This window comes from Allorhizobium ampelinum S4, from assembly GCF_000016285.1.
GTDB lineage: Bacteria > Pseudomonadota > Alphaproteobacteria > Rhizobiales > Rhizobiaceae > Allorhizobium > Allorhizobium ampelinum.
Map to the genome: position 1 here is coordinate 179,423 of NC_011989.1, position 56,240 is coordinate 235,662.

Below are 56,240 nucleotides of genomic sequence, written 5' to 3' on the forward strand. Positions count from 1 at the left end.
AAGAAGCCGGTCTCGATCTGGTCGAAATTTCGCCGAATGCTGAACCGCCCGTTTGCAAGATCCTGGACCTTGGCAAGCTGAAATACGCCAACCAGAAGAAGGCGGCAGAAGCGCGCAAGAAACAGAAAATCGTTGAAGTCAAAGAAATCAAGATGCGCCCGAACATCGACACCCATGACTATGAGGTGAAGATGAAGTCGATGTCGCGGTTCTTTGAAGACGGCGATAAGGTCAAGGTCACCCTGAAGTTCCGTGGCCGCGAAATGGCCCACCAGGAACTGGGCATGAAATTGCTCATGCAGGTGAAGGAAGACACAGTCGAAGTTGCCAAGGTTGAAGCTGAACCCAAGCTCGAAGGTCGTCAGATGATGATGGTGCTGGCCCCTAAATAAGCCAGCGGCGTGTCAGTCGGACCCGCGAGCATCTGCCAGTTTAAAGCGACATGCGTTTTATCGAGCGCAGGTCGCTTTTTTACGTAAAGTATCTTGTCGCCTTCGAAGGCGTAAACCTGACAAAATCCTGACAAGGCCGTCAGCGCGGTGTCAGTGGTCTTTTGGCATTGTCATTTTCAGCAGACGGGATTTACCCCACGTCCCCACAACGTTCCCGGTCTGTTATGTCATCCTATGCCCCTGGGTGACGATCAGGCTCTTAGCCTATTGGAAACTCCGCCGTCTCTAAATGGAACGGCGGAGTTCCTTATTCGGGAGTGTGCAGATTTATGCACTTTTGTGGTCTATCCAAATAAATCATGTCATTTATATTTACGATCAAGGCCCATTGAGAAGTAAAATATAATTTCAGTTGAAATTTTTTGAATTTTGCATCAGAAAAGTTTTGAAAATTCAAAAAATACTGGTGATACATTTGTTTCATTTGTTATTTAACTTTACAGCTATTGGCGGTCTCTATATTCAAATAGCCCTATACGAATCAACCTGAGAATGCCGTCGGATCGCCTTGCGCATCACACGTCGCGTTGACTGGATAATTTATCTGAGGTCCAATGGGATTTTATGACTGAATACAGGCAGTCGAGCGCCGATTAAAGTTTGTCAGCCAGTGTCGCCCTCTGCCTATACCGGAATGGACATGAGAAGCAGCTCAACGGAAGATGGAAAAAAGGAGGTCGCCAGAGCAATCCGGCACCAACTTTTGTGTCTGAGATGGTTTGCGAAAGGCGGGCAAGACGGTTGCCGCGTCTACGGTCGGTGTGTGGCGGCAATCCTGTTTCTTGTATCCCTGTTCTTTACCAGTCTCGTCATGGCCTCTGACAATCGCAGTGGGCCTCCAAGCGGAGGGCCTCCAGGCGGTGGCCCTCCAGGTGGCCCTCCTGGTGGATGGCGAGGCGGCGATCCGCCGAGTGGTGGCCCTCCTAGTTTTTCAGGCTCTCTTGGACCTTTTGGCAGCAGGCCCGGCGGGGGAGGTCCAGGTGGAACTCCGAACGGCTCGTTTACAGATGACGATCCGAGCGTTGTTCGGCCACAGGTGCTGGACGGCGTCAAAAGTGGCCGCTATCGTTCGTTACGAGAGGTGCTTGGCAATCTCAAACTGCCTGAAGGTTCGCGGTTGATCGACGTGGATTTACGCTATCTCTCCAACGGTGATTTTTACTTGCTGACCATAAAGGACATGTCCGGGCGGTTTCGCACCTTGAAAGTGGATGCGCGGACCGGGAAACTGGCACGATAAATCTGACAGCGACTGCCTACACTGTATCGTGCCGAAAAGTGGAAACCGGTTTTTGGACAAGACTATACAAACAAAATCCTATAGCGCCATGCACGATATAATCTTGCGCGGATTGTAACTTCTTTCACGGCGGTCTTTTGGAGAGCATTGAATCTTGCGTATTTTACTGGCTGAAGACGATGCCAATATCGGGCGCCATGTGGCGGAGACGCTGAGAGGCGAGGGCTACGAGGTGACCTTGGTCAACAAGGGGCCGGATGTCTGGGAGGCTGGAGAGGATACCGGCCTCGGCGCCATCATTCTCGACCTCGGTCTGCCCGGGCTGGATGGGCTTTCGATTTTAAGGCGATGGCGCAAGGATAGGATCCAGACACCCGTTCTGGTTCTGACGGCGCGAGGGTCCTGGATGGAAAGGGTCGATGGTTTCGATGCCGGGGCGGATGACTATCTTCCGAAACCGTTCCGCACAGAGGAGTTGTTGGCCCGGCTTCGCGCATTGTTGCGGCGCGCTGGAAAAACCAGCCATACCCTGTTTTCAGCCGGGCGTTTTCAGGTGGATGAGGCCGGTCGGACCGTCACCTTCAATGGTGCCCTGTTGGAGGTCAGCCCGCTGGAGTTTCGATTGATCCAGATTCTCGTCCAAAACAAGGGCCGGGTGTTTTCAGCGTATGAGATCGCCACCCAGATCCAGGGCCGCGATGACGATGCTTCGAAAAATGCAGTCGAAGCCATGGTGGCGCGGATCCGCAAGAAAACGGATGCCAGTGCTATCGAAACACGGCGCGGCTTTGGTTACGTCGTGCCAGACGAAAATTCATGCTGAGATCACTGCGCTTCAGGCTCGCGATCGGCTCCTTCCTGGCAATCGGGCTGGCGCTGATGGTCCTTTGGTTCTCGGTCGGTTACTTGTTCATCAACTATGTAGGTCAGCAATTCAAAACCGAGATGAATGTCACTATCAATATCATTGCCTCCCGCCTCAAGGTGGAAAATGGCAAGATTGATATCGTCTCGCCACCCGCAGATCCGCGCTTTTCCACGGTCAGCGGCGGACGTTACTGGCAAGTATGGACGCCTGATGGCCGCAGCCTGCGGTCGCGGTCGCTCTGGGATGTGGAACTGCCCCGAACTGGGTTGCATCAGGAAGGTCCATTCGATTTCAGTCGCGCGCAGGGACCCGATGGTGAGGATATTTTGCTGCTCCGCAGCGAAATCAAAATCTCGGATGAAGGCATAGACTATCCGGTTATCATCTATGCCGGATTTCCTTTGGCCAACCTGATGGAGCCGCTCGATCAGCATCGGGAGCGCTCGCGTTCCGTCATGCTGATCACTGCCCTGGTTTTGCTGGGTGCGGCGCTGCTCCAGGCCCGGGTGGTATTGCAGCCACTGACACGTGTGCGAAACCAGGTGTCGATGGTCCGGGCCGGTCAGTTGCGGGTGATGGATGACGGCGTGCCGCTTGAAGTGATGCCGCTTGTCGAGGAGATCAATCTCTTGCTCACCGAACGGCAATACACGATCGAGAAGGCGCGTAGCAGGGCCAGCGACCTGGCGCATGGATTGAAAACACCGCTGACGGTGTTGGCGCAAATGGTGCAGCATCTGCCTTCCGCCGAGCGAGAAGCGGCTTTCGAGCAAATCAACCTGGTGCGCCAGCGAGCCGACCGGCAATTGCAGGCCGCCCGCCTTGGTGTCGAGCAGATGCAGGTGACCGACATGGAGAGCCTGATAGGCAAACTGGTCAAGGTTCTTGACCCGATTGCCCGGGCGCGAGAGCTTGCCTGGGATGTCGAGGTGGAGCAAGGCTTGGCGATTGAGGCCGACGCTGCCGATCTTGCCGAAGCGATCGGCAATATTCTCGACAATGCAACGAAATGGGCCTCCTCGGTCATTCACGTCCGCGCGTTTGGGGATCGGGACATGGCGATGATCGTCATTGGTGATGATGGGCCGGGTGTGCGCCCGCAAGATCGGCAGCAGGTGCTGCGCCGGGGCGAATTTCTGGACGCAGACCAAGGCGGCTCCGGTCTGGGGCTCGCGATCTGCGCTGATATTATGACCGCTTACGGCGGCAATCTCAGCCTGGATCAAGCCGATATTGGCGGCTTGCTTGTCACGCTGCAATTTCCCCGCCACGGTGGCCGTCAGATTCCAGCTCACCCGATCTAACGGTGGGACACTTGGCCTGGATAATTGGCTTATGCCGTCGATTTTCTGGTGTCGGCAGGCCGCAGAAGCGATTTTTGCCTCGCACACTTGAATCCCGTTGCACTTTACCGGGCCTGCGGTTATAAGCGCCCGTCCGAACGGTCCGGCAGGGCATGCCGTGGCCGTTCTTTATGCTTGAAAACAGGCCTCGTCTGCCTGTTTCGATACAAGAACAATGGAGTAGCAAAATGCCCAAGATGAAGACGAAGTCCTCCGCCAAGAAGCGGTTCAAGATCACTGCCTCCGGCAAGGTCCTGGCTGCTGCCGCTGGCAAGCGTCACGGCATGATCAAGCGGTCCAATAAGTTCATCCGCAATGCACGCGGAACGATGGTACTTGCCGAAGCAGACGGCAAGAAAGTCATCAAGAACTACCTGCCTAACGGTCTCTGAGACCCTTTCGCTTTTTGGATCATTTAAGGAGATCATGACATGTCACGCGTAAAACGCGGCGTTGCCGCTCATGCCAAGCACAAAAAGGTTCTGAAGGCCGCCAAGGGCTTTTACGGCCGCCGCAAGAACACCATCCGCGCTGCAAAGGCTGCGGTGGATCGTTCCAAGCAGTTCGCCTACCGCGACCGCAAGGTCAACAAGCGCAACTTCCGCGCTCTGTGGATTCAGCGTATCAACGCAGCTGTGCGCGAATCCGGCCTGACCTATGGCCGCTTCATCGATGGCCTCAACAAGGCTGGCATTGAAGTTGACCGTAAGGTTCTGTCCGACATGGCCATCCATGAGCCGGCAGCTTTCGGCGCGCTGGTTGAAGCCTCCAAGAAGGCTCTGTCCTACCTCAAGGACACTGGCACCAAGAACGAGTTTGAGACCGCGGTTAAGTAACCAGCGCGTCCCAAACTGAAATTTGGTTATTGGGAAACCCGCGCTGGGCAAACTGGCGCGGGTTTTTTCATGGTTTAACGCATTTCCGGACGCAAAACCTCTATACACTTTTGCTGGAAATGCTCTGGTGCTGGCGGCCGAACATAGGCAGGAAAGACGACAATGTCCGATCTCGAGAGTTTGAAAACATCCCTTTTAGCCGATATCGCCGCTGCCAGCGACGAGGTGGGTATTGAAGCTGTGCGTCTTGCCGCCATGGGCAAGAAAGGCTCGGTTTCCGAGCTTTTGAAAACGCTGGGCTCCATGACGCCGGAAGAGCGCCAGACCCGTGGCGCCGCCATCAACGCGCTGAAGAATGAGATCACCGAACAGCTGACCGCCAAGAAGACCGAGCTGAAGGATGCCGCCATCAATGCGCGCCTGAAAGCCGAAACGCTGGATGTGTCGCTGCCCGTGCGCTCTTCGCCTGCCGAGCGTGGCCGTATTCATCCGATCAGTCAGATTGTCGATGAAATCACCGCCATCTTCGCCGACATGGGCTTTTCCATTGCCGAAGGCCCGGATATCGAGACCGACTATTACAATTTCACGGCGCTGAACTTCCCTGAAGGGCATCCGGCCCGCGAAATGCATGACACGTTCTTCCTGCAACCCGACGCCAATGGCGAGCGCAAAGTGCTGCGCACCCATACATCGCCGGTGCAGGTGCGCACCATGGAAGCGCAAAAGCCGCCGATCCGCATCGTCATCCCGGGCAAGACCTACCGGCAGGATTCCGACGCCACCCATTCGCCCATGTTCCATCAGGTCGAAGGTCTGGTGATCGACAAGACCGCCAATGTTGGCCATCTGCGCTGGATTCTGGAAGAATTCTGCAAGACCTTCTTTGAAGTCGATAGCGTCACCATGCGCTTTCGCCCATCCTTCTTCCCGTTCACGGAACCATCGTTCGAAGTGGATATCCAGTGCGACCGCTCCAGCGGCCCGATCGTCAAATTCGGCGAAGGCAAGGACTGGATGGAAATCCTCGGCTGCGGCATGGTCCACCCCAACGTGCTGCGCGCAGGCGGCCTCGACCCCGATGAATACCAGGGCTTTGCCTGGGGCATGGGCCTCGACCGCATCGCCATGCTAAAATACGGCATGCCGGACCTGCGCGACTTCTTCAATGCCGACGTCCGCTGGATGAGCCACTACGGTTTTCGTCCATTGGACGTGCCGACATTGTTTGGTGGCTTGAGCGTTTGATGGAGCAAGCCGTCCTCACCGCATCGCTAACGTTAACAAGTGCTGTGATTGGCGGGGCTGTTGTCGCTTGGCTTACACATTTATTGTCTTCCAGAAGAGAGAAGTACAATAAAAGACGTGAGCTGATCGTGAAGTACCTGCTTGAAACGTATGATGCTATTGCTACACCGTCCTTTGTGAGTCCGCAGGACGAAATGCAGGCGATTGAGCGTGCTGTTGATAGAGTTCAGGTTTTCGGTGATCCAGAGCTTTTAAGATTAACGAAGAAATACAGTGATGATCTTAAGGTAGATGGAAGTTCAAATACTACTGAATTGATGAAGTACGTGAGATCTCAAATTCGGCGTGAGCTAGGGCTAACGCCAACTTCTGAAGATTTTACGATCTTGAGATTCCACGAGTTGAGAGAAAAGCAATGAAATTCACACTCTCCTGGTTGAAAGACCATCTGGACACCGATGCCACGCTGGATCAGGTCTGCGAGCGCCTTACCGCCATTGGCCTTGAAGTTGAGGATGTTGATGACAAGGCGGCCTATAAGCCGTTTGTGATTGCCAAGATCCTCGCTGCGGAAAAGCATCCATCTGCCGATCGTCTGAAAGTTCTCTCGGTTGATGCTGGTGATGGCAAGCCCGTGCAAGTGGTCTGCGGCGCGCCGAATGCGCGGGCGGGCTTGATTGGCGCGTTTGGCCGTCCGGGCATGTATGTGCCGGGGCTGGATGTGACGCTGGCGGTTGGCAATATTCGCGGCGTGGAAAGCCACGGCATGATGTGTTCTGAAAAAGAACTCAACATGTCTGACAATCACGATGGCATTATCGATCTGCCTGAAGATGCGCCTGTCGGTACCTCTTTCGCCGCCTATGCAGGCATTGATGATCCGATGATCGAGATCAATCTGACGCCAAACCGGCCCGATTGCACCAGCATTTTCGGCATTGCCCGTGATTTGGCCGCCTCTGGCCTTGGCACGTTGAAGCAGCCAAAAGCTCCAAGCTTTGCGGTGGAAGGTGAGACCTCGGTTGAGGTCAAGCTGGAGCTGGATGATGCCAAGCTGTGCCCCGGCTTTGCCTATCGCCTCGTGCACGGCGTTAAAAATGGCCCAAGCCCGGTCTGGATGCAAAAGCGGCTGATTGCCATTGGCCTTCGCCCGATCTCGGCGCTGGTGGATGTGACCAATTACATGACCTTTGATCAAGGTCGGCCCATGCATGTGTTTGATGCCGATAAGGTCAAGGGTGTGCTGACCGTGCGCCGTGCCAAGGATGGCGAGGAAATTCTGGCCCTCGACACCCGCACCTATAAGCTGACACCCAACACCGTGGTGATTGCCGATGACAATGGCTTAGAATCCATTGGCGGCATCATGGGCGGCGAGCATTCCGGCTGCGATGAAAACACCAGTAATGTGTTGATTGAATCGGCCCTGTGGGACCCAATCAACATTGCCAAATCGGGCCGCTCGCTGGGCATCATCACCGATGCCCGCTATCGGTTTGAGCGCGGTGTTGACCCAGAATATATGGTGCCCGGCCTTGAGCGCACCACGGAACTGGTGCTGGAAATGTGCGGCGGAAAGGCTGCAAGCGCCAAGGTGGTTGGCTATCAGGGCCACACCAAGAAAGTGGTTGATTTCCCATTTTCCGAAGTCAAGCGCCTCACTGGCCTCAATGTTTCCACCGACGAATCCCGCACCATCCTCACCGGTCTTGGCTTTGAAGTGTCGGGCGAGGGCGAAACCGTCAAGGTGGCTGTGCCATCATGGCGGCCAGATGTGGACGGCAAGGCCGATCTGGTAGAAGAGGTCATGCGTATGCATGGCGTGGATAAGATTACGCCAGAGCCTCTACCATCGATGGGCGCGGTCAACACCAAAATCCTCACCACCTTGCAGATCCGCACCCGCACAGCTAAGCGGGCGCTGGCCAGCCGTGGCATGATGGAAGCCGTGACGTGGTCGTTCATCTCGGCAGAACAGGCCGCTTTGTTTGGTGGCGGCAAGCCGGAGCTGAAACTGGTCAACCCGATTGCTGCTGACATGTCGGACATGCGCCCATCGCTGCTGCCGGGTCTGCTCACCGCTGCCCAGCGCAATGCCGACCGTGGCTTTGGCGATGTGGCGATTTTCGAAGTCTCCGGCACTTATGAAGGCGATACGCCCGAAGGCCAGCGTCGCGTGGCTGGCGGCGTGCGTCGTGGCACGGCATCGCTCTCAGGTGCTGGTCGTATGTGGTCCAACGCCACCAAGGGCGGCGGCAAGCCAGTGGATGTCTATGACGCCAAGGCCGATGCGCTGGCCGTGCTGGAAGCCTGCGGCCTGCCCATGGGCAATGTGCAGATCGAGCAGGGTGGCCCGGAATGGTACCATCCGGGCCGCTCCGGCACCATCAAGATGGGTCCAAAGGTCGTGCTCGGCTACTTTGGCGAGTTCCACCCCAAGACGCTGGCCGCATTGGATGTTTCCGGTACGCTCTGCGGCTTTGAGATCTATCTCGATGCCATGCAGGAGCCGAAGAAGAAGGCCACCCGCACCAAGCCTGCGCTGGATCTCTCGCCCTTGCAGATGGTGAAGCGCGATTTCGCCTTTGTGGTTGAGCGCTCCGTGGAAGCGGGCGCGATCATCAAGGCTGCCACCAGCGCCGACCGCAAGCTGATCACGGGCGTCAACGTGTTTGACGTGTTTGAAGGGGCAAGCGTTGGCGAAGGCAAGAAATCGGTGGCCATTGAAGTGCTGATCCAACCATCGGACAAGACCCTGACCGATGAGGATTTTGACGCGCTGACCAAGAAGATCGTCGGCAATGTGGAGAAGACCACAGGCGGTGCGCTACGCGCCTGACATCCATCGTCAGGATCAGGTGGCGGGAACTTTGTCCCGCTGTTTTTATCGTGATTGTAAAAACCCCTCGAATATTTCGAGGGGTTTTGCGTTTCTCAGGTTTTCAACACAGTTAGACGCTTAATACCAAGTCTCGAAGATGCTCACGCATCCTCGACTTGAAAAATTGAAAATATCTCAAATGCGCCAGAGGCTTGAGATATTTTCAAATGGAATACGAAGTGTCATTTTCAATGAACCTTCGTATAAATCATCGGAATGGTGAGCGGCAGACCCGCATGCGGCCATCCCCGGCAATATAGCGGTTGGTTTGTGGATCATAGGACCGATAACGGTCCATGCACCAGCGGACATGGCGGTTCGATACCCGCGGCGGTGGCGCTGGACGGTAGTAACCCGGTGGTGGAGGTGCTGGGCGATAGTAGCCGGGTGGCGGCGGCGGTGGGACTGGCCGGTAATAGCCTGGCGGCGGCGGTGGCGGCCTGCCGTAATCGGGCCGGTCATAACAACCATAGACGTCGCAGACATAGCGGATATCGATCACTCGGGATGGGTTGCCGCTGAGCGGGTCCACGGCAAACGGCATGGTCGCCGAGGCGACAGCGGGCAGGCTGCCGACAAGGACGAACGCAACCCCAGCCAAGGCATTGCGGAACAATGGCATTCTACGCCTCCTCACACTAAAACCGGACATGCCGAATTACATAAATCTCGTCGCCCAAGCTTCAAGGCCCAAGCTTCAAGGGTGGGGACAGTTTCAAGGCGAGGCAATTTTTCTGGCGACATGATTCCATCTGTCTTGCGCTTGCATCTATCAAAAACTCAGGCTTTCGAGCGAGATCGCCTTGTATATTAGATGAATCATTTATTGGCGCCAGTTTTTTCTGGGTCGCGGATTGTCCCTATTAAAACCTCTAGATTCAGACGCTTGGGCGAATGTTGAATGATGCTGCAAAATGAACGGGATAGAGGCAATCAGAAAAAAATCGGTCCTGACATGAAAACTTCAAAAACCGTGTTGACAGGCGCGGGCTGGCCTACTAAATCCCTCCTCGTCGCCCAGATGGCGGAATTGGTAGACGCGCCAGCTTCAGGTGCTGGTACTCGAAAGGGTGTGGAGGTTCGAGTCCTCTTCTGGGCACCAATTCCCAAGCCAAATCTTTGATTTGGTTTATGAATACAAAAAAGCCCGGTTCGCCGGGCTTTTTTGTTTTTAAGCGTCTTTTCGGTGTTTGAGTGCTTATTCTCCGACATCTCTCGGATTGATTCCCGGCAGCCATGCGCCGGTACGTGGCGGTTCGCTGCCCGTATAGGTAATTCCCTCATCCGTGGTGCAGCGATAGACGGTTCGCGGCATGCCGGAGCCGAGAAAATGAAAATCGCGGGTGCCGCGCCCTTGCATCAGCACGGTCTCGGTTTGGCAGCGATAACTTGGCTGGAGGTTCTGCCGGTCGATTTCGGCCTGCGTCTTCACGCCGGGCAGGTCCTTGTAACCTTTCAACGGCTGCGACCAGTTATCCAGGGCGGGCTTCTTGTTCTGGTCTGCCATAACCGGCCCCGTCATGGTCAAGCCTGCTGCCACCAGCGCTGCCGTCCATCTTGCTGCTCGGTTCTGCATGTCGATCTCCATTTGCTGACACCGTGCCGAAGGACCGGATATCGAGTCCCCTTTTTAAGCTTGTCGGTTCAGGAAAATCGGTGAGCGGTGTCCCTGACAAACAATCGATGGCCCGTTGCGCGCCTGCCCCAAACTGGGCCTGTCATCTCTGATATAGGAAGGCCGCCGCGAGGGCAAAAGGGCATAAGGCAGGCCTTGCCGATCACGGTTTCGCCAGCGGGTATCGGATTGTGATATCCATCAAACGCTTCGCTATACCAAAATATCTAAAGCATGTCGCGTTTCATTGCCCTCAATGAAACGATAACGTACATGCGACAAAATAAGAGCTAAAGCGTGTCGCAGTGAATCCTATTCACTGCGACACGCTTTAGAACCGGTCCGAGACGCGAATACCGGCTGGACCAAGAATAACGGCGACCAGCACCGGCAGGAAAAACAGGATCATCGGCACGGTCAGCTTTGGGGGCAGGGCGGCGGCTTTCTTTTCGGCGGCATTCATCCGCTCGTCGCGGCCCTCCTGCGCCAGAACGCGCAAGGCCTGGCCGATCGGTGTTCCGTAGCGTTCCGCCTGGATCAAAGCCTGGCAGACAGACTTGACGATTTCCAGCTGGGTCCGGTTTCCAAGGTTTTCATAGGCCGTGCGGCGGTCCTGGAGGAAAGACAGTTCCGCTGTGGTCAGCACCATTTCCTCGGCCAGTGCCGGAGATTGAGACGCCATTTCATCGGCGACGCGCCGCATCGCCGCTTCCATCGACATGCCGGATTCGACGCAGATCAACATCAGGTCCAGTGCATCCGGCCAGGCCCGACGGATCGAATGCTGCCGTTTGGTAATGCGGTTGGAAATATAGATATTGGGCAGATAAAAGCCGACATAACCCGCCACGACCGCCGCCAGGAAACGCACGGCAAACGGCCTGGACTGCATGTTGTGCAAGGCGAAGATCCAGGTGGTTGCCAGGGCCAGAAACAGGAAGGGCAGCAGGAAACGGGCCGTCAGAAACATGTTCAGGGCATTTTGGGAGCGCAAACCAGCGGTTTTCAGCCGGTCCATGGTCTTGTCGTCCACCAGCGCCTTGCGCAGGTTGAAACGCTCGACGATCTTGCGCGCCGAACTGTTATCGGTATTGCGCAGGCTGCCGCGCCCGCCCTCGCTGTTCATCCTGGCCCGCTCGCGGGCGCGGATCAGCTCGCGCTCGGAGGATACGGCCTTCATCCGCTTGTTGAGGTCGCTCCGCTCCAGCAGCGGTGAAATCAGGGTGTAAAGGGTGGCAAAAACCGCAATGGCCACCAATACGGCGATCAGCAGGGTCGGGTTGGTCAGTGTGGCGGCAAGATCGGCAGACATTGGCACGTCCTCAAATGTCAAAATTGATCATGTTACGCATGACGAAAATGCCGATAGACATCCAGAACGCCGAGAACCCCAGAATCATATGGCCGCGCGGGTCGGTAAACAGCACCATGATATAGGCTGGAGAGGAAATGTAGACGAGAAAGGCGACGATGAAGGGTAACGCGCCGATGATGACCGCTGATGCCTTGGCCTCCATCGACAAGGCGCTGACCTTGGCCTTCATCTTGCGCCGCTCACGCAGCACTTTCGATAGGTTGGATAGGGCTTCGGAGAGATTGCCGCCCGCCTGGGACTGAATGGCGATGACGATGGCAAAGAAGCTGACCTCCTGCAAAGGCATGGAGTTGAACATACGCCCGCAGGCTTCCGGCACCGTTATGCCCAGTTGTTGCGCATCGACCACGCGGCGAAACTCGGTCTTGACCGGCTCCTGCGCATCGACGGCAATCATCCTCAAGGCATCATTGAGCGGCAGGCCGGATTTGATCGACCGCACCATCACGTCCAGCGCATTGGGAAATTCGGTCAGGAATTTTTCCTGACGCCGGCGGATCAGGAAACTGACGATCCAGCGCGGCAGGCCGGCACCAGCCGTGAAGGCGATACCCAAGGACACAAACAGAGACATGCCGAGGACAAAGCACAGGCAGAAAAACACCAGACCAAGGGTGGTGCTGGCAATGCTGAACTGGATGAGGCTGACATCAAGGCCGGTCTGGCCGAGCCGCTGTTTCAGCGACTGGCTGGAGATTTTCTTGTTTTTCTCATTCTGCTTGCGCTCAATTTCCTTCAGCGTGTCCTGCACGGACTTGCGTCGCTTGGAAAGCTCCTGAACCCGGTCGCGCGCCACCTGTTTCTTGGCGGTATCGGCTTCCGCATTTTTCACCCGGGCGAGGCGTGTGGCGGTTTTCTTGTCGGCCTGCACCCGTGAAAACAACAGGACATAGGCCAGCGATCCCGCCGCGAGGGCTGCAAGAAGCACGATGGCGAGCACATTGATGGTCATGGCTTATACTACACCGGTTTTCTGTTCCATGGCGTCGAGCGCCGCCGCCAGGCGCCGTTCCTCGTTGTAATAGCGGGCGCGTTCCCAGAAATGCGGCTTGCCGATGCCGGTGGAGATATGACGACCGATGATCTTGCCGGTCAGGTCCTCGCCATCCATTTCGAAGCGCATCAGGTCCTGGGTGATGATCACATCGCCTTCCATCCCCACGACTTCGGTAATGTGGGTGATGCGGCGTGTGCCGTCGCGCAGGCGAGCTGCCTGTATAATAATGTCGATCGAGCCCGAAATAATCTCGCGGACAGTCTTTGCCGGAAGCGAATAGCCGCCCATGGCAATCATCGATTCCATGCGGCTCAGGCATTCGCGCGGCGTATTGGCGTGGATGGTGCCCATCGAGCCGTCATGGCCGGTATTCATCGCCTGCAACAGGTCGAAGACTTCCGATCCGCGCACTTCGCCGACGATGATCCGTTCCGGGCGCATACGCAGGCAGTTCTTGACAAGATCACGCATGGTGATTTCGCCTTCGCCCTCGATATTCGGCGGGCGGGTTTCAAGACGCACGACATGCGGCTGCTGCAATTGCAATTCTGCCGTATCTTCGCAGGTAATCACCCGTTCGTCGGCGTCGATATAGCGTGTCAGACAATTGAGCAGGGTGGTTTTGCCTGAGCCAGTGCCGCCGGAAATCACCACATTACAGCGCACTCGCCCGATGATTTGCAGGACTTGCGCGCCTTCCGGCGTAATGGCGCCAAACTTGACCAATTGGTCGAGATTGAGCTTGTCCTTCTTGAATTTACGGATCGTCAGCGCCGGACCATCGATGGACAGCGGCGGAGCGATCACATTGACGCGCGATCCGTCCGGCAGGCGGGCGTCGCAGATCGGGCTGCTCTCATCGACGCGGCGGCCAACCTGGCTGACGATGCGCTGGCATATTGAGAGAAGCTGGGAATTGTCGCGAAACCGGATTTCGGATTCGATGGTTTTGCCGCCGACTTCGATAAAGGTCTGGCCGGCACCGTTGACCATGATGTCGGAAATATCGTCGCGGGCCAGCAAGGGTTCCAAGGGGCCGTAGCCCAGCACGTCATTGCAGATGTCGTCGAGCAGTTCTTCCTGCTCGGAAATCGACATGGCGAAATTCTTGATGGAAATGATATCGTTGACGATATCGCGGATTTCCTCGCGCGCGCTTTCCGCGTCCAGCTTGGCAAGCTGCGACAGGTCGATCGTGTCGATCAGCGCCGAAAAAACCTGGCTCTTGGTATCGTAATAATCCTCGGTCCGGTTCTGGCGACGACGCTGAGCCGGATCGGCGGGAGCGGCTGGCCTGGGTGGCTCGGCGCGGCCCGGTTCGATCCGTCCGGATGAAGAAACGGACGCCGGCATGCCGGGCGATGACAGTGCCGAGACCGGCACCGCTGTGCCGGAACCGGACTTTACAGACCCTTCATTTCCACGTTTACCGAACATTGTGTCGATCCAGTCGGGCGCCTATGCAAAGACGCCCTCGGTTGCATGTTTACTTGCGCGCCAACATGGCGAATATCGTGCTGAGACCCGCTTTTTTCGGCTTCTTGATACTGACCCGTCCGGTGATGAGATGGGCGAGCTGCGAGAACGTCTCCGCCGTCGGACTTTTCGCATCGATCTCGGCGATCATCCGGCCGGAATTGGCGGCATTGCCAAACAGCTGAATATCGAAAGGAATGATCGCGGCTGGCTGCATGTCCAGCGGTTCGAAGAAATCGCTGGGCGAAATTTCCGGCCGTTTCGGCATGCCAGCCTGATTGAGGATCAGATGCGGTGCCTTGTCGTTTGGTCGCAACCGCTTCAGCGCATCGAGCAGGTTCTTGACGTTGCGCAAATTGGCAAGATCCGGCACGCAGGTCAGGACGATCTCGTCCACTTCCGACAGCAGCGCCAGCGTCCATTCGTTCCAGCTATGCGGCAGGTCCAGCACCGCAACCGGGGCGCTGCGTTGCAGGGTTTCCAACAGCGGCAGGAAGGCGCCGCGCTCAAAATCATAGGCACGGTCCAGCAGGGATGGGGCGGCCAGCAGGGACAGGTTCTGTGAACAGGAGGTCAGCAGGCGATCAAGAAACACTTCGTCCAGGCGCTCTGGAGCAAAGACCGCTTCGGCTACGCCCTGGGCCGGGTCCTGGTCGAAATCGATATTGGCCGTGCCATAGGGAAGGTCCAGATCGGCCAGGATGGTTTCGGAGGAAAACAGCGAGGCGATCATGAAGGCCGCATTATGGGCGATGGTGGAGGAACCGACGCCGCCTTTTGCGCCTATGAAGGCGATACTGCGCCCAAGTGGCTCGGCATCGGGGTCGATGAAGATCGATGACAAGGCCCCGATGACGTCGGCCATGCTGACCGGCGCAACGATATAATCGGAGACGCCATTGCGCATCAATTCGCGGTAAAGAGCGATGTCGTTATAGCGTCCGACGACGATGACCCGGGTCGAGGGATCGCAGACATCGGCCAGCGGCGCCAGCTCGGAGAGAAGGTTCTCGGGCTTCGCATCGGTTTCCAGAATGACCAGATTGGGGGTCGGTGCCCCGGCAAACATATTGACCGCCGCTGAAATGCCGCCGCTGGTCACCCGCATGCTGACCTTGGCCATGCGACGGTCGCGGGCGGCCTCTTCCATCACCGCCAGCACACTGTCCGAGATGCAGAACGCATGCACGGAAATGCGTGGCAAGGGCCGCAATTGCTCGAGATTACCGGTTCTCACCGGTTCTGCGGCCAGGCCGTCTTCTTTCGATCCGGCGATATCGTATTTGATCGTATTCATCAGCCTGCCCCCGCGATCCTTGTCACTCAATCCGTGGATGTCGTGGTTGAGGTGTCCTTGCCGTCGCGATAATTGTCGATCACCGTCGAGCGACGCTCGGCATCGATCGGCGTCATACCGCGCGGCGCGATCAGGTCCGTCGGGCTTGCAACCTGCGCAGCCAGATTGGCCTGGGAGGCGCAGCCGAAATTCTGCCAGTTCTTGTTCTGCGCCGTGTCGTTGGAGAGATCCTCCGGCCATTGGCCACACGGTCCGGCCACCGCCGTGGTTGCGACATAGCTCAAACGGATCGGCGCGGCATCTCCTGTTGCGCCAGCCCGGTAAGGCCGCTCAACGATTTTTGGGGCGGCAATGCCCTTGGAGACCAGCAGGTTGCGTACCTGGCGAGCAATGCTGGAGGCCGCCATTGTATTGGGAGACCCTTGCGGCACCAGGATCTGCACATAGCCGGTGGACGCATTGCGGTAATCCTGGGCAAAGCCCGTCACCGCATCGCTCATGCCGATCGTCAGGCGGCTTGAGCCCTGCGCGACCGGAAGATCCAGCGAATGCTCGACATCGGTGACGATGATCGGATGGCGGGTACGGTAATCGTCGGGAATCGAGCCGGTGGACATCTCGTCTTTCATGCCGCCGCAACTGCTAAGCGGCAGGATGGCCATCAATCCGAGGAGGAGCGCGCAAACGCGCGTCAGGGGCAGGGTAGGGTGAAGTGTCATCGCGTTCGCCCTCATTTGTAAATATAGCCGACAGTGCCGTGATAAGCGCCGTTCGCCGTGGCTTCCTTGCGGCCGTAGACCTTGTTGACACGGTTCAGGAAATACATGGCGCCGTCTCCAGCAGGATTGAAATTGTCGTCGGGACGCGCCAGCGCATTGCGGGTGACAGGCCGGACAAGATAGGGCGTGGCAATGATCACCAGTTCGGTTTCGTTGCGCACGAAATCCTTGCTGCGAAACAGTGTGCCGAAGATCGGGATTTTCGAAATACCCGGCAGGCCGGACATGGCCTGGCGGACATTGTCCTGGACCAGACCGGCAATCACAATCGATCCGCCGGAGGGCAGCTCGACCGTGGTCGAGGCCTCGCGCTTGCGGATCGACAAATAGGTCGAGCCGGGGATGGACGAATCCGAATTGCCCTCTACCACCGATCCCTCATAGGTCGGCTCGGAGACATTGGTTTCGATCGCCAGACTGATCCGGCCCGGAGAGAGCACGACCGGTCGGAAGTTCAGCTGAATGCCGTAATCGACGGTCGAGGTCGTGCGAGAGACGGTTTTCTGCCCGGTGGTGCTGTCGGTGCTGATTTCCTGGCCAGCTGCCAGACGATATTCGCCGCCGACGTAGAATTTCGCCTGTTCGCCGGAAATTGCCGTCAGGCTGGGCTCAGCCAGCGTGCGCATCACACCCGCCTGCTCCATGGCATTGACATAGGCGCTGATGCCAAAGCTGCCGAATGTCTTGGAAATTGTGGCGGTGCCGCCGACGTCGACGGAATTGCCGAGGTTGGACGGATTGGCGTAGCTGATGCCGCTGGTGCCATCCGTGGCGCTGGCGCTGACACCAAGCTGTTTCAGCACCTGACGGCTGACCTCGGCAACGGTGACTTTCAACGTTACCTGATCTTCGCCTTCGATGGTCAGCATGTTGACGATCTGCGAGGTTTGACGGTCTTCTGCATAGATGGCCACCGCGCCGTCGCCGCTGCTGTTGCTGGTTGCGGTTTCTCCGCGGGTGGTGGCTTCACCACCCTGGAGGAAGGCCTTGGCGAGGCTGACCGCGCGCGACGAATCCTGCGGAGTGCGCACCGTGCCGCTCAGCACGACGTTGTCAGAGATGATCTCGACCTTGATATTGGACTCTGGAATGAACCGGCTCAGGTTGGTTTGAAGACCCTCGATATCCCGTTCGATTTGCAGATCGAGACTGACGATCTCGCGGCCATCCGCCCCGAAAATGAAAATATTGGTCTGGCCAACCTTCTTGCCAAACAGATAGATCCGGCGTGAGGTGCGGGTGACGGCATCGGCCAGTTCAGGGTCGGCCACCAGGATATCATGTGCGTCTTCAGGCAGATCGACGACGATGGCCTTGTTGAGGCCAAGCTTCAGGTCACGCCGCACACCGGGGCCGGTTTGGGCGATGCGCACCAGGCTCTGGGCACCGGCGGCAAGCGCATCGGCACGCCAGACAAGCATATTTTCTCCCGGCAGGCCGCTGATCGACAGGCCAAGCGAAAGGCTGCCGGTGATCATCATCCGAAACAGGCGGGCAGAGGAAAGGCGCATGGAAAATCGTCCGTTCATTGTTTTGCAGCTCCCGCGCTCTTGACGATCTGCCCGGATTTGATGACCTGCACCTGTGGACCGCCGCTATCGCCGCTCAGCAGGTAGCTTGCGGAACTATTGTCCTGCTCCTGGGCATCCGCCACGGAGCGCAGCGCCAGTGACAGGCGCTCGGCCATCTGCTGGGCAACCGTCAGCACCTTGGTTTGCTCCGGTGTCAGTTCCAGTGTTGCGGTGGTGCCAATGACCGAACGGGTGCCGTCGTTCTTTTCCTCGATCTGCTGGTCGATGGCGAGAACGCGGACATTGGACAGCACGGTTTCGGTCAGGTGATTGTCATTATCGCCCTTGCGGACCATGATCACGTCAACACGGTCATTGGGCAGGATGAAACCGCCAGCACCGGTTGCCACGGAAATTTCCGTGGAGATTGCCCGCTTTCCGGCTGGAAGCAGCGCTGAAAGGGTGCGGCTGGAGGCGTCGGCGATCTTTTCGATCCGGATCGGCTCACCTTCGAAAATCGGCAGCCGCACGACAAGCCCGGCAAGGTCGCTCAAGGCCTGGGGACGGTTCTCCTCCGTCACGAAACCGTCGACCAAATCGGTCTTCGGCCAGTCCATCCAGCGCATTGCCTTATCGGTCAGGCGGGCGCCGACCGGCAGGCTGGCAGCGGCGATCAGCACCTTGGTGGTCGGTTCCTTCGTCACCACAGGCTCGGATTGCTGCACCACCACGCGCTTTTGCCCGCTCAGTCCCATGGCCAACAGACCGGCCAGACCGGCCGCGGCCACGGCGACGAAGAGAATGAGAATGCGGGCGGGCTTCATGGTCTGTCCTTAAGTCGGCGGAAGCTTTCTTAAGGTCGAAAAGAACAGAAATTGGTGTAATTATAGTTAACAACCGCCTTACTGGCGTGGTTAACAAAATATTGCCGAATTTATTTCGGCGAAACTGTCGCCAAGGCCAATGTCACCACTGGTGCACTGAGGAAACTGCAAAAACCGCCAATGGCAATGGCAATACCATAGGGGATTTTTTTCTCGACAATCAGCGAGCGCGGCAGGCGCAGTCCAAGGGCCATTACGGTATTGGCCTGGCTGCGCAAAGCCAGGATCATCAGGGTCAGCACGCCGCCAAACATCGCGACTTCAATCAGAAATTCCACCAGGCTGATGTTGAAACCATACCAGACGGCGGCAGCCGTCAAAAGCTTGGCATCGCCGCCGCCCATGACATTGACGGCAAACAGTGTGAAACAACCGAAAAACACGATCAGACCCGCCGTGAGATGCAGACCGGCCAATCCTATAGGCAGGCCCAACACCAGGGCGAGGGCGGCAAAACCGATAAGCAGCACAAGGGGGATCGCATTGGGGATCTTCATCTCGAACAGATCGGTAAAGGCCGCGAGTGCCAGACAAAGAGGCATGATCAGTGACAGCGTAACAGCCAGCATGGCGGATGAACCCTTTGATGACGTGATTTTAGTAAATCGACCATGGCGTAAAGCCATTACCGAATCATTCTCTGGACTGAAAATAATGCTCGCTCAGAATATTCGGGGCGGGAAATATTTAGGGCAGGCTCTCCTGCGACAGCAAAAAGAAAAGCCGCCCTTGCGAGGCGGCTCTTGTAGCCTTGAGGCTGCTCGTTTCAAGCTTACTTGGTTGCGTCCGCACCCTTATTCATCTGCGTTGTCAGATTATTAAAGGTGTTGCCAATGCTCGTACCGAGCGTGGTCGCGCCAGCGACGAGTGCCACGGAAATCAGAGCGGCGATCAGGCCGTATTCGATGGCCGTTGCACCGGATTCATCCTTCATAAAACGTGAGAAAATCTTGGACATGCGCTTCTCATGCTCCACAAGTGTTGTTCTGACCAGTCAACTATTTTTACTGATCGGTTGATGTAGAATTGAAGATCGGCATTTTGTAAAGCATTTCACTCTGAATTGAAGTGGTGAAATACTCTAAAGCTTTACGCATTTTCGGATAAGAAAATGCCCCAATAGCCTTTCGGATTTGGGAATAAGCTTACTTGGATGCGGTAGCCGCCTTATTCATCTGCGTAGTCAGATTGGTGAACGTGTTGTTCAAGCTCGAGCCGAGCGACGTTGCACCAGCAACCAGGGCCACGGAAATCAGAGCGGCGATCAGGCCGTATTCGATGGCGGTTGCGCCGGATTCATCCTTCATAAAACGTGCGAAAATCTTGGACATGCTCTTCTCCTGCTTCATAAGGTTTCTCTTGTCCGCCAACTGTTTTTTGTTGTCCGGTTGAACTGAAATTACAGGTCGCCGCATTGCTATCGCCTTAAGAAAACAAGTTAATTATCCTTGAACGGCAGCTTGATTTCAGTGTGGTAAATGAAGCTGAAAGATAGTCGGGAAAATTGTATTCACTCCGGAAAAAGGCCAGTCTACAGCATGTTTACATGCGAAATTATGCAAGTATGTGTCAGTTATGGCCGCGAACATGCGCGTATTTATCACGAGATGAACCGTATGATGTCCTGAGAGGAGACGATGGCTTTATAGTTCATTTACCATTTTACCTCAATCTATGGTCCTGATCTGCACGAGAGAAATGTTTTCCATGGCGCTGCCGATGTTGTTTCGCTGCTGTTTTGCGTTTTTGCTTGCCGGAATGGCGACAGTTCCCGGCACAGCGCATGCTGAAGACCCGCTTTTGCGCGTGGTGATGAATCAGGCCCGCATTCTTAAACTCGACCGGCCGGTCAGCAAGGTTATCATCGGCAATGAGAAAGTCGCCGATGCCACCGTGGCCGACCCAAAAACCATCGTGCTGACAGGGCGTAGCTTCGGGACGACGAATTTGGTTCTGCTTGACAGCCAGGGCAATGCCATTTTCGACGAGCGTATTCTTGTCTCTATCGATGAAGCCAATACAGTTCGGCTGTACAAACAGACGCAACGCACGGTCCTGTCCTGCACGCCAAGCTGTGAGCAGCATTCGCAGTCTGGAAATTCCACTGGAGATGCGTCTTCCAGCAATAGTGCGTCCAGCGGAACCGGCCAATAGCGGCAAGACGCTGCGCGAGACAGTGAAACTTTAACTGCCGTATCGTTACGCGACCAACTCCTGCATAAGAAATCATGCAGTAATAATATGAATTTATTCAGAATATCTAAAATTAATTTTTTGCTCGTTTCCGTATCATCCTGTTCAAACTGAAGGAATTCGGCAACGAAAATTAAATAGATCCAGCCCTAGCTTGCTATCAGGCACAACAACCGGCATTCAGACAATGGTCTTTCCAGATGGCACCCGTGACAAACGCGACGGACTATGGCGCAGATGGAGATTAGTGGCCAGGCGTTTGCGTCGCTCCCGTGACGGATCGGCGGCCATCGAATTCGCCATTCTGGCCATTCCTTATTTCCTGATCATTTTTGCCATTCTGGAAACATTCGTGGCTTTCATCGCCGAACAGACCGTCAATGCAGCGGTCGATACGCTGGGCAGGCAATTGCGCACCGGCAATATCACCTATAATCAGGCCCGTAGCACCGATAAGACGGCGACGGAATTCCGCCAGTTGTTCTGCAACGAGATTTCCTTTCTCCTCACCTGCGATGCTGCGGAAGTCGCAACACCCAACCGGCTCTGGCTCGATGTGCGCACGTATACGGCTTTCTCCGCCATGCCCACCACAATTGCCACCACATCCGGTAGCCTTGATACGTCCAGTTTTGCCTTCACGCCTGGCGGGGCAAGCTCGATCAATATGCTGCGTGCCTTTTATTATTGGCCGGTCACCACCGATCTCGTCCGGCCCTATATTGCCACGATCCACCGCCCTGGTGTTTCCAGCAATTCCGATTACCTGATCGTATCGACCTTGGCCTTCCAAAATGAGAATTATCCATGAGGTCGAAACCCGCCCTGATTTTGCTTCTATGCAGACCTTTCCGGCTGTTGGCGCTGGATCGTTCCGGTGTCGGCGCGGTGGAATTTGCGCTGATCGTGCCCTTGTTGCTGGTTCTCTATCTGGGGGCATTTGAGCTTACCATGGCGCTCAGCGTGTCGCAGCGCGCCACCACCAGCGCCGGGGCCATCGCCGATATCGTGGCGCGCAAGCAGAAAACGGTCGATAAGACCTTTCTGGCGAACATGCCGGATGTGCTGAAGGCCATGTTCGCCCCGACTGCGACGACAGGCTATACGCTGAAGATCACCGGCATCAAGGTGGACAGCAATGTCAAGGCGACGATTGCCTGGTCCTGGGCACAGGATGGCTCCAAACCCTATGCAACCGGTGCAACGGTGACGCTTCCGTCCGGCATGGCCGCCGCCAATGCCTTTTTCGTCCATGCGGAGCTGACCATTCCCCATGAGCTTGTCACCTATCTGCCTGGATTTACCGGATCAAGCGTCAGCACAATTACCATCGCCAGGGATTATTACTTCCGTCAGCGGGAAAACGGCGAGATTGCCTGCTCGGATTGCTGATTCGAATGGCGATTTGCCATTGCCGGCCTAAATGTCTATTCAATCCGTTCGATTGATATTCAAATGCCTTGTACTGCATGGTTTCAGCGTCAATCCCGGAAAGATTGATGCTGACATGAGCGGTGCTCCAGGGCGTGACGGGTGAAGCATGGCGCGGGCCTTTCTGTTTGTTCTCGATTCCTTTGGTGTCGGCGGCGCGCCGGATGCGCCAGCCTATGGCGATGACGGCGCCGATACGCTAGGCCATATCGCCGAGTTCTGCGCCGCCGGTGCCGGGGATCGCGATGGTTTGCGGGCCGGGCCGCTGATGTTGCCGAACCTATCGGCGTTGGGCTTGTTGCAGATTGCCAGCTTGGCCAGCGGTAGCTTGCCTGCGGGCATGGCCTTGCCGGAGCGGGTCTTTGGTCTGTACGGTGCGGCCAATGAAATTTCCCGGGGCAAGGATACACCGTCTGGCCATTGGGAAATCGCTGGTACACCTGTCATGTTCGACTGGGGTTATTTCCCGCAAGAAGGCGATGCCTTTCCCGCCGATCTCGTCGCTGATATTTGCAAACGCGCCGATCTTCCCGGCATTCTCGGTAATTGTCATGCCTCTGGCACCGACATCCTGGCCCGATTGGGTGAAGAACATTGCCGCACGGGCCAGCCGATCTGCTATACATCCTCCGATAGCGTCTTCCAGATTGCCGCCCATGAGCATGTGTTCGGGTTGGAGCGTTTACTGCGGCTCTGCGAAATCGTCCGGGAATTGCTCACCCCCTACAGGATCGGTCGGGTGATCGCCCGACCCTTTATCGGCAATAGCGCTTCGAATTTCCAACGCACCGGCAATCGGAGGGATTATTCGGTTCCGCCGCCGGAGCCGACTTTGCTCGATCGGCTGAGTGAAGCGGGTCGCACGGTACATGCCATCGGCAAGATCGGCGATATCTTCGCCCATCAGGGGACTGGCCGCGACATCAAGGCGAATGGCAATGCCGCACTGATGGAGGCGACGCTGGCAGTGATGGATGAGGCAGCGGACGGCGATCTGGTCTTCACCAATTTTGTTGATTTCGACATGCTTTACGGCCATCGCCGCGATGTGCCGGGCTATGCCGCAGCGCTAGAAGCCTTCGATCTCTGGCTGCCGGATGTCTATCGCAAGCTTATCCCCGGCGACATGGTGATTCTGACCGCCGATCATGGCTGTGATCCGACCTGGCGCGGCACCGACCATACCCGTGAGCGGGTGCCGATCATGGCGTTCGGTCCCGGCATTCGGGCGCGTTCTATCGGCATTCGCGACACCTATGCCGATATCGGTGAGACAATTGCGGCCCATCTCGGTATTGCTCCGGGCCGTCATGGCATGAGTTTCCTATGACTGCGTCGCTGTTGAAGGCCGAATTGCATTGCCATATCGAAGGTGCCGCACCTCCAGCTCTGGTCGCGGCCCAAGCCGAGAAATATGGCATAGATGCCAGCAGTTTTATCCGCAATGGAAGCTATGTCTGGGAGGACTTTACCAGTTTCATAGCCGCCTATGATTTCGTCGCCTCGGTGTTTCGCACGGAGGAGGATTTCGCTGCCTTGGCCGAGGCCTATCTGATTGAATTGGCGGGCGTCAATACGATCTATAGCGAGCTATTCGTTTCGCCTGACCATGGCGAGGCGGTGGGACTGTCCGCCGAAGCCTATATCGAAGGCTTGGCGGAAGGCATTGTCGCCGCTCGGATCAAGACCGGTATCGAATGCCGGATGGTGATTATCGGTGAACGGCATCTGGGGCCGGAAAACGTCTTGCGCCGGGCGAAATGGCTGGCCGATTACCATCATCCGCTGATCACCGGCTTCAACATGGCGGGTGAGGAGCGGATGAACCGGGTGGCGGATTACGCCCCGGCCTTCGACATCGCCCGTGAGGCGGGCTACGGCATTACCATCCATGCTGGCGAACTCTGTGGAGCTTTCAGCGTTCGTGACGCGCTGGATCTGGTGCGCCCAAGCCGGATTGGCCATGGCGTGCGCGCGATTGAGGATGCCGATCTGGTGCAGCGACTGGCGGATGAGGGCGTGGTGCTGGAAGTCTGCCCCGCCTCCAATATCGCCCTTAAAGTGTTTGAGGATTATGCCAGCCATCCCATGCGCGACCTGACTGATGCTGGCGTGCGGGTATGCATCAATTCTGACGATCCGCCGTTTTTCGCCACATCGCTGGCCAATGACTATGCCATCGCCGCTTCGATGGGATTTTCGGACGTCGAAATCGATGCGATGACGCGAACGGCCATCGAAGCGGCTTTCGTGGATGAGGCGACCCGCCAAAACCTGTTGCAGCGGCTGCAAGCGGCTGGTTCTGGGGATGAGGCAGCGATTTAACGGCTGCAAGCCTTGCTCATCCCACCGATTCGTTGGAAGAAACATCACAGTCAGGAATAGAGCGGAAGAGACAAGAGGTTTCCCATGGACGGCGTCACAGTCATCAATCACCCCCTGGTGCAGCACAAGCTGACCTTCATGCGCCGCAAGGAAACCTCGACGGCGGGCTTTCGCCGGCTGCTGCGGGAAATCTCGACGCTGCTCTGCTATGAAGTGACCCGCGATCTGGAGCTGACCGTGGAAACCATCGAAACGCCGATGGTGGAAATGGAAGCACCGGTGCTGGAAGGCAAGAAGCTGGTGTTCGCCTCCATCCTGCGCGCTGGCAACGGCCTTTTGGAAGGCATGCTGGATCTGGTGCCCTCAGCCCGCGTTTCGCATGTTGGCGTGTACCGCGACCATGAAACCCTGCAAGCGGTGGAATATTACTTCAAGGCCCCGGAAAGCCTGTCTGAGCGCCTCGTCATCGTGGTGGACCCAATGCTGGCCACCGGCAATTCTTCCATTGCTGCCGTGGATAAGCTGAAAGAGCGCGGTGCCGTCAATCTTCGCTTCGTTTGCCTGCTGGCAGCGCCGGAAGGCATTAAGAATTTCCGCGAAGCCCATCCTGATGTGCATGTTTACACGGCAGCGATTGATAGCCACCTGAACGAGCACGGCTATATCGTGCCGGGTCTGGGCGATGCGGGCGACCGCATGTATGGCACCAAGTAAGACTTCGTTCAGCATAAAAGAATCGAACCCCGGTGCCTGTCGCCGGGGTTTGTTATTGAGGGGTGCTGCTTGTGTGATTTGAGAGGCTGTGGGCCATGTTGAAGCGGGTTTTGGTCTTTGCCGGGCTGGTGGTTGTGGTGGCAACCGTGCTGCCCCGCTATCTCCAGCGCCAGATGGACACAATACCCGAAGCCCCGCCCACGCAAACCGTCATGAATGCCACGCCCGCACCAGCGCAGGGCTTGGCGCGCGCTTTGTTGACAGCCAATGCCCAAGGGCATTTCGTCACCACATTCCGCATCAATGGCAAGGCGGTGGAGGGGATGATTGATACTGGCGCATCATCCGTGGCCATCAATGAAACAACGGCTCGGCGTCTGGGCTTTGGCGCTTCTGATCTGGATTTCAAATATAAGGTCACGACCGCCAATGGTCAGACGGCTGCGGCGGCGGTGATGCTGGATCGCGTCGAAGTCGATGGCGTGCGCGTGCAGGATGTTAAAGCCATTGTGCTGCAAGACAAGGCTTTGTCCGGCACGTTGATTGGTATGACATTTCTGGAAAAACTGGGCAGCTATAAGGTCGAAAACGGCCAGATGCGGCTTAGTCAGCGGTGAGGTGCGGGGCTAAAAGTTCATTGCCGTATTGAAGGGCAAAGCCTGCCCTGAGCCTTTGTTTTTGTGTTGTGCAGCGTCAATATGCGCATATAAGTTGAAGTCTTGTTTCCTGAGATCACAATGAGAGGCAGCAATCGATATGAATCCAGATGTTTTGACGGTTCTGACGGCGCTTGGTTTGTATGCTGCGGTGGTGATCAGTCCCGGTCCTAATTTCGCTTTGATCTCCAAGCTGGCAATGTCCGGGGCACGATCAACCGCCGTGGGTGCAACATTTGGATTTGCCATCGCCGCAACATTTTATGCGGTTCTCACCATGGCAGGTTTGGCTTTGGTTCTGGCAAGGGTTGGATGGCTGGCAAGCCTTATCCAGATCGCTGGCGGCTGTTATCTTGTCTATCTCGGCCTGATGGCGTGGCTCTCGAGCAAGCCGGATACGATGAAACAAGGCGTATCATCTGTCGAAAAGGGCAGTGTTTTGCGCGGTTTGCGCATGGGGATGATCGTTAATCTCTCCAACCCGAAAGGCATTGCCTTCTTTATCGGCCTTTATGCCGTTGCAGTGCCGCCCGAGACGGGTCTTTTGGCAAAACTGGCAATTCTTGTGGGTGGCTTCATGATTGAGATCATCTGGTACAGTTTGGTCACCGCTCTGTTGTCTCGCAGGCAAGCCAAGGCCGTTTATGATCGCTTTGGCCAATGGGTAGAACGCGCCATTGGAACAGCGCTGGCCGGGTTTGGGATACGGCTGATTGCCGAAAAAATCTGATTTTCTGCAATGTGCCGCCCATGCAATTCCATGAGCGGCACAATTTTAAATCGCTTAGAGTTTGTCAGGGAAAAGTGGAATCCGGTTTTCCCGAAAAGACAAACGAAAACAAGAGAATCTAGAGTATGTCTGGTTCAATCTGAACCTGACAAACTCTAGTGAGCGCCGGACATGTCGCCCAGCACGTCCTTGGAAGCCACGGTGGAATCGGCGTTCAGCTTGTAGACCATCGGCACGCCGGTGGCGAGATTGACGCTGAGGATCTGTTCCTTGGTCAGCTTGTCCAGCACCATTACCAGCGAGCGCAGCGAATTCCCATGGGCCGCCACCAGCACCTTTTCGCCCCGCAGCACGCGCGGCAGGATTTCGGTGAGGTAATAGGGCCAGACGCGGGCGCCGGTATCGCGCAGGCTTTCGCCGCCCGGTGGCGGAATGTCGTAGGAACGGCGCCAGATATGCACCTGTTCCTCGCCCCATTTGGCGCGGGCGTCGTCCTTGTTGAGGCCGGAAAGATCGCCGTAATCACGCTCGTTCAGGGCCTGATCGCGGATGGTTTCAAGGCCGGACTGGCCAAGATTGTCGAGAATGATACCGCAGGTCTTCTGGGCGCGGGAAAGATCGGAGGTAAAGGCGATATCGAACTGGATACCATAGTCCTTCAGCGCCTTGCCGCCAGCATTGGCTTCCTGCACGCCAAGGTCGGTCAGGTCGGGATCACGCCAACCGGTGAACAGGTTCTTCAAATTCCAATCGCTCTGGCCATGGCGCACGAGCACGAGGGTACCGGTCATCGACTAAATCCTCTCATTGATCTTGGTGGTAAACATTAGTGCGGAGATGAAAGCCCGAGAACATCGAGCATGGAGTAAAGGCCGGGTTTCTTGTCCTGCGCCCAGAGCGCGGCCTTGACCGCGCCGCGTGCAAAGATTGAACGGTCGCCAGCGCTATGGGAGAGCGTGACGATCTCACCTTCGCCAGCCAGCAGAACGGAATGTTCGCCGATGACAGAGCCGCCGCGCAGCGTTGCAAAGCCGATCGATCCGGGCTCACGCGGGCCGGTATGGCCATCGCGCACTTTGACGGCTTTCTCCGTGAGGTCGATACCGCGCCCCTTGGCGGCTGCTTCCCCCAGAAGAAGGGCGGTGCCTGAGGGCGCATCGACCTTGTGCTTGTGATGCATTTCCAGCACTTCGATATCCCAGCCGGAGGCTTCCAGCGCCTTTGCCGCCTGGGCAACCAGGACCGACAACAGGTTGACGCCGAGGCTCATATTGCCGGATTTGACGATTCTGGCATGGCGCGCTGCCGCCTCGAACCTTGCTTCATCGGCTGGCGAGCATCCCGTTGTGCCAATGATATGAACGATGCGGGCCTGGGCTGCCAATGCGGAAAACTCCACCGAGGTTTCCGGTCTGGTAAAGTCGATCACCCCATCGGCATTGACGAAGGCGGCCAGTGCATCGTCGGTGACGGGAACACCCAATGGACCGACGCCGGCCAGATCACCGGCATCCCTGCCAATCGAGGCGGAACCCGGACGACCGACCGCCGCATGTAGCACAGCACCCTGCGTCTCGCAGATGATCCGCACCAGAGCTTGCCCCATGCGTCCGCTGACGCCAACCACGACCAGCTTCATCGGGCCAGTCTGTGTCGGACCGGTGTTCAATGCAACTGTCATGCCTCTCTCCGTCCTCATCCGTGCTTCTCCGCAGGCTTTGTGCTTACAGTGAAGGACTTCCATTGGTTGCCTGCATATTGTTCAGCCGGGCGTAAAGCCCCTCCGGCCTTTCCGTCAGTGTCCTGTGGTTGCCCATTTCGACCACCCGGCCATCTTGCATCACGACGATCTTGTCGGCCTTGACCACGGTGGACAGCCTGTGCGCGATGACCACGACGGTCCGCCCGTTCATGGCTTCGTCCAATGCCTTCTGCACGGCGGCTTCCGATTCGGTATCGAGAGCGGACGTGGCTTCGTCCAGAAGCAGGATCGGCGCGTTGCGCACCAGAGCGCGGGCAATCGACAGGCGCTGGCGCTGACCGCCAGACAGCGTCAGGCCATTTTCGCCCACCGGTGTTTCATAGCCATAGGGCTGCGCCAGGATGAAATCATGCGCATGGGCAAGGCGCGCTGCCTCTTCCACTTCGGCATCGTTGGCATCAGGGCGGCCATAGCGGATATTGTCGCGGATCGTGCCTTCGAACAGATAGGGATGCTGCGATACATAGGCGATATGCTTGCGCAACGAGGCCTTGGTCACATCGGCAATATCCTGCCCGTCGATCAGGATCTGGCCCCGCGGCGGATCGTAGAAGCGCGGGATCAGCGTGATGATGGTGGATTTTCCAGCGCCCGATGGCCCGACCAGTGCCGTGGTCTTGCCGCCTTCGGCAGTGATATCGACGCCCTTCAGAATTTCAGGGCCGTTGCCATAGGCAAAATGAATGTCTTTGAACTCGATACGGGCTTCGCTGACCTTCAATTCGCCAGCGCCGGGCTTGTCGCGCTGGTGCGGCTGGGTGTCGAGGATGGCATAGATCATCCGGGCATTGACCACGGCCCGTTCCATCTGGATCTGCAATTTCGCCAGCCGCTTGGCAGGCTCATAGGCCATCAGCAGGGCGGCGATGAAGGAGAAGAAGGCTCCCGGCAACATGCCACCGGCAATGGTGCGGTAGGAGGCATAGGCAATGACGGCGGCAATGGCGAGACCGGCAAAGCTCTCGGTAATCGGCGAGGTGCGCTCACTCAGACGGGCAATGCGGTTGGCGCGGCTTTCGGCACTGTCGATAATGCCCTCCACCTTACGGCCAAGCTCTTCCTCCATGGTGAAGGCCTTGACGACGGCAATGCCCTGGACGCTTTCCTGCATGGCACCCAGCACCCGGCTGTTGAGCATGACGGAATCCGTGGTCGCCTTGCGCAGCCGCTTGGAAATATAGCGTAGCGAATAGAGAACCGGCGGCGCAACCACGAAAACGATCAGCGTCAGCACCCAGTCCTTGGCGAGCATGACGGCGATCAAGCCGATCAGGCTGAGAAGATCGCGCGCCGTCGAGGTGACGGTCAGGTTCAGGACATCTCTGATACCATTGACATTCTGGCTGACCTGGGCGGCCAGATGCGCCGAGCGGGCCTCGTTGAAATAGCCCATGGACAGCGTCATCAGATGGCTGAACAACCGCTTCTGATAGCGGGCGACAATATTATTGCCGATCTTGGACAAAGCCACCGCCTGGCCATAGCTGGCAAGGCCACGCAGCGAGAAAGCGATGAAGATCGAGACGCAGATGATCCAGACCAGATCGGCGCGCTTGTTGGCAAAGGCCTCGTTAATCACCGTTTCCATGATCCAGGCGGTAAAGGCCGTTGTCAGCGCTACGGTTGCCAGACAGATAATGGCGAAGACATAGCCGCGCACATGATCGCGGCCGTTTTCGGCGATGACCCGCTTGAGAACGGCGGTGATGCTTTCCGACGATTCTGGCAGGGAGGTCTTGATGGTGTCGCGCAAGAAATGTCTTTCCCATTCGATTGGTCATAGCGACCATCATGGCCGCGCCAGCCGGTCTATAGCCAGTCCGGCTGCTTTTGACCATAGAGCAATGCGCGACGCAATCAACGCTGCCAGCGACGGCCCTCATGCTTCACACCATAGCTCGACGGCGTGCGGGCATAGGCTGCCAGCCCTGAAAGGGCGGCCTGCGGGTGAATGGCGACAAAGGTGGGAATGGTCTTCATCATTTCCGTATGCGGCGCCTTGTCCTCGAAAGCGGCCCGGAAGACCGGGCTCTTCAGCAAGGGGATGATCTTTTGCGAAATGCCGCCGGACAGGAAAACGCCGCCACGGGCCATGAAAACCAGAGCCATATCACCGGCAATCCGGCCAAGATAGGTCACGAACAGTGTCATGGTTTCCACGCAGACCGGATCATTGCCCTTCAGGGCATGCTGGGTCACATCGGCGGGATCGGTCCATACAGGCTCAATGCCATCGGCAGCGCAGATGGCATTGTAGAGATGCAGGATGCCGCGCCCGCACAGGATCTGCTCGCCGGAAATCCGGCCTTCGATCCGTTCGATATGCGGAAAAATCTGCCAATCCCGGTCACTGCGCGGTCCGATATCCACATGGCCACCTTCGCCGGGAACCGGAAACCAGGTATGATGGGTATAAAGCAGACCGCCAACACCCAGCCCGGTGCCAGGTCCCAGAATGACGCGGGAGTTCAGCGAGGTTTCGGTCAGGGGACCGATCGGTTCGCGGTCGTTGCGTCCCAGTGAGGCAGCAGCCAGCGCCTGCGCTTCGAAATCATTGACAACAAGCACGTCGTCAAAGCCGAGATCGGCAATCATCGCCTTGGGACGAATGACCCAGGGGCAATTGGTCAGCGGGATTTCGTCATCCTTGATCGGACCGGCCACAGCCAGGATGGCCGAGCGCGGCTGGAATCCGGATTTGTCGAGAATACAATCCTGAATGGCCTGGTCGATGGTCGGGAAATCCGCTGTGTGAATATTGGCAAATTCCTTAGGCGCAGCATGGGCATCCATGAGAATCCAGAAGCGCGCATTGGTGCCGCCGATATCGCCGACAAGAACCGGAAAGGGCATGTGATCATTGTCATGAGGTTTTGGCATTGAAAAATCCATTTCTGGTCACGCGGCTTCGGCCTTGCGGTTTGATATTATTCCGTGATCACGGGCAACAGACGGTCAGCCGTCGCCCGGTTGAGCGCCATCGGTGTATCGTAAAGAATAGCCAGTCGCATCAGCGCCTTGACATCGACATCATGGGGCATGGGGGTGAGGGGATCGACGAAGAAGATCAGCATGGCGACCTCTTCCTGGGCAATCATTGCGCCGATTTGCTGGTCGCCGCCCAGAGGGCCGCTTTTCATCCTGAGAACGTCCAATTTCGGGCAGGCGTCGTGCACCCGTGCGCCGGTCGTGCCGGTGGCGACAATCTGCCATTGCTCAAGAAAACGCTGATGATGGCGGGCAAACGCCGCCATCTCGTCCTTCATCTTGTCATGCGCGATCAGCGCAATCTTCTGGCGCTCAGCCATTGGTTCTCCCCTGAGCGTTTAAATCGATTTGCGGACCCTCTTATACCAAGGGGCGGGGAATTGAAAAGCCGCTCCCCGCCTGATCTTAGGGGCGCGGTGACGGTGATGGAACATCCTCGCTCGGCAGGTTGGCATCATCAGGGGTGGCGGACGAGGCTTTGACGGGGGCTGCACCCGGATTGACATAGGCCTTCACGCCGCCAAAGGTCGCCTGTTTCTCGCTGGCGACAGATGGCGCATCCAGCACCGCGGCACAGGCCTTGGGCAGGTCTGAAACCATCAGTGGCCGAGGCGGCGGTGGGGGCTTGGCATTTGGGTCGCGTTTCTTCTGTTCCCACGGTTCCTTGGTAAACCACCAGGCCAGCGATTTATCGCAGCCGTCGCCGGGGGCCACAGGCGCTTGCGGCTTGCAACCGGCGGCACCGGGCGGGCAGGAAAGCCGGATATGGAAATGCGCGTCATGGCCATAGATCGGGCGGATCTTGCCCATATTGGTCCGGTCGCCCGTCCAACTTTCGCAGAGTTTTTTCTTGATGGTCGGATTGACGAAAAGTCGCTCCACCTGCGGATAGCTCGCCGCCAGCATCAGCAGTCTGGCATGGGTCGGTGTCCAGGTCTGCGGATTGATCGTCAGGAACTTGTCCTTCAGGATCATCGAGGTAAAAGGCAAATCCTCGCGCTGCTGCACCGTCAGGCGTTTTGCTGGCATCGGGGTCAGCCAGATATCGGCGTCCAATCCGATCTGGTGGGAGGCATGGCCATTGGCCATCGGCCCGCCGCGCGGCTGGGCGATATCGCCGACCAGCAGGCCCGGCCAACCGATTTTTGGCGCATCGCGCGACAATTGCTCGATGGTCTGGATCATCGCCGGATTGCCCCAGCGGCGATTGCGCGACAGCCGCATCGCCTGCCAATTCGGGCCATCCGTCGGCAGGGCGACGGCCCCGCTCATGCAGCCCCGCGCATAGGAACCATAAGGCATGACCGGCCCTGCATTGGGGAGGGTTTCCTGGGGAAAGGCGATCTTGGCCGGTTGATCCGGCCCGGCTATGGCCATGTCGAGCCCGAGTGAAAGAACCGCCAGCCCGGCTGTCATCGCCCGCAGCACTGTTGATCGTCGCGTCAAATTTCACCTCATCCTTGCGGAATCATCCGTCTACATGGCAATCAAACTAGGGTTTGTCAGGCAAAAGTGAAACCCGGCTTTCCTCAAAACCGGAGAGTTTGTGTGGGTTTGCGTGCCAAAGCCTGTCTTTCGCCCGGTTTTGTCTTATCTTGTCAGCCAAATCACCACTGCATGGTTATCCTTCTCCGTCAGGAATGTGGAAAATCATGCATGGAAAGACATTGTCGGCCATGCTGACGAAATTCGAGGGGTAATTCATGGCTGTCATCCGCGCCGGGGCAAAAATACGCGCATTGTTTTTGGGTCCATTGCTTCTGGGTCTTTGCGCCGCACAGAGCTTGACCACCCAGGCTTTCGCAGAGGAACCCCAATGGCGCCACGCCATCGGCTTGATCGACGCTCCGAAATATCCCGAGGGTTTTCAACGCTTCGACTATGTCAATCCGGATGCGCCGAAGGCGGGTGAGTTGAAACTGTCGTCGTTCGGCAGCACCTTCGATACGTTCAATCCGATCGCGGGCAAGGGGCAGTTGGCAGATGGTGTCCAGGTGCTGCTGTCGTCGCCCCCTGGTGCATCGCTTGTGACCGAAACCCTGCTCAAATCCTCGCTCGATGAGGATGGTGTCAGCTACGGTCTTCTGGCGGAGGCGCTCGCCTATCCCGATGACGTTTCCTATGTGAAATTTCGGCTGCGGCGTGAGGCCAAATGGGCGGATGGCCAGCCCGTCACCCCGGATGATGTTGTTTTCAGTTTCGATGCCGTCAAGCAGCTCAATCCGGCGGCTGCGATCTATTATAATCATGTTGTGAAGGCTGAAAAGACCGGTGAACGGGAAATCACGTTCACGTTCGATCAGAAAGGCAACAAGGAACTGCCTTCGATTGTCGGGCAACTCGACGTCGTTCCAAAGCATTGGTGGCAAGGCCAGGGACCCGATGGCAAGCCGCGTGATATCTCCAAGACAACGCTTGAGCCGATCATGGGATCTGGTCCCTATCGCATCGCCGGGTTTTCGCCAGGTGGATCGGTGCGCTACCAATTGCGGGATGACTATTGGGGCAAGGATATCAACGTCAACATCGGCTACAATAATTTCCGCAGTATATCCTACACCTATTATACCGATATCAATGTCGCATTCGAAGGTTTCCGTTCTGGCGCGACCGATTTGTGGCTTGAAAATTCCGCCATGCGCTGGACCAAGTCCTACGATTTTCCGGCTGCCGTCCAAGGCAGGATCAAGCGCGAGCAGATCCCGAACGATTACCGCAAAGCCGGCTTGATGATGGGCTTCTTCCTCAATACGCGGCGGGAGCAGTTCAAGGATGTGAATGTCCGCAAGGCGCTGAACTACGCTTTCGATTTCGAGGAACTGAACCGCACGGCGTTTTTCGGGCTCTACAAGCGAATCGACAGCTATTTCTATGGCAATGACCTGGCCTCCAGCGGCTTGCCTGATGGTAAGGAGTTGGAGATCCTAAACGGGATCAAGCAATATGTGCCGCCGGAGGTGTTCTCCACGGTCTATAAAAATCCGGTCAGTGGAGACCCCGCAAAGCAGCGTGACAATCTGCGCATGGCCATTTCGCTTTTCGCCAAGGCAGGCTACGAATTGCGCGGCAACCGGATGGTGTCCAAGGCCACCGGCAAACCTTTCACGTTCGAAATTTTGCTGGATGGTCCACTCATCGAGCGGGTGGCATTGCCCTATGCCAATAATCTGAGAAAAATCGGCATCGAGGTCAATGTCCGAAGCGTCGATTCCTCCCAATTCACCAGCCGTTTGCGCAGTTTCGATTATGATGCCGTTTATTATGTCGCCTCGCAATCCACCAATCCAGGCAATGAGCAGCGCGACTACTGGGGGTCGGCCAGTGCCGACACCACCGCTTCGCGCAATTATGCTGGCATTAAAAACCCGGGCATCGATGCCTTGATCGACCAGATTATCTTTGCGAAAGACCGTGACACGCTGATGGCGACCGTTCATGCGCTCGACCGGATGCTGCTTGCTGGAGCCTATGTCGTGCCGTTTTATACCCGCGGTGATGTGTGGTTTGCCTATTGGGACAAGTTTGCGCATCCGCAAAACCTGCCGGAATTTTCCAGCGGCTTCCCCGATATCTGGTGGGCAAAGCAAGTGTCGAATTGAGCCATTCACTATCATGCGGCGGCATAGGCGATCACAGCCTGCTTTGCAGGCCGCATTTCAGCCGCTACCAATAGGCACGGCGAATCAACGCCCCGAACATACAACAAGAGCAATAAAGGACGGATGGATTGGCAAAACGTGATGGCATGGTGAACACGGGAGCGTTCTGCTGATGGGCGCCTATATCCTGCGCCGCCTGCTGTTGATGATCCCGACCATGGTTGGCATCATGGGCATTTCCTTTCTGGTCATCCAGTTTGCCCCCGGTGGTCCGGTGGAACAGGTGGTGGCGCAGCTGAGCGGACAGGGAGACAGCGCCGACCAGCGGCTTTCCGGTGGTGGCGATATCGTCAGCCAGGGCGGCATGGGCGATGGCGGCTCGAACTATCGCGGTGCGCAGGGGCTGGACCCGGATCTGATCAAGAAACTGGAGAAGCAGTTCGGCTTCGACAAGCCGCCACTCACCCGGTTTCTTGACATGATGTGGAATTATATCCGCTTCGATTTCGGCGAGAGCTTCTTCCGCAACACCTCGGTAATCGACCTGATTGTCGAGAAAATGCCGGTCTCGATCTCGCTCGGCGTCTGGGTTCTGTTGCTGTCCTATGCGATTTCCATTCCGCTCGGCATCCGCAAGGCCGTTAAGGACGGCTCGACCTTTGATGTCTGGACCTCCGGCATCGTCGTGGTCGGTTATGCTGTGCCGGGCTTCCTGTTCGGCATTCTGCTAATCGTGCTGTTTGCCGGTGGCTCCTTCTACAATTGGTTTCCGCTGCGTGGCCTGACTTCCGATAATTTTGCCGATCTCAGTTGGTGGCAGAAGATCCTCGATTATTTCTGGCATCTGACCCTGCCGCTGACCGCATTGCTGCTTTCGGCCTTTGCCACCACGACACTGCTCACCAAGAATTCCTTCATCGACGAGATCAAGAAGCAATATGTGGTAACGGCCCGTGCCAAGGGCCTCAGCGAACATCGGGTGCTGTACGGCCATGTGTTTCGCAATGCCATGCTGATTGTCATTGCCGGTATTCCCGGCGCTTTCGTCTCGGCCTTCTTCACCGGTTCGCTGCTGATCGAGAATATCTTCTCGCTGGATGGCCTGGGACGTCTCGGCTATCTGTCGATCATCAACCGCGATTATCCGATTGTGTTTGCCACGCTTTATATCTTCTCGCTGCTGGGCCTGGTGGTCAGCCTCGTCTCGGATTTGATCTATACCTGGATCGATCCCCGCATTGATTTTGACCGGAGGGATGTCTGATGGCAGCCGTTCCCGAACACCTGGCCAAGCCGCCGAAAAAGCCGTTCCTGACCCCGATCAACCGGCGGCGCCTGGAGAACTTCAAGGCTAACCGGCGCGGCTCCTGGTCCTTCTGGATCTTCATGGTGCTGTTCGGACTGAGCCTCTGCGCCGAGTTGATCGCCAATGACCGGCCGATCATCGCCTCCTACAAGGGCGAGATCCTGTTTCCGGTCGCCATCAACTATCCAGAGGAAAAATTTGGCGGCTTTCTGGCCGTCACCGATTATCGCTCCAGCTTTGTATCGGACGAGATCAATGCCCATGGCTGGATGATCTGGCCGCCGATCCGCTATTCCTATCGCACTGTGAATTCGGAAATTCCGCAATCGGCCCCGACGCCGCCCTTCTGGTTGATGGACGCCAAGCAGCGTTGCTCGGCCTATCCGAAGGGGGCGGATGACCCCAATTGTATCATCGGCAACATGAACTGGCTTGGCACCGACGATCAGGCCCGCGATGTCATGGCGCGAATGATTTACGGATTCCGCATTTCCGTGCTGTTCGGTCTGGCGCTGACGATGATTTCCGCCGTGATCGGCGTGTCCGCCGGTGCGGTGCAAGGCTATTTCGGCGGCAAGACCGATCTGCTGATGCAGCGGTTCATCGAGATCTGGTCATCGATCCCGCTGCTTTATATCCTGCTGATCATCGCCTCGCTGCTGCCGCCGGGCTTCTTCATTCTGCTTGGTATCATGCTGCTGTTCACCTGGGTGCATTTCGTCGGCATTGTACGGGCGGAGTTTCTGCGGGCCAGAAATTTTGAATATGTGAACGCCGCCCGGGCGCTTGGGGTTGGCAATTGGACGATCATGCGCCGCCATCTGCTGCCCAATGCCATGGTGGCGACCTTGACCTTCCTGCCCTTCATCCTGTCGGGATCGATCACCACCCTGACCTCGCTGGATTTCCTCGGTCTCGGCATGCCGCCCGGCTCGCCTTCGCTGGGTGAGCTGATTGCCCAGGGCAAGCGCAATCTGCAAGCGCCCTGGCTGGGGCTGACGGCCTTCTTCACCATGGCGATCATGCTGTCCCTGCTTATTTTCGTCGGCGAGGCGGTGCGCGATGCCTTTGATCCGAGGAAGACCTTCAAATGAGCGCGCCTCTTCTCTCCGTCCGTGATCTGTCGGTGGCCTTTCATCAGGGCGAAAGCCAAAGCCTCGCCGTCGATCACGTCAGCTTCGACATCGCACCGGGCGAAATCCTGGCCCTTGTTGGCGAATCCGGCTCCGGTAAATCGGTCTCGGCTGCCTCTATCCTCAAACTCCTGCCCTATCCCGCCGCCAGTCATCCCTCCGGCCAAATCCTGTTTGATGGCCGGGATCTGCTGACCCTGTCCGAGCCGGCTTTGCGGGCCGTGCGTGGCAATGACATTACCATGATCTTCCAGGAGCCGATGACCTCGCTCAACCCGCTGCACAGCATTGAGCAACAGATCGGCGAAATCCTCGAACTCCACCAGTCGCTGACCGGTGACGCCGCCCGCAAGCGGACGCTGGAACTGCTGCTTCAGGTCGGCATCCGCGAGCCGGAAAAGCGGCTCTCGGCCTTTCCTCATGAACTGTCTGGCGGCCAGCGTCAGCGGGTGATGATTGCCATGGCGCTTGCCAACCGGCCAAAGCTGCTAGTGGCCGATGAACCGACCACGGCGCTGGATGTGACGGTGCAGGCGCAAATCCTGGAGCTTCTGGCCGGGCTGAAGCGTGAGCATGGCATGTCCATGCTGTTCATCACCCATGATCTCGGCATTGTCCGTAAATTCGCTGACCGCGTTTGTGTGATGACCGGCGGCAAAATCGTTGAGAGCGGCCCGGTTGAGGCAATTTTCGCCAATCCGCAACATGCCTATACAAGGAAATTGCTGGCATCCGAGCCGCGCGGTGTGCCGCCGGAAACCGATTTGGCAAAGCCTGTGGTGATGGAAGGGCAGGAGATCCGTGTCTGGTTCCCGATCAAGGCCGGATTTTTGCGCCGGGTGGTGGACAATGTGAAGGCCGTGGACGGCGTCGATCTGACGCTGCGCGCTGGACAGACGCTCGGTGTGGTCGGCGAATCCGGCTCCGGCAAGACCACGCTGGGTCTGGCGCTGGCGCGGCTGATCTCGTCCCGGGGCCGGATCGGCTTTCTCGGCAAGAATATCGATGGCTATTCATTCAAGCAGATGCGCCCGCTGCGCGACCGTTTGCAGGTGGTGTTCCAGGACCCGTTCGGGGCGCTCAGCCCGCGCATGTCGGTGGGTGATATCATTGCCGAGGGATTGCGAGTGCATGAGCGGGGCCTCACGGCAGCAGAGCGGGACAGGCGGGTCTGCTGGGCGCTGGAGGAAGTCGGTTTGGATATCGCCACCCGCTGGCGCTATCCGCATGAGTTTTCGGGCGGCCAGCGGCAACGTATCGCCATTGCCCGCGCCATGGTGCTGAAACCGCGCTTCGTGATGCTGGATGAGCCGACCTCGGCGCTGGATATGACCGTGCAGGCGCAAGTGGTGGACCTGTTGCGCGATTTGCAGAGCCGCCATGACCTCGCCTATCTGTTCATCAGCCACGACCTGAAGGTGGTGAAGGCGCTGGCCAATGACATCATCGTCATGCGATCAGGAAAAGTTGTCGAGCAGGGACCGGCGCAGGAGGTTTTCACCGCGCCGAAACAGGATTATACCAAGGCCCTTCTTGCTGCCGCATTCGACCTCAAGGCCATGAATATCGGTGGTGTCAGCCAATAATACCAGCCTTCTGCAAGGATGCTCCCGCATGTCCCCCAAGCCTCCCGTGGTGATTGACCTCAAGTTTTCACGCGCCGCCATGCAGGCAGCGCTGGCCGGGGCCTTTCCGGATCGTGAGGTGATCGATCTCGGTGATCCCGAGAACGCTGGCAGGGACCTGTCGGCGGCAGCCTATGCGGTTTTGTGGAAGCCGGAGCCATCGCTGTTTACCCGCGCCTCCGGCCTTAAAGTGCTGTTTTCCGGCGGTGCCGGTGTGGATCACGTCCTGACCTTGCCGGGCCTCCCCGACTTGCCGATTGTCCGCTTCGTTGACCGCAGCCTGACGGACCGGATGAGTGAATGGGTCGTGTTGAACTGTCTCTATCACCTGCGCCATATGGGCCAATATCTCAGGCAGCAGCGTGAGAAAGTGTGGAGCGAAATTGATCTCCAGCCGGAAGCCCGCGATGTTACCGTCGGTGTCATGGGGCTGGGCGTTCTGGGCGAGGATGCGGCGCGCAAACTGAAGGTGATGGGATTTGACGTGATCGGCTGGTCGCGGCGCAGACGCGAGATCGACGGGATCGACACCTATGACGAGGCCCATATCGATGAATTTCTGGCCCGCACCGATATCCTTGTCGGCCTTCTGCCGCTGACCCCGGAAACCCGGGGCCTCTACGATAGCAGCTTGTTTTCACGGCTGCGGCAAGGCGGAGCGCTGGGTAAGCCGGTGTTTCTCAATGCCGGTCGCGGTGGAAGTCAGGTGGAAGTGGACGTCATCGCCGCCTTGCAGAAAGGCGTGCTGGGCGGCGCATCGCTTGATGTGTTTGAAAAAGAACCGCTGGCGATGGATAGCCCGCTATGGGCCATGGAGAATGTCGTCCTGACCCCTCATGCCGCAGCGGCATCGGATGTGCGGGCGCTGTTTGCCCATGTGGAGACGCAGATTGCCCGGTTTGAGGCGGGTGAGGCACTGGAGCATGTCGTGGACCGGTCTGCGGGCTACTGATCCCGGAACCTTTGCCGCATCGGTACGTTGGCCTTCATAAGTGTTTACGCTTATGCGTATAAAACAGATGGAGGCTCTCCGCATGGCAGGTCCAGGCAATTTCGACCCCGCTGATAGAAACTTGAATACGACGCCCGAAACGCCGGGAGCAGAGCGCCCGCTGGAGCCGACCGAGGCACGACAGGGCTTTCGCGGTAAACCTGTCCTGATCGTACTGCTGGCCGGACTGGTTCTGGCGCTGGTTGCGTGGATACCAGCGGAATGGTGGGGCCAGAAAATTGCGCCCTCGACGGACCCGGCGACGGAAACGACGCGCCCGACCACCGCTCCGCAGCAGCCGAGCCAACCAAGCACCACACCCTGATGGCGATAGACGGGGCCCTGATAGCGAGGGGCGGGTGTATTAGGACAATAATGAAGTTCCCAGCCACTGGACTTTGGTCACAGTTTTTTCGATAAGGTTGGCCCTGAAAAGACCATAGCCATCCGGCTATGGTCGTAATGGCGCGGCCAAAATCAGGCCGCTGGCAGGCGGCGAGGACGAATGGCAAAGGCGGATATTGCGAGGCGGGTGTATAACCATGCCTGGAAGCTTGACCCCATCGTGCGCAGTCTGCTCGATACTGATTTCTATAAGCTGCTGATGTTGCAGATGATCTGGAAGCTCTATCCAGATGTCGATGTGACGTTTACGCTGATTAACCGCACGACAAGCGTGCGGATTGCCGACGAGATCGACGAGGCCGAACTGCGCGCCCAGCTTGATCACGTCCGCACGCTTGGAATCAGCAAGAAAGAGTTGATTTGGCTGGCAGGCAATAGCTTTTATGGCCGCACCCAGATTTTCGAGCCGGAATTTCTGGCCTGGCTCTCAGCAATCCGCCTGCCAGCCTATGAGCTTTCCAAGCGGGACGGCCAATATGAGCTGACCTTCCGGGGGCGATGGATGGAAACCACGCTGTGGGAAATCCCGGCTCTCGCAATCATCAATGAATTGCGGTCGCGGGCTGCGCTGAAATCGCTCGGTTATTTTACGCTTGACGTTATCTATGCCCGTGCCAAGGCAAAGATGTGGGAAAAAGTCGAGCGGCTGAAGCAATTGCCAGGCCTGCGGATTTCCGATTTCGGCACCCGTCGTCGCCACAGTTTTCTGTGGCAAAGATGGTGTGTGGAAGCCCTGAAGGAAGGCATTGGCGAAGCCTTTACCGGCACCAGCAATGTATTGCTGGCTATGGATTCGGATCTGGAAGCCGTCGGCACCAATGCCCATGAATTGCCGATGGTGGCCGCGGCCCTAGCAAAGACTGATGCCGAACTGGCCAATGCGCCCTATAAAGTGCTTCAGGACTGGAATACGCTCTACAACGGCAATTTGCTGATCGTTTTGCCCGATGCCTTCGGCACCTCGGCTTTCCTGCGCGATGCGCCGCCCTGGGTGGCGGATTGGACTGGTTTTCGTCCTGATAGTGCCCCGCCGATTGAGGGCGGTGAGAGAATCATCGCCTGGTGGGAAAAGATGGGTCGCGATCCGCGCCAGAAACTGCTGATCTTTTCCGACGGGCTGGATGTGGACGCCATCATCGACACGTACCGTCATTTTGAAGGCCGGGTGCGAATGAGCTTTGGCTGGGGCACCAACCTCACCAATGATTTCATCGGCTGCGCACCCCATGACATTGCCGGGCTGAAGCCGATTTCTATCGTCTGCAAGATCACCGAAGCCAATGGCCGTCCCGCCGTCAAGCTCTCCGACAATCCCTTGAAGGCCACGGGAGAACCCGCCGAAGTCGAACGCTACCTGAAATTCTTCGGGTCCGAGGACCGTGTGGAACACGCCGTCAAGGTATAAAACCTGTGTCGAGGGGTCAGGAGGATTCGTTTTCGGCAAGCCAGCTTTCGAGCGCCGCGATGGCTTTCAGCCTCAATGCGGCTTTGCGTGCCAGAGCCTTTAACAGGCTCCTGTCATTGGCGCCAAAACCGAGTTCCTGCATCACCTCGCCCGGCTTCAGCCGCCGCCGCGCCATGACCGTTTCAATGCGGATAATCGTCTCCGGCAAGAGATAGCGGCCATTGGCAATCGGGCCGGCGGCAGATTTTTGCACGGACATGGTTGACCGGGACACAGCGCTTTTCAGTGCCTCGCCATTTTCCTGGGCCGCCAGCCAGGCGATAAACGCCCGACGCTCCTCCAAACTCGCCTTTTTCCAGGAGTTTTTCAGCTTCTCCAACCGGCTGCGTTGCGGCCGCAGCCCCGCCACTTCAAGCGCGACCCGCAGAGAACCAATACGGCCCGCTAAAAAATCACTGTAAATGCCGGGAAACATTGCGCGGAGACGCTCGACCTCCGCAGCTTTCATCTGTTTTTCTGCTTTCGCCATCGTCCGATCACCACTGCTTTTTCGAAGCGGTGTATCCGGGTTCAGACCGTAAGGCGAGCTGGAAAGCCTCAGGCTTGTCGAGCGCCGTGCCAGCAGTGCTGATCGCCGCATACGCGAGGCGGTGATAACGGCGAAAGGCAAGGCAATGACCGACCTTGTCGATGCAGCCCGCGAAAAAATCGGCCACGCGATTTTCGCCACCTGGGAAGAGCGAGATATCGAAGATCTCGTGCGATTGACGCGGAAATTTGCAGATGCCGTGAAGGAAGAGCCGGTGATCGATCCCTGATTGGGATTCTGTTTCACCAAAAGAGACTCATTGACGAGCGTCTCAGCGATTAAGATGGAGTCATACTGGCGGACAGGGAGGGATTCGAACCCTCGGTACGCTTTCACGCACACACGCGTTCCAGGCGTGCGCCTTAAACCACTCGGCCACCTGTCCGTTTTTCGAAAAGCTTGCTGCTGGGCAGCTTGACCGTTCGGGCGGGACATATATCAAGGATTCGGCGGCGATCAACCCAAATCTGACAGTTTTTCGACAAAGCCTCGGAAATCTTTTGTCAGGCCTCGGATTGCGCGCTTGGGCGTAGACGGGCGATCCTGTAAAAGTGGGCTTGGGCGAGACGGAAGGAGAAGGTGATGATCCGGTTTTTATTGCGCATTCTCAGTTTCATCATGCTGGTCCTTGCTATCGTGGCGGGGACGACCGATGCGATAGAGTCCGTCGCCTCCTCGGATGTCGTGACAACGGGTTTCGGTTCGCTCTGGGCCGATATCGGCCCTAAAAGCCTTGCCGTGGTCAAGCAGGCAATTACCGCTCACATCGGCAGCGACGCTTTGCAGCTTGCGGATAAAGGCATATTGCAGCAACCGGCTTTTGCGGTTTTTCTCAGCATGGCTCTTTTGCTGTGGATCGCCGGCTATAAACGGCGGTCGCCTGCCGGACGGTTCGCAGCCTGATATTCCCATCTACTGCATAATTCCTTAAATCGGAATCGATTTAAGGAATTATGCAGTAGATTTAAAGTGTTACAGCGTCCTTTGTGCGTTTTATAAAACGCGTTGCGCTGTAAGGCACACTCCCGGTCTATGACGTCGGTAATACCTATCGCTCCGTGGTGTATTCTGACGTCATGTGGATTTAGAGCTGTAAAATGCTGGTTGCCGAGAGCCGTTTGCCGTAAAAACTCTTCGGGCGGGTCCGTTTTATGACGCCGAGGACGACCATCAGCGCTGTCTGCCAAACAACGCCTGTGGTTAAAACGGGCTATGCTATACAGGTGCGAGCCGCCTGTCGGCTAAAAATAGAGCAAACAAGCCGTTGATGCGGCTTGTTTTTCGTCTTTCAGCTTTAAAAAGCAGCAGCCCTGTTAATATTTACCAGTTGAAAAAAATCTGGTGAATTTTTTGGAAAGCCGTGCAAGGATGCGCCCCAGCCGAACCTAAGAGGGGGCGGGCTGGCCTTGTCACGTCGCAATATCCGGCGTGTATGGAAAGCCTATAAAGAACAACACAAGCAACATCAGGGCTGCACAATGAAGAAATCCCTAATCACGCTGTTTGCCATGGCCGCCATGTCGGCCTCGGCGCTCGCTGCCGACATCAAGCCGGCGCTCGTCTATGGCACCGGCGGCAAGTTCGACAAATCCTTCAACGAGGCAGCATTCAACGGCGCGGACAAGTTCGAGAAGGAAACCGGCATCAAGTTCCGGGATTTCGAACCGACCAGCGATACCCAGGGTGAACAGGCGATCCGCAATTTTGCCTCCAAGGGCTTCAGCCCGATTGTCGCGGTATCCTTCGCCTGGACCTCGGCCATGGAAAAGGTTGCGACCGAATTTCCAGACACCAAATTCGTGATCGTCGATTCGGTCGTGGATAAGCCGAATGTCCGCTCGGTGGTCTTCAAGGAAGAAGAAGGCTCGTATCTGGTTGGTCTGCTGGCCGGTATGGCCTCCAAAACCGGCAAAGTCAGCTTTGTCGGCGGCATGGACATTCCGCTGATCCGCAAGTTCGAATGTGGCTATGAGCAGGGCGCCCGCGCTGCCAATCCAAAGATCGAAGTGTTGCAGAACATGGTTGGCACCACGGGTGCTGCCTGGAACGATCCGGTTCGCGCTGGCGAGTTGACCAAGAACCAGATGGATCAGGGCTCCGACGTGATCTACGCGGCGGCCGGTGCATCCGGCATGGGTGTGTTGCAGACCGCAGCCGATGCCAAGAAACTGTCGATCGGCGTCGATTCCAACCAGAACCATCTGCATCCCGGCTCGGTCCTGACCTCGATGGTCAAGCGCGTCGATCTTGCTGTCTATAACGCTTATGCCGATGCCAAGGCTGACAAGTTCAAGCCCGGCCTTGAAGTGCTTGGCGTCAAGGAAGACGGCGTGATGGCAGCGCTCGATGACAATAACAAGGCGTTGATTACACCGGAAATGAAGGCGGCTGTCGAAAAGGCCCGCGCCGATATCATTGCAGGCACAGTCAAGGTTCATGATTACATGGCAGACAATTCCTGCCCGAAGTGATCTGAAACGAGGGCGCGAGCGGCATTCCGCCTCGCGCCCTTTTCATGTCCGTTAGAGCGTTTTCGCTTTTCGCCGAACAGCGAAAATTTTCTCTCTTTTTGCATTTCCGGACGCAAACCTGCTTCGCACCTTTGCTGGAAATACTCTATCCGGAGTTTTGCACGTGGCCCAAACCCCTGCGATTGAACTCATCGGGATCGACAAGAAGTTCGGTCCGGTTCATGCCAACAAGAATATCAACCTGACAGTGGCCAAAGGCTCGATCCATGGCATTATCGGTGAGAACGGTGCCGGGAAATCGACGCTGATGTCGATCCTCTATGGATTTTACCAGGCAGATAGCGGCGAGATTAAAATCGGTGGCCAGTCCACGGTCATTAAGGACAGCCAGGCGGCCATTTCCAGCGGCATCGGCATGGTGCATCAGCATTTCATGCTGGTCGAAAATTTTACCGTGCTGGAAAATGTCATGCTGGGTGCCGAAGGCGGCGCTTTGCTGGCCAAGGGAACGGCAGCGGCCCGCGCCTCCCTGAAACAGCTGGAAACGGATTATGGGCTGGATGTCGATCCCGATGCCGTGGTCGAGGAATTGCCGGTTGGTCGTCAGCAGCGGGTTGAAATTCTGAAAGCGCTGTATCGCGGCGCCGATATTCTCATTCTCGACGAGCCGACAGGGGTGCTGACGCCCGCTGAGGCCGATCATCTGTTCAAGATCCTGCGTGTTCTGCGCGATCAGGGCAAAACGGTTATCCTGATTACCCACAAACTGCGGGAAATCATGGCGATCACCGATACGGTTTCCGTCATGCGGCGCGGCGAAATCGTTGCCACCCGCAAGACGGTGGAGACATCAGTGGAGGAATTGGCGGAACTGATGGTTGGCCGCCGGGTGCTGCTGCGGGTCGACAAGCAGCCTGCACAGCCGCGAGACGTTCTGCTGTCGGTGCGCAACCTGACCGTCAAGGATAGTCGCGGCGTCATCATGGTCGATGATGTGTCCTTCGATGTGCGCGAAGGTGAGATTGTCGGCATTGCCGGTGTGGCTGGCAATGGTCAAAGCGAGTTGCTGGAAGCGATCACCGGCATTCGCAAGCCGATGTCGGGCGAGATCCTCATCGCTGGCAAATTGGTGACCGGTTATGATCCGGCCCGATTGAGAGATCTTGGGCTTGCCCATATCCCTGAAGATCGCCACCATATGGGCCTCGTCCTGCCCTTTGAGGAAAGCCAGAACGCTATTCTCGGCTATCATCGTGACGAGCGCTATGGAAAAGGCATGTTTCTCGATCCGAAGGCGATCCGCGCCGCTGCCGAGGTCGAGATTGCCAAATATGACATCCGCCCACCCAATCCCCGCTTGAAGACGGCTAATTTTTCCGGTGGCAATCAGCAGAAAATCGTCGTTGCCCGCGAGATCGAGCGCGATCCGAATGTGCTGATCATCGGCCAGCCGACCCGTGGCGTCGATATTGGTGCCATTGAGTTCATTCACCGGCGCATCGTCGAAACCCGTGACAAGGGCAAGGCGCTGCTGCTGGTCTCGGTGGAACTGGATGAAATCCGCTCCTTGTCCGACCGCATCCTGGTGATGTTTGCCGGCAAGGTAGTGGGCGAAAAGACGGCAGACGCCGATGAACAGACGCTGGGCCTGATGATGGCCGGCATTGCCGCTTGAGGTTTTGATGAGTACCGCTTCCATTCCGCTGCCGAACTGGATCACCTACGGGCTTTTGCCGGTAATCAACCTGCTCTTGGCTTTTTTGATTTCCGGCTTGGTCGTGTGGATCATCGGTGAAAATCCCTGGGACGCGCTGGTCCTCATGCTTCAAGGCGCGTTGGGTCGCGGTGAAGGCATTGGCTTTACGCTCTATTATGCCACCAATTTCATCTTTACCGGCCTGTCGGTTGCTGTTGCCTATCATGCAGGACTGTTCAATATCGGCTCCGAAGGTCAGGCCTATGTCGGTGGTCTCGGGGCGGCCCTGGTGGCCTTGGCATTGGACCGTTATTGTCCCTGGTATGTCACCATGCCGTTTGCAGTGATCGGGGCTGCCTTGTTTGGGGCTGCCTGGGCATTGATCCCTGCTTGGTTGCAGGCAAAGCGCGGCAGCCATATCGTTATCACCACCATCATGTTCAACTTCATCGGCGCGGCGCTGATGGTGTATCTGCTGGTGCATGTGCTGATCGTGCCGGGCAAGATGGCGCCGGAAACCCGAACCTTTCTGGAGGGCGGACAATTGCCGAAGCTGGATTGGTTGATGGCGCTGTTTGGCCTGAAGCTCGGCCCGGCACCCTTCAACGTCTCCTTCATCATCGCCCTGGTCATGGCTTTCGCCGTCTGGGTGCTGATCTGGCGCACCAAGCTTGGCTATGAAATGCGCACGCTGGGCATCAGCCGGTCTGCGGCCGCCTATGCGGGCATTCCCTATGTGAAGATCGTTATCATCACCATGCTGATATCAGGCGGCCTGGCCGGTATGATGTCGCTGAATACGGTGATGGGCGCTTCCGCTCGCCTCCAGGTGGAATTCGTCGGCGGCGCGGGCTTTGTCGGCATTGCCGTCAGCCTGATGGGCCGTAGCCATCCGCTCGGCATCGTTATCGCTGCTATCCTGTTCGGCGTGCTCTACCAGGGCGGCGCGGAACTGTCCTTCGATATGCCCAATATTACTCGCGATATGATCGTCGTCATCCAGGGTCTGGTGATCCTGTTTGCTGGCGCGTTGGAATTCATGTTCCGACCGGCGCTGGTGCGTTTCTATCAGACGATTGCCCGCCCGGCTGCCCGCCCAGCCACATCTAGCAAGTGAGGATCTGACGATATGGACAATTTCGATATGATCGTCAGCATCCTGGGCTCCACGGTGCGTCTGTCGATCCCGTTGATTTTCACGGCGCTGGCCGGACTGTTTTCCGAACGGGCTGGGGTTTTCGACATCGGATTGGAAGGCAAGATGCTGGCCGGCGCTTTCGCGGCGGCCTGTGTTGCCTATCTCACCGGGTCGGCCTGGGCTGGGCTTGCAGGCGGCATTGCGGTGTCCATCGGCTTTTCGCTGATCCATGGCTTTGCCTCGATCACCAATCGCGGCAATCAGATCATTTCCGGCGTGGCGCTGAATTTCGTTGCAGCCGGTTTGACGGCGGTCTTGGGACAGGCCTGGTTCAGCCAGGGCGGACGCACCCCGCAGCTGCCGGGTGATGCGCGCTTTCAGCCGATTGTGCTTCCAGGCACTGATGCCCTGCGTGACGTGCCTTTTCTCGGTCCTCTCTATGCCAATGTGGTTTCCGGCAACAATGCCTTGACCTATCTGGCCTTTCTGGCCGTGCCGCTCAGTTGGTGGGTGCTGTATCGCACTCGTTTTGGCCTCAGGCTGCGGGCCGTGGGCGAAAATCCCGGTGCGGTCGATACGGCAGGGATTTCCGTGGCCTGGCTGCGCTACCGGGCGGTGATCGTTGCAGGCTTTCTCTGCGGTTTTGCCGGAGCCTATCTTGCTATTGCCCAATCGGCGGCCTTCATCCGCGATATGTCGGCGGGCAAGGGCTATATCGCGCTTGCCGCGCTGATCTTTGCCAAGTGGAAGCCGGTGCCTGTGATGTTTGCCTGCCTGCTGTTCGGCTTTCTCGATGCCATGTCCAATTTCATGCAGGGCAAGGCGGTGCCGGGCATTGGTGAAGTGCCAGTACAGATTTTCCAGGCCCTGCCCTATATTCTCACCTGTATCCTGCTGGCTGGCTTTATCGGAGCGGCCAATGGTCCGAAGGCGGGCGGCGTGCCCTATGTGAAGGAACGGTAATATGTCTCACGACCTGTTCGAGGCGGCCCGCGATGCCATGCGCCATGCCCATGCGCCCTATTCGAAATTTCCAGTTGGCGCTGCAATCCGCGCCGATGATGGCAAGATCTATGTTGGCGCCAATATCGAGAACCTGTCTTTTCCTCAAGGCTGGTGCGCCGAGCCGACGGCCATCGGCTGCATGATCATGGGTGGCGGACGAAAGATCGTCGAGATCGCCGTCATCGCTGAAAAGCTGGCGCTTTGCCCACCTTGCGGTGGCTGCCGCCAGAAGATCCGGGAATTTGCTTCGCCTGAGACGAAAATCTACCTCTGCGATGAGGTGGGCGTGCAAAAGGTGATGAGCATGGACGAGTTGCTGCCCTTCAGCTTCGAGACGGATACACTCGGATGACCCCGGCGGTCGATCTGCTCATCGACAGGCTGAACGGGCTTTTGCCACGCATCGCTATCGTGCTGGGTTCCGGCCTTGGCGGATTGGTGGACGAAGTGGAGAATGCGGTTCGCATTCCCTTTGCCGACATACCGGGTTTTCCGCAGGGCGGGGTTTCCGGCCATGCCAAGGAACTGGTGGCCGGGCTTTTCGCCGGCCAACCGATCATCATGCTGGCGGGAAGGGTGCATTATTACGAAGAGGGTGATGCGGCAGCCATGCGGTTGCCCATTGAGACGCTGGCGTCGCTTGGCGTCACGACGCTGATCCTCACCAATGCCGCCGGTTCCTTGCGGGCCGACATGCCGCCCGGTTCGGTGATGCAGTTGATTGACCACATTAATTTCTCTGGCCATAATCCGCTGATCGGCGAGACGGGGGATGGCCGGTTTGTCGGCATGACCCAGGCCTATGACGGTGAATTGGCCGAGGCCATGCGCCGTGCGGCAGACGCTGAAGACATTTCCCTGTCATCCGGCGTCTATATGTGGTTTTCTGGACCAAGTTTTGAGACGCCAGCGGAAATCCGCATGGCGCGGACGCTGGGTGCCGATGCGGTCGGCATGTCCACCGTGCCGGAAGTCATTCTGGCACGGTTTTTTGGCCTGAAGGTTGCGGCCGCGTCGGTTATCACCAATTATGGGGCAGGGATGACGGGTGCCGAACTCAGCCACGAGGAGACCAAGGACATGGCTCCGATTGGTGGGAGACGGCTTGTCGCCATCCTCAAGCGAATGATCGTTGATGGAGGAGCAGATCTTGGATAGCCGTGAACTGCGCGAATGCGCTGCCGTTGCCCTGTCGGTGCTGGATCTGACCAATCTGAAAGACGATTGCAAGCCGGAAGAAATCGATGACCTGTGCGCCCGTGCCGTCACGCCATTCGGTCATACGGCGGCGATCTGCATCTGGCCGCGCTTTGTCGCCCAGGCGCGTGGCCTGCTTGGCCATGACGGCCAGGTGAAAATCGCAACGGTGGTCAATTTTCCCTCGGGCGATCTTGATATTGCGACGGTTGTCGCGGAAACCGAGACAGCTCTGGCCGATGGTGCCGACGAGATCGATCTGGTCATCCCCTACCATGCTTTTATCGAAGGCGATGAAACGGCTGTGGCGGAGATGATTCGGGCTGTCAGAGCCGTGATCGCCTCGCCCGCAATTCTCAAGGTCATTCTGGAAACCGGTGAGCTGAAAAGCGCCGCCCTTATCCGCCGCGCCTCGCAGATTGCGATTGCCGAAGGTGCGGATTTCATCAAGACATCGACCGGCAAGGTTACGGTCAACGCCACCCTGGAAGCCGCAGACATCATGCTCCAGGAAATCCGAGACAGTGGCCGCAAGGTCGGCTTCAAGCCAGCGGGCGGCATTTCCACGGTCAAGGATGCCAGCCTGTATTTCCGCCATGCCAGCGCGATCATGGGGGATGATTGGGTGATGCCCTCCACCTTCCGTTTCGGCGCGTCGGGCCTGTTGAATGATATTCTGGCCATTCTATCCGGCGAAAAATCCTCAGGCCCAGCCAGCGGCTATTGATATGCAGGCTGTGGAGATCATTCGCCGCAAGCGCGACGGAGAGGAGCTTTCCAGCGCCGATCTCCAGACCTTCATCCGCGCCTTGAGCCGGGATGAACTGTCGGAAGGGCAGATTGCCGCCTTTGCCATGGCGGTCTTTCTGCGGGGCATGAGCGATGCCGAGACGGTGGCGCTGACCTTGGCGATGCGTGACAGCGGTACGGTTCTGTCGTGGAAGACGGCGGGCCGTCCCGTGGCTGACAAGCATTCCACCGGCGGTGTCGGCGACAATGTCTCGTTGATGCTGGCCCCGATGATGGCCGCCTGCGGGTTGGCTGTGCCGATGATTTCCGGGCGGGGACTTGGCCATACCGGTGGGACGCTGGACAAGCTGGAATCGATACCCGGCTATGATATTGCGCCCGATGCCTCGGTCTTCCATGCCTTGGTGGAGGAGATTGGTTGCGCCATCATCGGCCAGACCGCCGACCTCGCTCCCGCCGACAAACGGCTTTACGCGGTTCGCGATGTGACGGCGACGGTGGAATCCGTGCCGTTGATCACGGCATCCATTCTGTCCAAAAAGCTCGCCAGCGGATTGGAGAGCCTGGTGATGGATGTGAAGTTCGGCAACGGTGCCTTCATGGGCCAGATCGACGAGGCCCGGGCGCTGGCGCGCTCACTGGTGGCGGTCGCCAATGGCGCAGGCACCAGAACCTCGGCACTGCTGACCGATATGAACGAGCCTCTGGCGGATTGTGCAGGCAATGCCGTGGAAATAGCCAATGCGGTCGCCTTCCTGAGAGGTGAGAAGGCGGGAACCCGGTTGGAGACCGTGACATTGGCGCTCGGTGCCGAGATGCTGGTCAATGCCGGGGTTGAGCCGGATCGGAACGCCGCTGACATCAGGTGTCGCCACGCCCTGGAAAGTGGTCGGGCTGCCGAGATTTTCGGACGTATGGTGCATGGGCTGGGCGGGCCGCTGGATTTCATCGACAGGGCTGGCCAATATCTGCCCAAGGCGGTGCTGGATATTCCGGTTCTTGCCACGGCATCTGGCTTCATTTCCACGGTCGCCACCCGCGATATCGGCCTTGCGGTGATCGACCTCGGCGGAGGTCGCCGACGTGCCTCGGACAGGATTGACCATTCGGTTGGCTTCAGCGGCTTACTGCCGGTGGGGACCGCTGTTACCAAAGGCGACGTTCTGGCCGTGGTCCATGCCGCCGATGAAGCCAGCGGCACCCGCGCCGCGCAGGTTATTGCGGCAAGCGTTGCCATCGGCGATGAAGCGTTGGTGCCGGGACCTGCTGTGGTTGAACGGCTCAACTCTCAATCTTGAACTGCACCCTGTCGGCGGGAAAGTGCGTTACGGCATATTGAACCGGCGCGCCATCCAGGTCTGTGTTCAGGGCTTTGGTGATCATCACGATGGCACCGGGTGACAGGCCGAGTTCGTCCCGGTCGGAAGGATCGGCATGGACGGCGCTGATGTCGGTGCGCACGCGTAGATAATCGGCAAGGCCGCAAGTGGCGAAGGCGGCGGTGATTGAGCCGCTCTGCCGATAGGCCACATCGATCCCTTCGAAACGGGGCAGGGGAAACCAGCTAGTAGAGCGTGACACCGCCCGGCCATCCGCTTTGCGCAGCACTTCCAGCCGGATCACCTGGTCGCCATTTGCCAATTGCAAATGCTCCATCACGTCCGCACTGGGTGTCTCGACGGCGCTTTCCAGCAACAGACCTTGCAGTGCACGCGCCTGATCGCCGATGCCTGGCGTGAAACGGGTGCGTTTTGAAATCGGAAAACTGATGCGATCTCGTCGCTCGATCAGCGTGCCGCGTCCCTGGACAGCACGCACGATGCCCTCCTGGGCAAGGGCTGCCAGCGCACTGCGCACCGTATGTCTGTTGACGCCAAATTCTCCGGCCAAAATCGTTTCCGGCGGCACCATGCCCGTCGTGTCATAGGTGCCATCGCTGATTGATACCCGGATTCGATCGGCAATCTGACGCCAGAGCGCCACGCCGGTCTGTCTTTCGATTGCTTTTTGTCCCGCCACTTTCTGCACCGTCATGTCACACGCTTGTCATCCCGGAGGAATATTTGTAAAGATAAGTTGTATGGTTGTCTATATTAATAGACAAATGGAGGTTTGGCAATGGGCGCACGAGCAAAAAGTGCAAATCCGGATGGTGTACATCGAAAAAGAGTTGTTGACCTTTTGGCCGCGGCCCATCTGGACGAATTAAAGGCGCTGTGGAGCGGGCTGCCGTTTGCGCCGGAAGCACAATTCTTGCGCGGACCGGAGACTGGTCTGGTCATGGTGCGTGGACGTATCGGTGGCGGCGGCGCGTCCTTCAATCTGGGTGAAGTAACGGTGACGCGGGCGACATGCAGGCTGGCATCCGGCCAGGTCGGGCATGCCCAGGCGCTTGGCACGTCAAAGGAAAAGGCGCGGCTTTCAGCGATTTTCGACGCTCTTTGGCAGGATGAGGCGCATCGCGCCCAGATTGAGCCGTTGTTGGCGGCTGTGGAGCGGCGCTTGAATGAGGGCGACCGCGTCAAGGCGGAGCAGGTGGCGGCAACGAAGGTGGATTTCTTCACCATGGTCAGAGGAGAAGACTGATGCTCGAAGCGGAAAGCCTGACCGGCGGTTTTTCTCAACCGGTATTTGAGGCGCAAAGCGTGTTTCGTGCGGTCATGGACGGTATGGCCCGGCCCGGCACCCACCACACTGTTGACCTGTCGCTGCAACCGCCATCCCCTTTCGGTCTGGCGCAGGCGGCCATTGCTCTGACGCTGTGTGACGTCGATACCCGCGTCTGGCTGAGCGGCGGGCTTGGCAAAAGTGCCGTGCCCGCCTGGCTGAGCTTTCACACCGGCGCTGGGACGACAGCCGACAAGACCGAAGCGCAGTTTGCGTTTTTCGAAGCAGGCAGCCCGCTTGCGGCATTCGCGCAATTTTCCACCGGCACGCAGGACTATCCTGATCGCTCGGTGACGCTCATTTATGAAGCCACCAGTCTCGAAGGCGGCCAACCGCTTACTCTGAAGGGGCCCGGCATCCAAGACCGGACAATGATCGCTCCGCTTGGCTTGCCGGACGGTTTCCTGCGCCATTGGCAGGACAATCATGCCCTGTTTCCGCGCGGCGTCGATGTGATTTTCACCGCCGGTCGGGATTTTCTCTGCCTGCCGCGCAGCTGCGCGATACTATCCGGGGAGGCGTGAATGTATGTTGCTGTAAAGGGCGGCGAGACCGCCATTGCCAATGCCCACAGCCTTTTGGCCGACCGTCGTCGGGGTGATCGAAGCCTGCCGACAATGACCGTCGATCAGATTGTCGAGCAATTGACGCTGGCCGTTGGCCGCGTCATGGCCGAGGCCTCGCTTTATGATCGCAAGCTTGCGGCGCTGGCCATCAAGCAGGCGCGGGGCGATATGATCGAGGCGATTTTTCTACTGCGCGCCTATCGTACCACGCTGCCACGGTTTGGTCTGTCAGAGCCGGTCGATACCGGCGCGATGCGGATCGAGCGGCGGATTTCCGCCACCTATAAGGATCTGCCCGGCGGTCAGCTGTTGGGGCCAACTTTCGACTATACTCACCGTCTGCTCGACCCGTCATTGTTGGAAGAGGGCGACGTTGAGCCCCCGGTCCAGAAAATCCCAACCAGCGAAGCCGCCATGCGGGTCTCCGACATCTTGCGCGAGGAAGGGTTGATTGAACCCGATGGCGACATGCCGGAGGATCATTTGGCGGGTGATATCACCCGCCAGCCCATCGAATTTCCGATGGCGCGCGATCTGAGACTGCAATCGCTGGCCCGTGGCGATGAAGGATTCCTTCTGGCCCTCGCCTATTCCACCCAGCGAGGCTATGGCCGCAGCCATCCTTTTGCCGGCGAAATCCGCTTAGGCGAGGTCGAGGTAGAGTTGGATGTGCCGGAGCTTGGCTTTGCCGTGTCGCTTGGGCGTATCCAAGTCACCGAATGTCAGATGGTCAACCAGTTCAAGGGATCGTCAAAGGCCCCGCCGCAATTCACGCGAGGCTATGGCCTCGTCTTCGGTCAGAGCGAGCGCAAGGCGATGGCCATGTCGCTGGTGGATCGGTCACTGCGCGCCGAAGAGCTGGGCGAGGATATTACCGCCCCTGCCCAAGATCAGGAATTTGTCTTGTCCCATTGTGACAATGTGCAGGCAACAGGCTTTGTCGAACATCTGAAGCTGCCGCATTACGTGGATTTCCAGGCCGAACTCGATCTGGTGCGGCGTATGCGCTCCGAACACGAACAGGCCCGCCAGCAAGGGCTGGACCTGAGCGAGGCGGCGGAATGACCAGTCTATTAGTCGTGATCGGCATACCAGGCGGCGCAAAGCGTCGAGACGCCCAGCATGAGGGTCACGAAGACGGCGAACATCATTTCGATTTCCATGCTCATTGCTCCCTGTTTGCGAATTTCTGGAAGGGTAACGCACAATGATTACGGAAGTTTCATTAGCGGACGAAATTGCCACTTATAATTTTGCCTATCTGGATGAGCAGACCAAGCGGATGATCCGCCGGGCGATCCTGAAGGCCATCGCCATCCCCGGCTATCAGGTGCCGTTTGCCTCGCGTGAAATGCCAATGCCCTATGGCTGGGGCACTGGCGGCGTACAGGTGACGGCGGCGATCCTTGGGCCGGACGATGTGCTGAAGGTGATCGACCAGGGTGCCGACGACACCACCAATGCCGTGTCGATCCGGGCCTTCTTTCAGAAGGTCGCCAATGTGGCAGTCACCACCCATACGGGCGACGCTACCATCATCCAGACCCGCCACCGGATTCCGGAGGAAAAGCTGCGGGCGGGCCAGGTGCTGGTCTATCAGGTGCCGATCCCGGAGCCTTTGCGCTTCCTGGAGCCGCGCGAGACCGAGACCCGCAAGATGCATGCATTGGAAGAATATGGCCTGATGCATGTGAAGCTCTATGAAGACATCGCCCGCAATGGCCGGATCGCCACCACCTATGCCTATCCGGTCAAAGTGGCGGGTCGCTATGTAATGGACCCGTCTCCGACACCGAAATTCGACAATCCGAAAATGCACCGGTCAGAGGCCCTGCAATTGTTTGGCGCGGGCCGCGAAAAGCGGATCTATGCCGTGCCGCCCTATACCGATGTCGTCAGCCTGGATTTCGAGGATCATCCTTTCACGGTGCAAAGCTTCGACAAGCCCTGTGCGCTCTGCGGTGCCGAGCATGTCTATCTCGATGAAGTGATCCTCGACGACAAGGGCGGGCGAATGTTCGTCTGCTCCGACACTGACCATTGCGAGGATCGCCGCGCCAAAGGTCATCGGGGTGAGATGCTGGCGGAAACACAGC

At 57.6% G+C, this 56,240-nt stretch carries 56 protein-coding genes, 2 tRNA genes and 1 pseudogene (2 of these 59 running past the window's edge); 38 read left to right on the forward strand and 21 right to left on the reverse strand.

Going from position 1 to position 56,240, the window contains the following annotated elements:
* The 8 genes from infC to pheT form a co-directional block, all read left to right on the forward strand.
* Positions 1–392, forward strand: partial view of a translation initiation factor IF-3 gene (infC, locus tag AVI_RS00835; protein ID WP_041696081.1) — the 3' portion only. Its footprint begins 145 nt before the window's first position; only the last 392 of its 537 coding nucleotides appear in the window; its start codon lies off the left edge, out of view; its stop codon occupies positions 390–392.
* Positions 393–1,846: 1,454 nt separating this feature from the next.
* Positions 1,847–2,515, forward strand: coding sequence for a response regulator transcription factor (locus tag AVI_RS00845; RefSeq protein WP_012654652.1), 669 nt, complete (start codon positions 1,847–1,849; stop codon positions 2,513–2,515).
* A complete protein-coding gene (locus tag AVI_RS00850; protein ID WP_012654653.1) occupies positions 2,509–3,864 on the forward strand; it encodes a sensor histidine kinase in 1,356 nt (451 codons plus the stop codon). Before AVI_RS00845 ends, AVI_RS00850 begins: the two co-directional genes overlap by 7 nt.
* Positions 3,865–4,091: 227 nt before the next feature.
* On the forward strand, positions 4,092–4,295 hold the full coding sequence (rpmI, locus tag AVI_RS00855) for a 50S ribosomal protein L35 (protein WP_012654654.1): 204 nt from the start codon (positions 4,092–4,094) through the stop codon (positions 4,293–4,295).
* A 39-nt stretch (positions 4,296–4,334) separates the two neighbouring features.
* The gene (gene rplT / locus AVI_RS00860) at positions 4,335–4,739 is read left to right on the forward strand and encodes a 50S ribosomal protein L20 (RefSeq protein ID WP_012654655.1); all 405 of its coding nucleotides are present in this window, start codon (positions 4,335–4,337) and stop codon (positions 4,737–4,739) included.
* Between the two features lie 162 nt (positions 4,740–4,901).
* Positions 4,902–5,987, forward strand: coding sequence for a phenylalanine--tRNA ligase subunit alpha (gene pheS / locus AVI_RS00865; protein WP_012654656.1), 1,086 nt, complete (start codon positions 4,902–4,904; stop codon positions 5,985–5,987).
* Positions 5,987–6,406: a hypothetical protein gene (locus tag AVI_RS00870; protein ID WP_041696084.1), complete on the forward strand. Its 420-nt coding sequence runs from the start codon at positions 5,987–5,989 to the stop codon at positions 6,404–6,406. The genes pheS and AVI_RS00870 overlap by 1 nt, the downstream gene beginning before the upstream one ends.
* The gene (pheT, locus tag AVI_RS00875) at positions 6,403–8,826 is read left to right on the forward strand and encodes a phenylalanine--tRNA ligase subunit beta (RefSeq protein ID WP_012654657.1); all 2,424 of its coding nucleotides are present in this window, start codon (positions 6,403–6,405) and stop codon (positions 8,824–8,826) included. Before AVI_RS00870 ends, pheT begins: the two co-directional genes overlap by 4 nt.
* 250 nt (positions 8,827–9,076) lie before the next feature.
* On the opposite strand, the gene AVI_RS00880 is transcribed toward pheT, so the two are convergent.
* Positions 9,077–9,490 carry a BA14K family protein gene (locus tag AVI_RS00880; RefSeq protein WP_041696086.1) on the reverse strand — a complete coding sequence of 138 codons (414 nt, stop codon included), beginning with the start codon at positions 9,488–9,490 and terminating at the stop codon, positions 9,077–9,079.
* A gap of 393 nt (positions 9,491–9,883) precedes the next feature.
* Between AVI_RS00880 and AVI_RS00885 the strand changes: the two genes are divergently transcribed.
* Positions 9,884–9,970: transfer RNA gene (locus tag AVI_RS00885), tRNA-Leu, on the forward strand.
* Between the two features lie 96 nt (positions 9,971–10,066).
* Here the strand turns inward: AVI_RS00885 and AVI_RS00890 are convergent.
* The 11 genes from AVI_RS00890 to AVI_RS00940 form a co-directional block, all read right to left on the reverse strand.
* Positions 10,067–10,444 (reverse strand): hypothetical protein, encoded by a 378-nt coding sequence (locus tag AVI_RS00890; protein WP_012654659.1) that lies wholly within the window; start codon positions 10,442–10,444, stop codon positions 10,067–10,069.
* A gap of 370 nt (positions 10,445–10,814) precedes the next feature.
* A complete protein-coding gene (locus tag AVI_RS00895; protein WP_012654660.1) occupies positions 10,815–11,795 on the reverse strand; it encodes a type II secretion system F family protein in 981 nt (326 codons plus the stop codon).
* A gap of 10 nt (positions 11,796–11,805) precedes the next feature.
* The gene (locus tag AVI_RS00900; RefSeq protein ID WP_012654661.1) at positions 11,806–12,810 is read right to left on the reverse strand and encodes a type II secretion system F family protein; all 1,005 of its coding nucleotides are present in this window, start codon (positions 12,808–12,810) and stop codon (positions 11,806–11,808) included.
* Between the two features lie 3 nt (positions 12,811–12,813).
* Positions 12,814–14,292, reverse strand: coding sequence for a TadA family conjugal transfer-associated ATPase (locus AVI_RS00905; protein ID WP_012654662.1), 1,479 nt, complete (start codon positions 14,290–14,292; stop codon positions 12,814–12,816).
* A gap of 49 nt (positions 14,293–14,341) precedes the next feature.
* Positions 14,342–15,628 carry a CpaE/TadZ family protein gene (locus tag AVI_RS00910; protein WP_012654663.1) on the reverse strand — a complete coding sequence of 429 codons (1,287 nt, stop codon included), beginning with the start codon at positions 15,626–15,628 and terminating at the stop codon, positions 14,342–14,344.
* A 26-nt stretch (positions 15,629–15,654) separates the two neighbouring features.
* Complete coding sequence (locus AVI_RS00915) at positions 15,655–16,347, reverse strand: CpaD family pilus assembly protein (protein ID WP_085946580.1); 693 nt, start codon at positions 16,345–16,347, stop codon at positions 15,655–15,657.
* Positions 16,348–16,358: 11 nt separating this feature from the next.
* Entirely contained in the window at positions 16,359–17,936 is a 1,578-nt protein-coding gene (locus AVI_RS00920) for a type II and III secretion system protein family protein (protein WP_012654665.1), read from the reverse strand.
* The gene (gene cpaB, locus AVI_RS00925) at positions 17,933–18,742 is read right to left on the reverse strand and encodes a Flp pilus assembly protein CpaB (RefSeq protein ID WP_012654666.1); all 810 of its coding nucleotides are present in this window, start codon (positions 18,740–18,742) and stop codon (positions 17,933–17,935) included. Before cpaB ends, AVI_RS00920 begins: the two co-directional genes overlap by 4 nt.
* 110 nt (positions 18,743–18,852) lie before the next feature.
* Positions 18,853–19,371, reverse strand: a complete 519-nt coding sequence (locus tag AVI_RS00930; protein WP_012654667.1) for an A24 family peptidase — start codon at positions 19,369–19,371, stop codon at positions 18,853–18,855.
* A 203-nt stretch (positions 19,372–19,574) separates the two neighbouring features.
* Positions 19,575–19,760 carry a Flp family type IVb pilin gene (locus AVI_RS00935; RefSeq protein WP_012654668.1) on the reverse strand — a complete coding sequence of 62 codons (186 nt, stop codon included), beginning with the start codon at positions 19,758–19,760 and terminating at the stop codon, positions 19,575–19,577.
* Between the two features lie 187 nt (positions 19,761–19,947).
* Positions 19,948–20,133 (reverse strand): Flp family type IVb pilin, encoded by a 186-nt coding sequence (locus tag AVI_RS00940; RefSeq protein WP_012654669.1) that lies wholly within the window; start codon positions 20,131–20,133, stop codon positions 19,948–19,950.
* Positions 20,134–20,521: 388 nt separating this feature from the next.
* Between AVI_RS00940 and AVI_RS00945 the strand changes: the two genes are divergently transcribed.
* The 8 genes from AVI_RS00945 (at position 20,522) to AVI_RS00980 (ending at position 26,851) form a co-directional block, all read left to right on the forward strand.
* A complete protein-coding gene (locus AVI_RS00945; protein ID WP_085946603.1) occupies positions 20,522–20,956 on the forward strand; it encodes a pilus assembly protein N-terminal domain-containing protein in 435 nt (144 codons plus the stop codon).
* A gap of 226 nt (positions 20,957–21,182) precedes the next feature.
* On the forward strand, positions 21,183–21,806 hold the full coding sequence (locus tag AVI_RS00950; protein ID WP_012654671.1) for a TadE/TadG family type IV pilus assembly protein: 624 nt from the start codon (positions 21,183–21,185) through the stop codon (positions 21,804–21,806).
* Positions 21,803–22,387, forward strand: coding sequence for a TadE/TadG family type IV pilus assembly protein (locus AVI_RS00955; protein WP_012654672.1), 585 nt, complete (start codon positions 21,803–21,805; stop codon positions 22,385–22,387). Before AVI_RS00950 ends, AVI_RS00955 begins: the two co-directional genes overlap by 4 nt.
* Before the next feature lie 148 nt (positions 22,388–22,535).
* On the forward strand, positions 22,536–23,756 hold the full coding sequence (locus AVI_RS00960) for a phosphopentomutase (RefSeq protein ID WP_012654673.1): 1,221 nt from the start codon (positions 22,536–22,538) through the stop codon (positions 23,754–23,756).
* Positions 23,753–24,751, forward strand: coding sequence for an adenosine deaminase (locus AVI_RS00965; protein ID WP_012654674.1), 999 nt, complete (start codon positions 23,753–23,755; stop codon positions 24,749–24,751). The genes AVI_RS00960 and AVI_RS00965 overlap by 4 nt, the downstream gene beginning before the upstream one ends.
* Before the next feature lie 84 nt (positions 24,752–24,835).
* Positions 24,836–25,465 carry a uracil phosphoribosyltransferase gene (upp, locus tag AVI_RS00970; protein WP_012654675.1) on the forward strand — a complete coding sequence of 210 codons (630 nt, stop codon included), beginning with the start codon at positions 24,836–24,838 and terminating at the stop codon, positions 25,463–25,465.
* A gap of 95 nt (positions 25,466–25,560) precedes the next feature.
* Positions 25,561–26,082: a TIGR02281 family clan AA aspartic protease gene (locus tag AVI_RS00975; protein WP_012654676.1), complete on the forward strand. Its 522-nt coding sequence runs from the start codon at positions 25,561–25,563 to the stop codon at positions 26,080–26,082.
* A 139-nt stretch (positions 26,083–26,221) separates the two neighbouring features.
* The gene (locus AVI_RS00980; protein ID WP_012654677.1) at positions 26,222–26,851 is read left to right on the forward strand and encodes a LysE family translocator; all 630 of its coding nucleotides are present in this window, start codon (positions 26,222–26,224) and stop codon (positions 26,849–26,851) included.
* Positions 26,852–27,006: 155 nt separating this feature from the next.
* Here AVI_RS00980 and AVI_RS00985 read toward each other — a convergent pair whose 3' ends face one another.
* The 6 genes from AVI_RS00985 to mepA form a co-directional block, all read right to left on the reverse strand.
* Entirely contained in the window at positions 27,007–27,642 is a 636-nt protein-coding gene (locus AVI_RS00985) for a 2,3-bisphosphoglycerate-dependent phosphoglycerate mutase (protein ID WP_012654678.1), read from the reverse strand.
* Positions 27,643–27,677: 35 nt separating this feature from the next.
* Positions 27,678–28,490: a 4-hydroxy-tetrahydrodipicolinate reductase gene (dapB, locus tag AVI_RS00990; RefSeq protein WP_012654679.1), complete on the reverse strand. Its 813-nt coding sequence runs from the start codon at positions 28,488–28,490 to the stop codon at positions 27,678–27,680.
* An 85-nt stretch (positions 28,491–28,575) separates the two neighbouring features.
* Entirely contained in the window at positions 28,576–30,366 is a 1,791-nt protein-coding gene (locus AVI_RS00995) for an ABC transporter ATP-binding protein (RefSeq protein WP_012654680.1), read from the reverse strand.
* Between the two features lie 104 nt (positions 30,367–30,470).
* Positions 30,471–31,493, reverse strand: coding sequence for a glucokinase (locus AVI_RS01000; protein WP_012654681.1), 1,023 nt, complete (start codon positions 31,491–31,493; stop codon positions 30,471–30,473).
* A 47-nt stretch (positions 31,494–31,540) separates the two neighbouring features.
* The gene (locus tag AVI_RS01005) at positions 31,541–31,921 is read right to left on the reverse strand and encodes a methylglyoxal synthase (protein ID WP_012654682.1); all 381 of its coding nucleotides are present in this window, start codon (positions 31,919–31,921) and stop codon (positions 31,541–31,543) included.
* 85 nt (positions 31,922–32,006) lie between these two features.
* Positions 32,007–33,017, reverse strand: a complete 1,011-nt coding sequence (mepA, locus tag AVI_RS01010) for a penicillin-insensitive murein endopeptidase (protein ID WP_012654683.1) — start codon at positions 33,015–33,017, stop codon at positions 32,007–32,009.
* A gap of 287 nt (positions 33,018–33,304) precedes the next feature.
* On the opposite strand from mepA, the gene AVI_RS01015 reads away from it, so the two are divergent.
* The 7 genes from AVI_RS01015 (at position 33,305) to pncB (ending at position 42,065) form a co-directional block, all read left to right on the forward strand.
* Positions 33,305–35,200: an extracellular solute-binding protein gene (locus AVI_RS01015; RefSeq protein ID WP_012654684.1), complete on the forward strand. Its 1,896-nt coding sequence runs from the start codon at positions 33,305–33,307 to the stop codon at positions 35,198–35,200.
* Positions 35,201–35,372: 172 nt separating this feature from the next.
* Positions 35,373–36,464: a microcin C ABC transporter permease YejB gene (locus tag AVI_RS01020; RefSeq protein ID WP_012654685.1), complete on the forward strand. Its 1,092-nt coding sequence runs from the start codon at positions 35,373–35,375 to the stop codon at positions 36,462–36,464.
* A complete protein-coding gene (locus tag AVI_RS01025; RefSeq protein WP_012654686.1) occupies positions 36,464–37,600 on the forward strand; it encodes an ABC transporter permease in 1,137 nt (378 codons plus the stop codon). The genes AVI_RS01020 and AVI_RS01025 overlap by 1 nt, the downstream gene beginning before the upstream one ends.
* Entirely contained in the window at positions 37,597–39,225 is a 1,629-nt protein-coding gene (locus AVI_RS01030; RefSeq protein WP_012654687.1) for an ABC transporter ATP-binding protein, read from the forward strand. The genes AVI_RS01025 and AVI_RS01030 overlap by 4 nt, the downstream gene beginning before the upstream one ends.
* Before the next feature lie 28 nt (positions 39,226–39,253).
* Positions 39,254–40,216, forward strand: coding sequence for a 2-hydroxyacid dehydrogenase (locus tag AVI_RS01035; RefSeq protein ID WP_012654688.1), 963 nt, complete (start codon positions 39,254–39,256; stop codon positions 40,214–40,216).
* Positions 40,217–40,298: 82 nt separating this feature from the next.
* Positions 40,299–40,580, forward strand: a complete 282-nt coding sequence (locus AVI_RS01040; RefSeq protein ID WP_012654689.1) for a hypothetical protein — start codon at positions 40,299–40,301, stop codon at positions 40,578–40,580.
* 180 nt (positions 40,581–40,760) lie between these two features.
* Positions 40,761–42,065 carry a nicotinate phosphoribosyltransferase gene (gene pncB / locus AVI_RS01045; RefSeq protein ID WP_012654690.1) on the forward strand — a complete coding sequence of 435 codons (1,305 nt, stop codon included), beginning with the start codon at positions 40,761–40,763 and terminating at the stop codon, positions 42,063–42,065.
* A 16-nt stretch (positions 42,066–42,081) separates the two neighbouring features.
* On the opposite strand, the gene AVI_RS01050 is transcribed toward pncB, so the two are convergent.
* Complete coding sequence (locus AVI_RS01050; RefSeq protein WP_041696094.1) at positions 42,082–42,594, reverse strand: hypothetical protein; 513 nt, start codon at positions 42,592–42,594, stop codon at positions 42,082–42,084.
* Positions 42,595–42,649: 55 nt separating this feature from the next.
* Between AVI_RS01050 and AVI_RS01055 the strand changes: the two are divergent.
* Positions 42,650–42,883 (forward strand): annotated as a pseudogene (locus AVI_RS01055) (MarR family transcriptional regulator); the annotation flags it as partial.
* A 66-nt stretch (positions 42,884–42,949) separates the two neighbouring features.
* On the opposite strand, the gene AVI_RS01060 reads toward AVI_RS01055, so the two are convergent.
* Positions 42,950–43,039: transfer RNA gene (locus AVI_RS01060), tRNA-Ser, on the reverse strand.
* A 197-nt stretch (positions 43,040–43,236) separates the two neighbouring features.
* On the opposite strand from AVI_RS01060, the gene AVI_RS01065 reads away from it, so the two are divergent.
* The 9 genes from AVI_RS01065 (at position 43,237) to deoA (ending at position 52,209) form a co-directional block, all read left to right on the forward strand.
* Entirely contained in the window at positions 43,237–43,557 is a 321-nt protein-coding gene (locus AVI_RS01065) for a hypothetical protein (RefSeq protein WP_012654692.1), read from the forward strand.
* Between the two features lie 575 nt (positions 43,558–44,132).
* Entirely contained in the window at positions 44,133–45,125 is a 993-nt protein-coding gene (locus AVI_RS01070; protein WP_012654693.1) for a BMP family lipoprotein, read from the forward strand.
* Positions 45,126–45,288: 163 nt separating this feature from the next.
* Positions 45,289–46,800, forward strand: coding sequence for an ABC transporter ATP-binding protein (locus AVI_RS01075; protein WP_041696096.1), 1,512 nt, complete (start codon positions 45,289–45,291; stop codon positions 46,798–46,800).
* 7 nt (positions 46,801–46,807) lie between these two features.
* The gene (locus AVI_RS01080) at positions 46,808–47,938 is read left to right on the forward strand and encodes an ABC transporter permease (protein ID WP_012654695.1); all 1,131 of its coding nucleotides are present in this window, start codon (positions 46,808–46,810) and stop codon (positions 47,936–47,938) included.
* 12 nt (positions 47,939–47,950) lie between these two features.
* A complete protein-coding gene (locus tag AVI_RS01085) occupies positions 47,951–48,922 on the forward strand; it encodes an ABC transporter permease (RefSeq protein WP_012654696.1) in 972 nt (323 codons plus the stop codon).
* 1 nt (position 48,923) lies between these two features.
* On the forward strand, positions 48,924–49,316 hold the full coding sequence (locus AVI_RS01090; RefSeq protein WP_012654697.1) for a cytidine deaminase: 393 nt from the start codon (positions 48,924–48,926) through the stop codon (positions 49,314–49,316).
* A complete protein-coding gene (locus tag AVI_RS01095) occupies positions 49,313–50,122 on the forward strand; it encodes a purine-nucleoside phosphorylase (RefSeq protein WP_012654698.1) in 810 nt (269 codons plus the stop codon). The genes AVI_RS01090 and AVI_RS01095 overlap by 4 nt, the downstream gene beginning before the upstream one ends.
* The gene (gene deoC, locus AVI_RS01100; protein ID WP_041697358.1) at positions 50,115–50,888 is read left to right on the forward strand and encodes a deoxyribose-phosphate aldolase; all 774 of its coding nucleotides are present in this window, start codon (positions 50,115–50,117) and stop codon (positions 50,886–50,888) included. The genes AVI_RS01095 and deoC overlap by 8 nt, the downstream gene beginning before the upstream one ends.
* Position 50,889: 1 nt before the next feature.
* Complete coding sequence (gene deoA, locus AVI_RS01105) at positions 50,890–52,209, forward strand: thymidine phosphorylase (protein WP_012654700.1); 1,320 nt, start codon at positions 50,890–50,892, stop codon at positions 52,207–52,209.
* Here the strand turns inward: deoA and phnF are convergent.
* On the reverse strand, positions 52,193–52,930 hold the full coding sequence (gene phnF, locus AVI_RS01110; RefSeq protein ID WP_012654701.1) for a phosphonate metabolism transcriptional regulator PhnF: 738 nt from the start codon (positions 52,928–52,930) through the stop codon (positions 52,193–52,195). The genes deoA and phnF overlap by 17 nt on opposite strands.
* 99 nt (positions 52,931–53,029) lie before the next feature.
* Between phnF and phnG the strand changes: the two genes are divergently transcribed.
* The 4 genes from phnG to AVI_RS01130 all read left to right on the forward strand — a co-directional run.
* Positions 53,030–53,497 (forward strand): phosphonate C-P lyase system protein PhnG, encoded by a 468-nt coding sequence (gene phnG / locus AVI_RS01115; RefSeq protein WP_012654702.1) that lies wholly within the window; start codon positions 53,030–53,032, stop codon positions 53,495–53,497.
* Entirely contained in the window at positions 53,497–54,102 is a 606-nt protein-coding gene (gene phnH / locus AVI_RS01120) for a phosphonate C-P lyase system protein PhnH (protein WP_080516942.1), read from the forward strand. Before phnG ends, phnH begins: the two co-directional genes overlap by 1 nt.
* On the forward strand, positions 54,103–55,209 hold the full coding sequence (locus AVI_RS01125; protein ID WP_012654704.1) for a carbon-phosphorus lyase complex subunit: 1,107 nt from the start codon (positions 54,103–54,105) through the stop codon (positions 55,207–55,209). It begins immediately after the preceding gene.
* A gap of 142 nt (positions 55,210–55,351) precedes the next feature.
* Positions 55,352–56,240 carry the 5' portion of an alpha-D-ribose 1-methylphosphonate 5-phosphate C-P-lyase PhnJ gene (locus AVI_RS01130; RefSeq protein WP_012654705.1) on the forward strand. Its footprint extends 20 nt past the window's final position, so the window shows 889 of its 909 coding nt (coding positions 1–889); the start codon lies at positions 55,352–55,354; its stop codon lies off the right edge, out of view.

Excerpts from the sequence above, each read along its gene's own strand:
- AVI_RS00850 (WP_012654653.1), top strand. The coding sequence starts at position 2,509 with ATGCTGAGATCACTGCGCTTCAGGCTCGCGATCGGCTCCTTCCTGGCA.
- rpmI (WP_012654654.1), top strand. The coding sequence starts at position 4,092 with ATGCCCAAGATGAAGACGAAGTCCTCCGCCAAGAAGCGGTTCAAGATC.
- rplT (WP_012654655.1), top strand. The coding sequence starts at position 4,335 with ATGTCACGCGTAAAACGCGGCGTTGCCGCTCATGCCAAGCACAAAAAG.
- pheS (WP_012654656.1), top strand. The coding sequence starts at position 4,902 with ATGTCCGATCTCGAGAGTTTGAAAACATCCCTTTTAGCCGATATCGCC.
- AVI_RS00870 (WP_041696084.1), top strand. The coding sequence starts at position 5,987 with ATGGAGCAAGCCGTCCTCACCGCATCGCTAACGTTAACAAGTGCTGTG.
- pheT (WP_012654657.1), top strand. The coding sequence starts at position 6,403 with ATGAAATTCACACTCTCCTGGTTGAAAGACCATCTGGACACCGATGCC.
- AVI_RS00880 (WP_041696086.1), bottom strand. The coding sequence starts at position 9,490 with ATGCCATTGTTCCGCAATGCCTTGGCTGGGGTTGCGTTCGTCCTTGTC.
- AVI_RS00890 (WP_012654659.1), bottom strand. The coding sequence starts at position 10,444 with ATGCAGAACCGAGCAGCAAGATGGACGGCAGCGCTGGTGGCAGCAGGC.
- AVI_RS00895 (WP_012654660.1), bottom strand. The coding sequence starts at position 11,795 with ATGTCTGCCGATCTTGCCGCCACACTGACCAACCCGACCCTGCTGATC.
- AVI_RS00900 (WP_012654661.1), bottom strand. The coding sequence starts at position 12,810 with ATGACCATCAATGTGCTCGCCATCGTGCTTCTTGCAGCCCTCGCGGCG.
- AVI_RS00905 (WP_012654662.1), bottom strand. The coding sequence starts at position 14,292 with ATGTTCGGTAAACGTGGAAATGAAGGGTCTGTAAAGTCCGGTTCCGGC.
- AVI_RS00910 (WP_012654663.1), bottom strand. The coding sequence starts at position 15,628 with ATGAATACGATCAAATACGATATCGCCGGATCGAAAGAAGACGGCCTG.
- AVI_RS00915 (WP_085946580.1), bottom strand. The coding sequence starts at position 16,347 with ATGACACTTCACCCTACCCTGCCCCTGACGCGCGTTTGCGCGCTCCTC.
- AVI_RS00920 (WP_012654665.1), bottom strand. The coding sequence starts at position 17,936 with ATGAACGGACGATTTTCCATGCGCCTTTCCTCTGCCCGCCTGTTTCGG.
- cpaB (WP_012654666.1), bottom strand. The coding sequence starts at position 18,742 with ATGAAGCCCGCCCGCATTCTCATTCTCTTCGTCGCCGTGGCCGCGGCC.
- AVI_RS00930 (WP_012654667.1), bottom strand. The coding sequence starts at position 19,371 with ATGCTGGCTGTTACGCTGTCACTGATCATGCCTCTTTGTCTGGCACTC.
- AVI_RS00935 (WP_012654668.1), bottom strand. The coding sequence starts at position 19,760 with ATGTCCAAGATTTTCTCACGTTTTATGAAGGATGAATCCGGTGCAACG.
- AVI_RS00940 (WP_012654669.1), bottom strand. The coding sequence starts at position 20,133 with ATGTCCAAGATTTTCGCACGTTTTATGAAGGATGAATCCGGCGCAACC.
- AVI_RS00945 (WP_085946603.1), top strand. The coding sequence starts at position 20,522 with ATGTTGTTTCGCTGCTGTTTTGCGTTTTTGCTTGCCGGAATGGCGACA.
- AVI_RS00950 (WP_012654671.1), top strand. The coding sequence starts at position 21,183 with ATGGTCTTTCCAGATGGCACCCGTGACAAACGCGACGGACTATGGCGC.
- AVI_RS00955 (WP_012654672.1), top strand. The coding sequence starts at position 21,803 with ATGAGGTCGAAACCCGCCCTGATTTTGCTTCTATGCAGACCTTTCCGG.
- AVI_RS00960 (WP_012654673.1), top strand. The coding sequence starts at position 22,536 with ATGGCGCGGGCCTTTCTGTTTGTTCTCGATTCCTTTGGTGTCGGCGGC.
- AVI_RS00965 (WP_012654674.1), top strand. The coding sequence starts at position 23,753 with ATGACTGCGTCGCTGTTGAAGGCCGAATTGCATTGCCATATCGAAGGT.
- upp (WP_012654675.1), top strand. The coding sequence starts at position 24,836 with ATGGACGGCGTCACAGTCATCAATCACCCCCTGGTGCAGCACAAGCTG.
- AVI_RS00975 (WP_012654676.1), top strand. The coding sequence starts at position 25,561 with ATGTTGAAGCGGGTTTTGGTCTTTGCCGGGCTGGTGGTTGTGGTGGCA.
- AVI_RS00980 (WP_012654677.1), top strand. The coding sequence starts at position 26,222 with ATGAATCCAGATGTTTTGACGGTTCTGACGGCGCTTGGTTTGTATGCT.
- AVI_RS00985 (WP_012654678.1), bottom strand. The coding sequence starts at position 27,642 with ATGACCGGTACCCTCGTGCTCGTGCGCCATGGCCAGAGCGATTGGAAT.
- dapB (WP_012654679.1), bottom strand. The coding sequence starts at position 28,490 with ATGAAGCTGGTCGTGGTTGGCGTCAGCGGACGCATGGGGCAAGCTCTG.
- AVI_RS01000 (WP_012654681.1), bottom strand. The coding sequence starts at position 31,493 with ATGCCAAAACCTCATGACAATGATCACATGCCCTTTCCGGTTCTTGTC.
- AVI_RS01005 (WP_012654682.1), bottom strand. The coding sequence starts at position 31,921 with ATGGCTGAGCGCCAGAAGATTGCGCTGATCGCGCATGACAAGATGAAG.
- mepA (WP_012654683.1), bottom strand. The coding sequence starts at position 33,017 with ATGACAGCCGGGCTGGCGGTTCTTTCACTCGGGCTCGACATGGCCATA.
- AVI_RS01015 (WP_012654684.1), top strand. The coding sequence starts at position 33,305 with ATGGCTGTCATCCGCGCCGGGGCAAAAATACGCGCATTGTTTTTGGGT.
- AVI_RS01020 (WP_012654685.1), top strand. The coding sequence starts at position 35,373 with ATGGGCGCCTATATCCTGCGCCGCCTGCTGTTGATGATCCCGACCATG.
- AVI_RS01025 (WP_012654686.1), top strand. The coding sequence starts at position 36,464 with ATGGCAGCCGTTCCCGAACACCTGGCCAAGCCGCCGAAAAAGCCGTTC.
- AVI_RS01030 (WP_012654687.1), top strand. The coding sequence starts at position 37,597 with ATGAGCGCGCCTCTTCTCTCCGTCCGTGATCTGTCGGTGGCCTTTCAT.
- AVI_RS01035 (WP_012654688.1), top strand. The coding sequence starts at position 39,254 with ATGTCCCCCAAGCCTCCCGTGGTGATTGACCTCAAGTTTTCACGCGCC.
- AVI_RS01040 (WP_012654689.1), top strand. The coding sequence starts at position 40,299 with ATGGCAGGTCCAGGCAATTTCGACCCCGCTGATAGAAACTTGAATACG.
- pncB (WP_012654690.1), top strand. The coding sequence starts at position 40,761 with ATGGCAAAGGCGGATATTGCGAGGCGGGTGTATAACCATGCCTGGAAG.
- AVI_RS01050 (WP_041696094.1), bottom strand. The coding sequence starts at position 42,594 with ATGGCGAAAGCAGAAAAACAGATGAAAGCTGCGGAGGTCGAGCGTCTC.
- AVI_RS01065 (WP_012654692.1), top strand. The coding sequence starts at position 43,237 with ATGATCCGGTTTTTATTGCGCATTCTCAGTTTCATCATGCTGGTCCTT.
- AVI_RS01070 (WP_012654693.1), top strand. The coding sequence starts at position 44,133 with ATGAAGAAATCCCTAATCACGCTGTTTGCCATGGCCGCCATGTCGGCC.
- AVI_RS01080 (WP_012654695.1), top strand. The coding sequence starts at position 46,808 with ATGAGTACCGCTTCCATTCCGCTGCCGAACTGGATCACCTACGGGCTT.
- AVI_RS01085 (WP_012654696.1), top strand. The coding sequence starts at position 47,951 with ATGGACAATTTCGATATGATCGTCAGCATCCTGGGCTCCACGGTGCGT.
- AVI_RS01090 (WP_012654697.1), top strand. The coding sequence starts at position 48,924 with ATGTCTCACGACCTGTTCGAGGCGGCCCGCGATGCCATGCGCCATGCC.
- AVI_RS01095 (WP_012654698.1), top strand. The coding sequence starts at position 49,313 with ATGACCCCGGCGGTCGATCTGCTCATCGACAGGCTGAACGGGCTTTTG.
- deoA (WP_012654700.1), top strand. The coding sequence starts at position 50,890 with ATGCAGGCTGTGGAGATCATTCGCCGCAAGCGCGACGGAGAGGAGCTT.
- phnG (WP_012654702.1), top strand. The coding sequence starts at position 53,030 with ATGGGCGCACGAGCAAAAAGTGCAAATCCGGATGGTGTACATCGAAAA.
- phnH (WP_080516942.1), top strand. The coding sequence starts at position 53,497 with ATGCTCGAAGCGGAAAGCCTGACCGGCGGTTTTTCTCAACCGGTATTT.
- AVI_RS01125 (WP_012654704.1), top strand. The coding sequence starts at position 54,103 with ATGTATGTTGCTGTAAAGGGCGGCGAGACCGCCATTGCCAATGCCCAC.